A 57,671-nucleotide genomic window follows, 5' to 3' on the forward strand; every position below is an offset into this window, starting at 1 on the left:
AACCTTGTGTCTTTTTATCAACACTTATAAATTTTCTTACAAAAATATGAAGTTTTACTTTATGTTTTTTATTTTCAATTAACTTTTCTCCATCGCCTTTATCTTGAGTTGCATTTGGTTTTGTTTGCCAAGTTAAAGTATCTTTACTTAAAAAAGTATTATGGTATCTTTTACTTTTTATTGCATTTTGTTTATCTAAATTTATAAATAAAAAGTAATCATTTTTATATTTTAATTGTCCACTTCCTCTAAAAGAACTATGAATTTTATCAAGATTACAAAGTAAAGCTATATTTTTCATATTATACTTTTCATATAACTTTAAAAAAGGTATTCCATAATATTTTTTACCAAACTCTTTTTCATATAATAAAACTGCATACTCTATACTATATTTTATATATTGCTTTAATTTTTTATCTTCTAAAATTTTTTCAAAAGAAGAGGTTTTATATAAAGTATCTTCTTTTAAATATACAAGTTTTTCATACTTTGCAATTTGAGAACTATCAAAAAATTCATAAGCTAAATATCTAAAACTATGATATATAGTATCTTCTTCAACTTTTTCTTGATACTTTAAAATTTGTTTTTTTGCAAGGTTTATATTTATAGTTTCATTTTCTAAAAGATAATTTAAAATAGCAAATTCATGTACTCTTTTTAATTTTATATGTGAATCAATAAATCTAATAGTTTTTAAAAACTCTTCAGTAAGATTTAAATCTTGTTTTTCAACTTTTAATACAAATTCTATATAAGATTTTGATTCATCTATAAAGTTTTTAGGGTCAAAGCTATTTTCATATTTTATAAAATCTATTAAAGTTGGAGTTGTTTTTATTATATTTTTAAATTCAAAATATTGTTCTTTTAAGTATTTAAAACTATTAAAATTTTCTTCTTCTAATTGTTTTAAAATTATCTCTTTTGAAATTTTATCCATAGAAATAAAAGTATTATTTGAAAGATTTGCAAAGCTATTATTTAATGCTAATTTTATACTATCTTTATCAATTATTCTTTTACCTAAAAGAGCAAAAGTTACTAAATAAGCTCTATTATGATTTCCAATAAAATCTAAGACTGTAAGAAATTGCTTTTCTTTTACTTTTCTAAGACCTCTTCCTAATTGTTGAATAAAAATAGTTGAAGAAGTAGTTGGACGTAACATTAAAATAGTGTTTATTTTAGGAATATCAACTCCTTCATTAAATATATCTACACTAAAAATAATTTCTAAAGAATCCTTTTCATCTTGAACTCTTTTTATAATCTCTTCTCTTTTTTCAATACTATCTTCACTTAATAAGCAAATAGAATTAAAACCTCTTTTATTAAACTTTTCACACATATATTTTGCATGGGATTGATTAACACAAAAAGCCAAAGCTTTTCTTTTGTCTCCATCATTTCCATAAAATAACATTTTTTCTATAATAAAATCTACTCTTTTATTTACACATAAAAGTTTTGCAAGTCTTGAAAGTTCTTCTAATTTTACATCTTTATAATCTATTACAATATCACTTATACCAAAATAGTGAAAAGGTGCGATTAGTGATTTTTCTATGGCTTCATTTAATCTAAAATCAATAGCAATATTATCATCAAAAAACTCATAGATATTCTCTTTATCACTTCTATTTGGAGTTGCTGTTAAACCTAATGTAAAATTAGAATTAAAATAGTTATAGACTTTTTTAAAAGTAGGACTACTTATATGGTGAGCTTCATCAAAAATAATATAATCAAAATATTTACTATTAAACTTATGTAAACTTTTACTCATAGTTTGAATTGTAGAAAAAAGAAAATCACAAGAAAGCTCTTTTTTATTTCCAGAAAAAATTCCACAACTCTTATTTATAAAAAGTTTTTCAAAAGTTAATTTAGCACTATTTAAAATATTTTCTCTATGGACTAAAAATAAAACTTTTTTTGCATTAAAGTTCTTAACATCAAAAGCACTAAGATATGTTTTCCCTGTTCCTGTTGCACAAATAGCCAAGGCTTTATTTTGCTTTTGTTTTCTTAAAAACTCTAAGTTTTCTAAAGCTTGTTTTTGCATAGAATTTTCTTTTATTTGTTTTTTAAAAATAAACTCTTTACTTAAGCTTTTATAACTATTTTTTAAAAAATCTTCATATGAATTTAAAAAATTTTCTTCTACTAAATATGCTTTATTATATAAACTATCAAACTCTTTTAATACTTCTTTTGTAAACTCTTCATCTTTTTTACTTATAACTTTTAAATTCCATTCAATATTACTTTTAAAAGCACTTGCAGTTATATTTGAAGAACCTACTATTATCTTATACTCCTCTTCAAACTCAAAAATATAAGCCTTACTATGAAATCCCACTTCACTACTATCAAAAATTTTTAAACTTATATTACTAAACTCTTGTAATTTCTTTAAAGCTTTTACCTCTGTAAAATTTAAATAAGTTGAAGTTAGAACTTTACCTTTAATATTCTTTTGTTCACACTGCTTTAAAATATCAAGTAAAAGTTGTAATCCACTAAAATTTATAAAAGCCACATTTATATAAAAACTTTTGCAAGAAGAAAATAAAGAGATTAAACTATTATAAAAGTTATGATTTTTATTATTTGTAAGAAGCTTTTTCATTAACTATATGGTAACCTAATAACAAATTTAGCACCACTACACTTTTTATTTTTATATATAAAAGTAGTATTTGTAACTTTTATTGAGCCATTTAAACTTTCAGTAATAATCTTATAAGTCATATAAAGACCAAGTCCTGTACCTTGACTTTGATGCTTTGTTGTAAAATATGGTTCAAAAATAGAATCAATTATATCAAGAGGTATTCCTCCAGCATTATCTTTTATTTCTAAAATCACCTCATCCTCTTGCATATAAGCCTTTAAAAATACAGCTTTATCTTCCAGTTGTTCTTTTTCTATTAGAGCATCTTTTGCATTATTTAAAATATTAATTAAGGCCTGATTTAACTCATTAAAATAACTTTCAATATAAATATCTCCATCCATATTTATATTATCATTTATAAAACTATTTTTTAAAGCTGGTCTTATTAGGTTTAAAGATTGTTCAAAAATATCTTTTATATTAAACTTTTGTTTTTCCTTACTATCTTTTAAATAGTTTTTAAAATCATCAATTGTTTGAGATAAAAATTTACTATTTCTCATTATGGCTTCAATTACTTCTTCTAAAATTTCATCATTAAAATCACCCAATTGCTTTCTTATTTTTAAACTTGTTGCAGCTGTTGTAATTGCGGTTAAAGGTTGTCTCCATTGATGGGCAATATTTCCTATCATCTCTCCCATTGCTACCATTTTTGATTGCTGTAAAATTAGTTGTTCTTTATCTTTTAACTCGGATAAATCAAAAATAGAGATAATTGTTGCTTTTTCTTTTTCAAAAATTAAACTCTCTTTTTTTACTAAAATTGGAAACTCTACACCATTTTTTGTAACCCCTAAAAATTCAAAAGAAATATTTGAACAGTCTTTTTTTAAAATACTATTTACAAAAAAATCATCAATTGTATTTTTATATACTTCTTCTTGATTATCATATTCAAAAACTTTTACAAAAGAGTCATTTGCATACTCTATTTTCCCCTGTTTTTCTATTAATACAGCTTCTATAGTTGAGTTTACTAAAACCTTAAAACTATCAAGGGATTTTTGTAAATTGTCTTGAGCATTTTTTAAAAGATTATTTGTATTTTCCAACTCTTTTTTTTGTTTTTCCAAAATCCTATTTTTTTGTTTAATTACATTTTGATATTTTAAAAGTTGTCTATTTTTATAAAAGATTATAGAAACAACTATAAATACCACTCCTAATATATAGAAAATTAAAATATAATTAATACTTTCATGATATACAACAGCTATCCATTTATTTAAAATTTTTTGTTTTTCTTCTTCTAAAATAGTATTTGTAACTTTGTTAATAATAGATACAAGTAAAGCATAATCATCCCTTATCATAAAAGTTACATCAAAATTAATTCCCGTATTTCCTGAAATCTTTAAATTTGTATATCCATACTTATTTATATTATGAGCAAGAACAGGCATAATATCCACATATGCAAAGACTTTACCTTTAGAAAGTAATTCTAAGCCCTCTTGTATATTTTTAACTACAATATAATTTAAAGAAGGATACTTTTCAAGCATTTTTTTATGTGCAGTATAGTTCTCTCCCACTGCAATCTTTCTATCTTTTAAAGAATCTATTGAACTTATATGATTTATATCTTTTGAAGTTGCTATGGAAATAGGGAAAGTAGCATAACTTTTTGAAAAAAGAGCATACTGTTTTCTATCTTTTGTCTCTCCCACAGCTACTGCCATATCACAAGTTTTATCTTTTATACAATTTAAAACACTTGTAAAAGTATCAACTTGAATATTAATGCTTTTTAATCCACTTTTTTCTTTTATTAAATCCCAAAAATCATATGAAATACCGGTTTGAACACCCTCTTGTTTTTCAACATGAAAAGGTTCCCAAGGAGTAGCAGAAGCAATAACTACTTTTTTATTTTTTATAAACTCTAATTCTTCTTGTGAAAAGATTATTCTATTAAGATTTAATTTTTCAAAATTAAACCACTTTTTATATAACTCTCTTTTTTCTATTAAAGTAATATCATCAATTGCTTTATTTAAAATAGAGACTAATATAGGCCAATCTTTTCTAATTGAATAAACAGCGTTAAAAATAGATTCTTTTATATCAAAAGCTATTTGTATATTTTCAATACCTTTTAATTTTAAAAGATACCTATCAACATTATCCCCAATAAAAGCATCAATACTTCCTTCTAATAAAAGCTTATGGGCTTCATCTTTATTTTTAACATAAACAGTTTTTATATTTTTTATATCTTCTAAAAGATACTTTTCAAAGTTATTCATATATTGAATTGCAACTTTTTTATTCTCCAAATCTTTAAAAGAAGTAACTTTTTTATTTGAAAGAGTAAAGATATATTTATATGATTGAAGATAAGTTTTTGAAAAATCAAAGTAAGTTTTTCTATCATTGGAGATTGAAGATAAAGCAAGTCCATCTATTTGTTTTGATTTAGCTAGGAATATAATATTTTCCCATTCATCTGCTACTAAAGTTATATTTGTTCCAAGCTTTTTATTTATTAAATTTATATAATCAACTTCTAAACCTTCTAATAAATCACCTTTTTTTATAATATAAGGATTCCAATTTTTATCTAAACCTAAAACAATTTTAGGATTTGCTTTTATAAAAGCTTTCTCTTCTAAAGTTAATTCTACTTTGGCATTAGTTATATATAAAAATATTATAAAAAAAGAAAAAAATATTTTTATCACAACTACTTCCTTGAAATTTCTTTTATCTAATCACAGTTTTATAACTTAAAATCATTTCTATAAATATAAAATATACTATAAATAAAAATTAAAGCTACAATAAAAAGTATAACAGTAAAATCCCATCCAACTAAGTGATAAAACATTGCAGGAATTACAGAACCAACTGCACCACCAATATAATAAAAAGTTAAATACATCCCTGAAGTTAATGATTTTTGTGATTGTTTTATTGAGTTTGCAATACCTGTACTTACACTATGAACAGTAAACATTCCTATACAAAATACAAATAACATAAAAAATACAAAAAGCATATCATCACTAAAAAATGATAAATTTACTAAAGTAAAAATAACTCCACCAACTAAAATAGTATTTGCTTCACCTTTTAAAAATTTTATAATTTTTTTAGATAATAATGAGACTACAATTCCCATTCCATAACCAAGATATAATAAACCAATTTGAGATTCTGTTGCATCAGGAATTAACTCTTTCATCCTAAAAGGTAAAATATTTAAAACTCCAGCAAAAACAAAAAAAGTTGTAAACATCAACATATATATAAGAATAAATCTTCTATCTTTTAAAATAGAAATCACATCATTTAATTTAGCTTTAGTAAGGTTTGTATCACCTTCAAAAGTAAGTTTTTTAATAAAAAACAAGCCTAAAAATAAAGCAAGAGATAAAGAGAAAAACACAGCTCTCCATCCAAATTGTGTTGCTATAAATCCAGAAACAACTCGGCCTACCATTCCTCCAAATACAGTTGCAGCTACATATATAGCCATATTGTATTTTACATTTTGTTTATCACTATTAGCCAAAATACTCATACATGAAGTAATAATAGCAGGAATAACAAAAGACTCTAAAATTCTAATAGAAAGAAACATTTCGTAACTATTAGAGTATGATAAAACTAAATTTGTTACTAGAAGTATCAATGAAGCTACCATTAACATTTTTTTAGGACAAATAGATTCTAATACATACCCATAAATAATAGGAGCAATAGCCATTGAAAACATAATTACGGCAGTAAACTGTGAAGCTTGAACCATATTTATATTAAATTCATTTGCTAAAAGTGGCTGTAGTGGTTGAGTTGCATACATAATCGAAAATACCACTAGAATTATGTATATAATTATTAAAAGCTGTTGATTTTTCATTTAGAAATTATACCATAAATTAATATACATATTTAAGTTGCAATAAATTATAGATATGTTACATTTTTAAAATTAATGAAACTTTAGTGTAATTAATATACAACTTTGGCACTATTATCTCAAAATTTTATATTATAATTATTTTATGATATAATGTTTGTGTTATGATTATGTCATTGTCAAATCATAAAAATCAAAAAGGAGAACATATGAAAAAACTTGCTACAGCAGCTCTAATAGGAGCTTTATCTATTCCAGCATTTGCAGCTGAGTTCATTACAATTGGTACTGGTGGAGTTACAGGAACTTATTATCCAACAGGTGGTGCTATTTGTAGACTTGTAAACCAATACAAAAAAGAGACAAAAATCAGATGTTCAGTGGAATCAACTGGTGGTTCTGTATATAATATTAATACTATTAAAAATGGTGAATTAGATTTTGGTATTGCACAATCAGATGTTGTATATCAAGCAGCTAAAGGTATGGGAAAATATCAAGGAGAACCAGTTAAAAAATTAAAAGCTGTTATGGCTATTTATCCTGAATTATTAACTTTAGTATCTAGAAAAGATGCAAATATTAATACTTTAGCAGATGTTAAAGGTAAAAGAATTAATTTAGGAAATCCAGGTTCTGGCAATGAAGCTACAGCTTTAGATTTATTTAAAGCAAGTGGAATTAAAAAAGAAGATTTATCATTTGCAGGTGCTTTAAAAGCTTCTGAAATGCCTGATGCTTTAAGAGATAACAAAATTGATGGTTACTTCTATATGGTTGGACATCCAACTGCAAATATTAAAGATGCATCAAACTCTGTTGATGTAAGAATTGTTCCTTTATCAGGAAACAATGTTGATGAATTAATTAAAACTCACCCATATTTTGCAAAAGCAAATGTACCAGGTGGAATGTATAAAGGAAATGATGCTGATGTTCCTACATTTGGAGTTAAAGCTGTACTTATTACAAGTGATGATGTAAGTGAAAAAGCAGTTTATACTGTAGTTAAAGCTATCTTAGAAAACTTTGATACATTTAAACAATTACACCCTGCATATTCAAATATTACAAAAGAATCATTACTTGATGGTTTAAGTGCTCCTTTACATGAAGGTGCGAAAAAATACTTCAAAGAAGCAGGTATTTTATAATTTCGAAAGCTTAGGCTTTCGAAATTCACATTGTTATATTTCATTTAACTATTTAAATTATATGAAGTATGGCAATAATCTACTTTAATAAGGTATTACTATGATAGAAAGAGATAAACCTCATACGCTTGGCGAATTAGAAGTCGAACAAGCAAGAGAGACAGAAAATATTGTTAATGATTTAGAAGGACAAAGAGTTTTTGGTACAGAACACTATGAGTTTTGGCTTATTTCAACTATTGCTCTTTGTTGGACTCTATTTCAATTATATATTGTAATTGAACCAATCAATTCAAATATTACAAGATCAGTACACTTAACATTTGCATTAGTATTATCATTTTTAATCTATCCAATGTTAAAAAAAGAGTATTTTTTAAGAAAAATTAGATGGTTTGGTTATACATTTGCAACTTTAGGTCTGTGTACAGCGGGATATATAGCATTTTTTTATAATGACTTAGCATTAAGACCAGGTGATTATACTACAATTGATATAGCTGTTGCACTTTTAGGTATTGTTATTTTACTTGAAGCAGGAAGAAGAGTTTTAGGATTTGCACTAAGTGTTATTGCAATTGTTTTCTTAGCATATGATATGCTAGGTCCTTATATGCCTGAATTAATTATTCATAAAGGTGCTAGTTTAAATAAACTTGCAGGACATATGTATTTAACTACTGAAGGAATTTTTGGTGTTCCATTAGGTGTTTCTGCTGGATTTGTATTTTTATTTGTACTTTTTGGTTCATTATTAGACAAAGCAGGTGCAGGTGAATACTTTATTAATCTTGCTTTTGCCCTATTAGGTAAATTTAGAGGAGGTCCAGCAAAAGCTTCTGTTGTAGCTTCTGGATTTACAGGGATTATGAGTGGTTCTTCTATTGCAAATACAGTAACAACTGGAACATTTACAATTCCACTTATGAAAAAAACTGGATTTAAGCCAGAACAAGCTGGTGCAGTTGAAGTTGCAGCTTCTACAAATGGACAATTAATGCCTCCTGTAATGGGTGCAGCTGCATTTATTATTGCAGAGTTTTTAGCACTTAATTATACTGATGTTATTTATGCTGCATTTATTCCTGCTTTTGTTTCTTATTTTGCACTATTTTATATAGTTCACTTAGAGGCTTTAAAACTTGGTTTAAAAGGTGCAGATGAAAAAGATTTACCTAAAAAGTTTGATACATTTATTAGAGGTATTCACTATTTAATTCCTATTTTCTTCTTACTATATACACTTATGGTATTAAGAGAGAGTGCTGCAAGTGCTGCATTTAATGCTGTATCACTTTTAATGTTATTAATGGTAGTTCAACATCCATTTAGAGCAATTATTTACAAACAAAAATTAACTAAAGAAGTTTGGATAAGTGGATTTGTAGATATTTTAGCTGGATTTATAAGTGGAGCTAAAAATATGGTTCCTATTGCAATTGCAACTGCACTTGCTGGAATTGTAGTTGGTTCTATTACTTTAACAGGACTTGGGCAAGTATTATTAGAAGTTATTGAAACAATTTCTGGTGGGAATATTTTTATTATTCTTATTTTAGCTGCTGTTGTATCTCTTATTTTAGGTATGGGACTTCCAACAACTGCTAATTATATAGTAATGGCATCATTAACTGCACCTGTTATTTTAACTTTAGCACAAGATAATGGATACTTAATTCCTTCAATTGCAGCACATTTATTTGTATTTTATTTTGGTATCTTAGCAGATGATACACCACCTGTTGGACTTGCCGCTTATGCAGCAGCTGGTATTGCAAAAGCAGACCCAATTAAAACAGGTATTCAAGGGTTTAAATATGATATTAGAACAGCGATTTTACCATTTATGTTCTTCTTTAACCCAGAATTACTTTTAATTTCAGGTGTTGATTCATTTAATCCAGGAGATCCTCATGGATGGGTATGGATTACAGATCCACTTAGAATTGCAGAGATATTTGTAACAGCATTTATTGGAATGATGGCATTTTCATGTTTTACTCAAGGGTATTTTATAACATGGACAAATATTATTGAAAGATTAATCTTTTTAGTAATAGTTCCTTTTATGTTTCTTCCAAAAGTAATGGAAGCACATTTACATCTTCCTACATATCATTTATCATATTTAATTGGTATTGTGATATTTGTTTTAATATATATGTTCCAAAAAGCAAAATTAAGAGCAGAGAATACTTCAAAATTAGAAGTAGATTTATAATAAAAAGCGCAAAAGCGCTTTTTATTTAACCTTATTTAATAAAAGGTTTTTCTATTATATATCCATAACCTTTATGAGAAATAATAAAATCATCATCTTTAACTTTATCTTTTAATCTTTTCATAACTGTTCTAAAAGCAGAATCATTTGTATTTATATCATGCCATACAAGTTTTTTAAAAGTTTCTACTGATACAACTTCACCAAAATTTTCAATTAATACAGTTAAAATATCTGATTCTTTTTTAGATAGTTTTACAATTGTTTCTTGATTGTATAATTTATCATTTGTTCTATTATATGTATATGTTTTATTTATTGTAATAAGTTCTTCATTTACTTCAATTTTTTTATCGGCTAAAACTTCATCTTTAGCTTTTTGAAGCATTTCCATCATATTATCAATATTTAATGGTTTTACAAAATATCCTAGAACTCTTAAATTTATAAGTTTTAGTAAGTCATCTTCATTTTTATGTGCACTTACAATTATAAATCTTTGATTTGGTACAAGTTTTAAAATATCATCAATCATCTCAATACCATTTTTATTTGGCATTTTAATATCAGTTAAAACTAAATCAAATGATTTATTTAAAGAGTGGTTTTCTTGAAATTTTCTACTTCCCTCTTCTCCATCACAAGCCACAACTACTTCATCAAAAATTGTATTTAAATAAAATGATAAAGTTTTTCTAGCTAACTCTTCATCTTCTACTAATAAAACTCTTGTATTAAAAGCTTCCATAATTTCCCAACTTTCCCTCTTTCTTATTAGTTAATATAATAGCTAAATTGCTCTTTAAATTGGTAAAATTATTGTAAATTCAACTCCATTAGAGATATTTTTGGCCTCAATTTTCCCATTCATATTTTTTTCAATAATAGTCTTAGCCATATATAATCCAATACCTGTACCTTGATTTTCAAACTTAGTTGTAAAATATGGCTCGAACATTCTTTCTAAAATCTCTATAGGTACTTCTCCACAATTATTACTTAAAGTTATTTTTACTTTATCTTCAAGAATACTAATAGTAATACTAATTAAAGCAGAAAATTTAGTCTCTTTTAGTTTTATAATTGCTGCTTCACTTGCATTATTTAAAATATTTACAATTACTTGTTGAAACTCATTTTGAAAGCCTAAAATAGTTATATCTTCTCCAATAATTTCCACATTTATAAAAGCTTTTTCCAATTGACCTTTTACTATTTTAATACAAGTATCCAAAGAGTGTTTTATACTAAAAACTTCTTTATCTTTTGTTGGTTTATAAAAATTTCTAAAATCATCAATTGTTTGAGACATATAATCAATTTGTACTTTTGCACTTTTTATTGCTTCTTGTAATTCCTCTTTTGAAAAATTTCCATAATTATCCCTAATAAAATGAATTAGAAGATTAATATTATTTAATGGCTGTCTCCATTGGTGAGCAATACTTCCTAAAACTTCTCCCATTGAAGCTAGTTTACTTTGATGGGCTAATAACCTATCTTTTTCAACATTTTTTTCAACTTCATTTGCAATTTTTTGTTTTAATTGCTCTTCTGTTAATTTCATCTTTGTTATATCATTTATATAACCATATAAATGAGTAATCTTTCCAAAATGGTCTTTTAATAAAATTGTTCTATTAAAAACCCATCTTATCTCACCATTTTTATCTTTTACCCTATAAATTTTTGTAAAGAAATTTACATCTTTTTCAACAGCTTTTGAGATTTCTTTTTTTAAAGACTTTACATCATCTTCATAAACAATATCTAAATAATCAATTCCTTCTTCAAAATCTTGAGTATCATAGCCATAAGAATTAATACTTTTAGAAACATAATCTACACTAAGTTTTTCATCATTATTCCATTTAAAAATAACTATTCTTCCCATCTCAACAAGTAATTCAACATTGTGTAATTCTTTAGTAAGTTTTTTTCTTTGATCAATATCCATTGACATCATAAGCATTCTATTTGACTTTTGATTTCCTCCACTAAAAGCTTTACCTCTTACAAAAATCCATTTATAATGGTTATCAAAAGTTTTTAGTCTATATTCACATAAAAAGTGTGTACTTTCACCTTTTAAATGTTCTTCAAATCTTTGTTTTACTTTTGCTCTATCATTATCATGAATTAAATTTAACCACTCATCAAAATTTTTAACATCACCTCTTTCATAACCAAACATCTCTAGCCATCTATTTGAAAAGAAAATCTCTTTAGTGTCTAAATTAATATCCCAAAGGCCATCATTTGAAGCAATAATTGCTAATTCATATCTTTCTTTCCATTTTTTATATAGGGAATTTTTCATCTCCAATCGTCTATTGTATCGATTAAATAAAGTATTAACAAATTTTGCAAAAGCAATTGACATAAAAACCATAAATAAAGATACTAAAATAATTATAGTTATAGAAATTGTAAGCTTTGTATGATACTCTTTTTTTATAGAATCAATTTTTTCATATATTTCAAAACTTTTTACAGATACTAAAAATTGGTATTTTGTAAAGTTATAAATATTATCTTGATTTTTTAAGAACTCTGGATTTTTATATTTAATAAAATTTATTTTATCTTCTTTTAAAAGATTTTTTTCAGAGATTTTATGCCCTTTATTATAATAATTATAAACAAATCCATTTGCATAATCATAAAACCAAAAGTAACTATTTTCATAAGCTTTACTTTTTGGAACTATTGAGTTTTTAATAGTTTGTCTTGTTAAAGCTTGCATATCATCAATTTTTGAAAAAGCTCCAATTATCCAATCTTTTGATTGTATTTTTTGAAAGTAACTAAGTCTTATATTTTTTCTTTGATTATCTAACCAATAAATAAGATTTTCATCTCCCATATAAATAATATTTCTTAACATATGTATTCTAAAATAGTCTGTTTTCATTTGGGAATTTGTTAGGGTTTGTAAATAAGAAATTACCTCTTCACCCCTTAAAATTTCAAAAGTTTTAGCATCAAATATTACAAAATCAATATCTCTTTTATTTTCTAAATCTTCTAATACTTTTTTTATATCTTTATACTCTATTTTATGATTATTCGTATTTAAAGCTTGAATATGCCCAGAAATTTCAAATACACTTCTATTTAATCTATCTTCAATTTCATCAAAAGAAGAACTTGAATTATATTTAATATCACTTATATAAGATTTTAATATACTTTTTTTATAAAATTTATCTTTTTGAATAAGTAATTCTATTTGATTGTTTTGTTTATATTCTAAAACTAAAGAGACCACAACCAAAGAAAAAGTAGCTAAAATAACTACAAAAATTAAAGGAGTTGAAATAATATGCTTTTTAATATCACTTAAAGTATTAAATCTTTTTTTTGAAAAAAACATTAGTAATAAACCTTTGCAAGATATAAACCATATGCACTAGCAGGAGTTTTAAAAATATATTTTTCTTTTTTTAATTGAGAAAGCAAATCTTTTTTTGTTAATTTTCCTTCATTTATTTTTAATAAAAATCCAACCATTAATCTAATTTGAGAACGCAAATAACCATTTGCACAAAATTTAAATACATAAATATCTTTATATTTATAAAAATTTGTACTAAAAACTTTCCTTATAGTAGTTTTATTTCCACTTCCTTTTTTATGAAAATATTCAAAATCATGAATACCTTCAAAAAGTTTTATTGCCTCACTTATTTTTTCTTCATCTATATTTTTTACATATGTTATATATTTTGCATTAAAAGCATTTAATTGCTTTGTAGTTATAATATATCTATATACTCTTTTTTTTGCACTATACCTTGCATGGAAATCATCACATACTTTTGAAATTTTATTTATTCTTATATTTATAGGTAAATGCTTATTTAAAATCTCTTTTAATTTTTTTAAATCTTTCCAAAAATCAGGAATTATGGCATTAAAAACTTGTCCACTTGCATGAACTTCTTTATCTGTTCTTCCACTAAGAATTATTTTTGTATTTATATTTAATTGCTTAAAAGCTATTTGTAAAAAGTCCTCAACCCCTAAACCATTTGGTTGAGTTTGAGAACCTTGATAAGCTGTTCCATCATATGAGATTTGAAATTTTGCATTCATCTTAATATAGTTTTTTTGTTAGCTTTGAATATAAAATATATGTTCCAATAGACCAAAGAATTGGCGCAATATATAAAGAGTGTAATAGTACATTTTTAGTTAAATATTTAGTTAAAATATAATATATAACAATAGCAATTAAAGATAGGGCAATTGCTCTATTTTTTTCATATCTTGGATTATAATAACCAAAAGCAACCACTAAAAATAGTGAGATTAAAGGGAAAATTGAAGTTAAAATATAAAAAGTAAAATCATCAATATCTTGCCCTTTTGATAAATAGTAGTTCCAATAATCATAAGAGTTTGTAAAAGTATATTTTTTCTTACTTGTTATAGAATCATTTATATCCATTGTTCTATAATTTATTTGATTTAACTCTTCATGCGAAATATAAAAAGCTTTACCATCAATAAGTTTAAAACTTAAGTTTCCTTCTTTATTATCTAAAACTGCACTTTGAGCAATAATAAACTGATCTAATTTATTATCTGTTTTAAATAGTTTAACTTTTTCATATTTTTTATCATCTTTTGCATCAATATAAATAAGCCAATCCCCAAATTTTTGTCCAAATTCAGAAGCTTTGATATTAAAATTTGCCTCTTTTTTCTTTACTTCTAAAAAACTCTCTGTTAGGTAGTTTGTTTTAGGAATTAGTCCCACAGAAACTATTATTAAAGCAATTGACAATAAAAAAGTTGCAGGAAAAAAGATTTTTAAAATTTTTAATGGATTAAGTCCAAAAGAAGTAATTACTATTAGTTCATACTCACTTGAAAGCTTTGCTAAAGTAATAACAAGTGAAATAAAAAATGAAATAGGCACTGTAAAAAATATAATTTTAGGAACAGAATAAAGATACAATTTAAATAACTCATAAGCATCAATTGTAATAACTGAAGTTAAAGAAGCAATTTTTACTAAAAATATTATTGATGTAATAAAATATAAACCTAAAAAAATAGGTAAAAAAGAAAGTGATAATTGAGAATATAAATAACTTTTAATTTTCAAGAAAAAACCTTTGCTGATATATTAATAAAAAATTCAAAAAATAAACCTAACATTAAAAAAGGAATAAATGCAGTTTGCTTATCTTTTTTTGTAAAATTATTGTAAATTGATGGTATTATAGCAAAAATTCCAGCTAAAAATATAGCTATAATCCCCCCTTTCAATCCTAAAACAATTCCAATAATAGCAATTATAGGAATATCCCCCTCACCTAAAGCTTTTTGAGTTCTTAAATTTTTATCTTTTAAAAGTCTTGATTTTATATTTTGAATATAAAAAGTTAAAATAAACTCTAATAAAATAAAAAAACCTGCAAATAAACAAGCATACTTTAAACTCTCAAAGAACTCATAATCTGTTGCAAAAAAAGAACAAATAAAAGCTACTAAAAGCAAGTAATCTGGAACTTTTTTATACTCTAAATCAATAAAAGATAAAACAATTAAAGTATAAAAAAGACCCATTAAAAAAAATAGCTGTATTGAAACTTCAAATTTTAAATATAAGCCTAAAGTTACAAAAGCCGTAAGAAGCTCTACAACTAAATATCTTTTTGAAATTTTTTGTTTACAAAAACTACAAAAACCTTTTAAATAAAAATAGGAAAAAATTGGGATATTTTCATACCATCTTATTTTATAATTACAAGAAGGACAACAAGAAGCAGTTATTATTGAGTATCTTTTAGGAAGTCTATAAATCAATACATTTAAAAATGACCCAAAAGCCAATCCAATAATAAAACTAAACACCCCCAAATCTTCTCTCTCTATTTTGGTAATCACTTATAATATCATCAAGCTCATTTGAAGTAAACTCAGGCCAATAAGTACTTGTAAAAAACATCTCTGCATAAGCATTTTGCCAAAGTAAATAGTTTGAAAGTCTTACTTCTCCACTTGTTCGTATAAGTAAATCCACATCTGGAATACCTGCTGTATCCAAACAACTTTCAAAATTCTCTTTTGTTACTTCTAGATTTTTTTCATTTAATTTTTTTATTGCTCTTAAAATCTCATCTTGTGAACCATAATTTAAAGCTAAAATTTGAGTAAGCCCTGTGGCATTTTTTGTCTCTTCTTGAGTTTTAAATATAATTTCTTGTAAAGATTTTGAAAACTTAGATAAATCTCCAATTGCTTTGAATCTTACATTATTTTCTAAATAAATATAAAGTTCATTTTTTAAATATTTTTCCAAAAGCTTCATTAAAAATTCTATTTCAAGTTTTGGTCTAGTCCAATTTTCTGTGGAAAAAGCATACAAAGTAAGGTATTTAATCCCTAAAGTATTACAATACCTTGTTATCTCTCTTACAACTTTTGCACCCTCTTCATGTCCTGCTGTTCTTTTAAAACCTCTCTCACTTGCCCATCGTCCATTACCATCCATTATCATAGCAATATGTGCAGGTAAATCTTTTTTATTATTTGTACTCATCAAACTCTTTTTCCAAACAAGTTAAAAGTTCCAAAGATAGTTCTAATTTTGAAGCTTTAAAACTATGAATTTTATTTTTTAAAAGTAATTCTATACTATTTGAATTTGAACCAAAAGCATTTTCATCTTTTATAATATTTAAACAAACAGCATCTAAAGATTTTTTTTCTAACATTTTTAAAGCATTTTCATAAGCAACAGTTTCATCCATCTCTGCTTTAAAACCAATTGAAACAATATCACTTTTATCAAGGGCATTTAAAATATCCATATTTTGTTTTAATTTTAACTCCCAAGAAGTTCCAAGTAACTCTTTTTTTAGTTTTCCCTCTTGGGGAAAAGTTGGAAGATAATCACTTACTGCTGCAACCATAAATAAAAAGGGTCTTTTTAATATTTGTGTAGGTGTTGAACTATCCATTAGTGTTGTTTTAGAAAGTTTACCTTTTTTTGCAACTCTTATTGAATCCACTAAATATTCATACATTTCATTACTACTTTGAACTTCTATTGTATGAATAGCATTTGGTAAAGTTTCATGTCCTCTTGTACTTACCAAACAAACATCTGCACCTTTAAAGTATAAAGCTAAAGCTAAAGAAGAAGCCATTTTACCAGAAGAAAAATTTGAAATATATCTTACATCATCAATTTTTTCAATTGTTCCTCCACCACTTAATACAACTTTTCTATTATTCCAATACTCTTCTTTTAAAAGTTCCCTTGCTGTTGCATAAAAAATCTCCTGAGGTTCCGCCATAGCACCATCACCCACATCTTTACAAACTAACTCTTTTGTTTGTGTTTGTAAAATCTCATAATTACATAAAGCTAGCATTTTTAAACTTGCTTGTGTAATTGGATTTTTTATCATATTTGTATTTGCAGCAGGGCATAAAAGTTTAACTCTTGGATAAGCTAGTGCAGTTTGAGTTAATAAGTTATCTGCTAAACCATGGCTTAGTTTATTTATAGTATTTGCACTTGCTGGAGCTATTACAAAAATATCTGCCCACTTACCAATATCAATATGATTATATAACTCATTTTTATCCCAAGATTCACTGTTTTCTTCTAAAACTTTATTTTGAGAAATAGCTTCAAAAGTTATTGGATTTATAAACTTTTTTGCTTCATTTGTCATAATTACTTTAACACTAGCACCTGCTTTTATATAAAGTCGAATAAGTTCTAATGTTTTATATATTGCTATTGAACCTGTAACTGCAACTAAAATATTTTTGTTTTTTAATAACATGTTTCTACTTTTTAAAAAATTTATAAAAATAATTTTCAATTATTTTTATAGGAGCTCTTGTAATTGCCAATGAACCTTTTGGTACATTTTTTGTTATACAAGCACCTGCTGCTAAAATAACATCATCTTCAATTACTACAGGAGCAACTAGTTGAGTATCTGAACCAATAAATACATTTTTCCCAACTTTAGTTTTATGTTTATTTACTCCATCATAATTACAAGTAATTGTTCCCGCACCCACATTTGTACCTGTGTCCATTTCACAATCACCTAAATAAGATAAATGCCCTGCTTTAACCCCATTTAGTAAAGCTTTTTTAGTTTCAACAAAATTTCCAATATGAGTATTTTTTAAATTACTTCCAGGTCTAATTCTAGCCATTGGTCCCACATCTGAATCTTCTAAATGTGAATCTTCTATAATTGAATTTGCTTTTACAATAGAATTTACTATTTTTGTATTACCAAGTAAACTAACCCCATTTTCAAGAATACATTCACCCTCAATACTTACACCTTCTTCTATATAAATAGTATCAGGTAGTCTCATAATTACACCATTTTGCATAAACTCTTTTTTAATTCTATTTTGATGGATTACTTCTGCTTGTGATAATTCATATTTTGAATTAACTCCCTTAAAATTTTCAACACTTACATATAAAGGTTTTAAAGTTTTTCCATCTTTTATTGCTAGTTCAATTAAATCTGTAATATAGTACTCTTGTTGAGCATTATCATTTGATAAAAGAGGTAAATATTGTTTTAAAAATGCTGTTTGAAATAGATAAACTCCCGCATTTGCAGTTGTTATTTTAAGCTCTTGCTCATTTGCATCTTTTTGTTCAACAATTTTTACTACATTTTCATCTTTAATTACTACTCTTCCATACCCAGAAGCATCATCAAGTTTTAAAACAGACATAACTATTGTTGCATCAATATTAAATTTTTCTAACTCTATTGCTTGAATTAAGGGCATATCTGCATTTAAAACTAAAGTTTTTTCATACTTTGGCTCAACATTCATAACTGCCCCACCAGTACCAGGATAGTTTTCATGATCTTGAATTACAAATTTAATATCTTTAAAATATTTTTCCATTTGAGCTTGAACTCTTGAAGCTTGATGGTATAAAACTACTGTAATATCATCACTTAATTTTAAAGCCTCTTTTATTGAGTAATAAAGCATTGGTTTACCAGAAATATTATGTAAAACCTTCGGTTTTTCAGATTTCATTCTAGTTCCAGCACCTGCTGCTAAAATAACAATTGATAAATTATTCATATTTTTTCCTATTTTAAAGCTTCATCTATTTCAGCTCTTAGATTTATAATTACTTGTTTTATTGCACTAATCATTTTTTGATCAGTAATATTACCAACTAGAAGTTTCCCTAAATTTTTTTCTCTTTCTTTAAAAAACTGCGCAACTGAACGACTTTTTTTATTATGATTATACATTAATACACCAGAAGCAATTAAAATTATTACTAATTTTGTATGCCCTAAAATAGCTGCATAATTTAAAATAGTAAAACCTGCATAATCCACTTCATTAATATCAGCCCCAGCAGCTATTAATAATCTTGCAATTTTATAATTACCTTTCCATTGAGTATGGTGTAATACTGTTCTTCCTTGCTTATCTTTAATATTTAGATTTGCTTTTTTTGATAAAAGTTTTTCTACAACTTCTAAATCATCTGCAATTACTGCTTTATGATAAACTGTTCTTCCCTCTTTATCAATAACATCCACATCTATTCTAAATTTTAATAAAAATACAAGTCTTTCTAAAAATTGCTCTTTATCTTTTATTCTTTTTACTTTTAATCCATTTTCAACTAAAACTGTAAGTGGAGTATCACCATTGTTATCTACAATATTTGGGTCAGCACCCGAATTAAATAGAAGTTTCATTAAAGGTAAATGATTATAAATTATTACATCAAAAATAACTGTTCTTCCATTTGATTTTTGTTTATTTATTTTTGGTCTATAACTTAAAATTCTTTTTAAAAGAGCAAAATAGTCTTCTTCATCATCTATTTCTAAATATCTTCTAGAACTGGCTCTTTTTAAATTGTTTTGAACTAAGATAATTTCACATAATTCATCAACAATTGTTTTTTCCAATAAATCTCGATGATCAACATCGGCACCTTTATTTAAAAGATATTCTATCATAATGATATTTTTCATACCACCCATAATTGCTTCAAATAAAACAGTTCTTCCATCTTTATCTTCGGCATTAATATCAGCACCACTAGCTAATAAAAAATCAATAGTTTCGTAGTTTTCTCGCTCAACTTCTCGATATAAAACCGTTTTACCATCACTATCTACTCTATTAACAGCTAAACCATTTTCAATTAAAAAAGAAGTAAGTTTTAAATAATTTCTATTTTCATTTATAAATTTATATCTTCCTTCTCTTTTAGAATTAGGATTTTTTAAAAGTGTAAGAATTTTTAAAATTTCATCTAAAATTGTTTCATTATTTATATTTTTTATATTTAATTTTATTCCACGCTCTAATAACATTTCAAAAACTTCAATATTTGAAGCACCCATAACTACACTATTGAAAAGTATATTTTCTCTATTTTCATCAGTTATGTTAATATCCATTCCATTTGAGATTAAGAACTTTGCAACTTCAGGTGATTCTTTTAATACCGCATTAAATAAAGGTGTTTGCCCATGTTGATCGACACAATTTGGGTTTTCAATATTATTTAAAACTTCTCTAATTATCTTTAAATTCCCACCTTCAACTGCATCAAATAAAACAGTTCTACCATATGTGTCTTTAATATTTAAATCAGGATTTTGCATCATTAAAATTTCAAAAACCCTATGATTTTCCTCTAAGGCAATATCTTGTAATAGTGTTCTACCTGAAGAATTAACATGATTTAAAGAAGAACCATTGTCAAGTAAGAATCTTATCATTACACCATCACTTCGTTCAACTGCTTCATTTAAAACAGTTTTACCAAAGTTATCTTCATGATTAATATCTATTCCATTTTTTAGTAAAATTCTAATTGACTCAATTCTTCTTTTTTTTACTAATTCAAAAAGAAGAGTTTGTCCCTTTTCATTAAGCTTATGAATATCTGCGCCATTATCTATTAGTTTTTGAACTTTTTCTACATTTATATAATTTTTTAATAACTCTTTTTGAAAATTATCAGTGACATCTTGTTTAAATAAGTTCAACATTAAATTGTAATCCTTAGGACATAATAATCTTTTCTATTTTATCAAAAATTAAATTAAAATCTTTTTCTTCGTCTATCTCTAAATGAATTATCAAACTTCTTTTTATTATTTTTTTCTTCATCTAAGAGATTTGATTTTAATGATTTTTCAATAAAGTTATTAAAACTAGCTCTTGTTATACTTGCTTTTACACTATCTGGAAAAAGTTCTGGTAACTTATAAGATAACCATAAATATAAAGATATTTTCTTTACTTCATCTTCTACTAAAAGCAAATCTCTTTGTGTAACAGCCTTTTTAGGCAGAGTAATTGAAGGTTTATATCTAACTATTCTATTTTTAATTACTGCTGCAATATAAGCATCATAAGCTTGCAAAATTATTGTTGATTTAGTAGTTATTGGAGCTTGCGAAAGCATATATTTATCTTCCATTTTTAAATTATTTTTTTTATCTAAAATCTTTGCTGCACTAATCATTGAAGCTATATTTGAAGCTATAAAGGGTCCATCAAAATACATATTATCTATAAAAAATTTTAATACTTTTTCTAAAGAGTTTGTCTTAATATAAGAAGTCAATCCTTCAAGTTGAGAAGAACTAATTTTTACTTTAAATGGAGGTTTTATAGTTCTAATAGGTTTAAAAAACTCTTTTTGTAAATATTTTAAAGTATCCCTTGAAGTAGCACCAATAAATCCCTCTTCATGATGTCCATATCTTCCTGCACGACCTGCAATTTGAATAATTTCATTTACATTTATTGCTCTTTTTGATACCCCATCAAATTTTGTATGAGTTGTAAATAAAATAGTCTTAATAGGAAGATTTAATCCCATAGCAATCGCATCAGTTGCTATTAAAATATCTGTTTTTTTCTCTCTAAATCTTCTTGCCTCATCTCTTCTTACTTCAGGAGAAAGATTGCCATAAATTACAGAAACCCTATGGCTTTTTTGTAATTTTTGTTTTAATTTTAATACTTCACTTCTACTAAAAGCTATCAATGCTGTTTGAGGTTTTAGTTCTTTTAAAGAAGTATATTTTTCTAAAAGATGTAATTCATTTTTTCTTTTAAACCTTACTATTTCTAACTCTTCATTTAAATAAGAAGCTATTTTTTTAACTGCATCTAATGCATTAACTGAACCTGTCATAATTATCTGTTTTGCAGGACAACCTATTATTGCATTAACCCAAGCCCAACCTCTTTCATCATCATCAAGCATTTGAACTTCATCAATAATAGCCACATCAACATCTAAATCATAGTCAATCATCTCAATAGTTGAACATATATGTGCTGCTTCTTCATCAAAAATTTGTTCTTCACCTGTTATTAGGGTTGCATTAATATTTGAAGTTTTTAAATCTTCATAACCTTCAAGTGCTAAAAGTCTTAATGGAGCTAAGTATAATCCACTATTTGCTTCTTTTAATTTGCTCATTGCACTATATGTTTTACCAGAATTTGTAGGTCCAACAAAAAATTTTAGTTTTCTATTTAGACTTCTTGCCAAAGGAAATTGTGATTTTAAATCACAATTTAATAATATTTGTAATTGTTCTTGCCATCTATCTTTCATAGGGCTATTATATTGATTTTAATATAATATAGTATTAAAAAGATAAGGTAATTTAATGAATTGTAAATATTTTGGAAAATGTGGAAGTTGTAGTTTATATGAAATGACATATGAACAGCAACTTTCATACAAAATAAATAGAGAAAAAGAGAGATTTAAAGAGTTTTATATAAATGACTTTGAAATTATAAAAAGTGAAGATAGTAGATTTAGAAATAGAGCTGAATTTAGAATTTGGAAAGAGTATGATAAAGAAAATATCCCTACTTTATCTTATGCTATGACAAGTTTTGAAAAAAAAGTTTTACCTATTAGCTTATGTGAAATAGTAAGTGAAAATATTCATTTATTAATGCCAAAGCTTTTAAAACTAATTGAAAAAAGTGAAATTTTAAGTTTCAAATTATTTGCCTGTGAATTTTTAGCTTCAACTACAAATGATATTCTTGTAACTTTAATTTATCATAAAAAATTAGATGAAAAGTGGATGCAAGAAGCAAAAAAACTTGAAGAAGAATTAAAAGTTAAAATTATTGGTAGAAGTAGAGGTCAAAAAATCATTTTAAGTAGTGATTATATAAATGAAACTTTAACTATAAATAATAAGCAATTCTTTTTTGAATATAAAGAGGGTGGATTTACTCAGCCAAATACAAAAGTAAATATTCAAATGATTCAATGGGTTTTACAACATCTAGAAAAAAGTAATAAAGATTTATGTGAATTATATTGTGGTGGAGGAAACTTTACAATTCCCCTTTCAACAAAGTTTAGAAAAACTTTAGCAACTGAGATTTCAAAAACTTCAATAAAATCTGCTTTAAGAAATTGTGAGTTAAATAATATTGATAATATTGATTTTATTAGAATGAGTGCCGAAGAGTTTGTCGAAGCCTGTGCAAATAAAAGAGAATTTAATAGATTAAAAGATATAGATTTAAAAGAGTTTAATTTCTCTACAATTTTTGTTGATCCACCAAGGGCTGGATTAGATGAAACAACAACAAAATTAGTTAAAAACTATGATAAAATCATTTATATCTCTTGTAATCCAGAAACTTTGCATAGGGATTTAAAAGAACTTACAAAAACGCATAAAATTGATAATTTTGCATTATTTGATCAATTTGCCTATACAAATCATTGCGAAAGTGGAGTCATATTAAACAAAATTTAATTTTAGCTTAGATAAAATTTAAGCATAATGTATTAAATTATAAAGGGTAAAAGATGAGAATTAATACAAATGTTGCTTCACTACAAGCACAAGAAGCAAATACAAATACAAATAAAGCCTTAACTAATTCACTAGAAAAGTTAAGTTCAGGTTTAAGAATAAATAAAGCAAGTGATGATGCTTCTGGTTTAGCAATTGCTGATAAATTAAGAACACAAGCTAGCTCATTAAGCCAATCAATTTCAAATGGTAACTCAGCAGTTGCATTAACACAAATTGCTGATAAAGCGATGGCTGAACAATCTAATATTTTAGATATTGTTAAAACAAAACTTATTCAAGCAGCAACAGAGACAACTTCTGATGAGGGTAGAAAATCAATTGAAAAAGATATTAATAAACTATTAGATCAGTTAAATAATATCGCAGCACAAACAAACTACAACGGTACAGCATTATTACAAGCTAGTATTGGTCTTGCTGGATCTGCAGTTAAAGGTGCTATGACTTTCCAAATGGGAGAGACAGCTAATGATACTATTAGTACAACAAGTGGTGTTAGAGCAAATGTTACTGGTTTATCATTAACAAGCTTAAAAACTGAAGTTGCAACAACAGGAAGTATGACTGCAACTGAAGCTAGAGGATACTTAACAAAAATTGACTCAGCTATTAACACTTTAAATGGATGGAGAGCAGATTACGGTTCAACTCAAAACCAATTAGAATCAGCTATTAGAAACCAAATGACTCAACAAACAAATATTAAAGCAGCTGAGTCTGTTATTAGAGATGTTGATTATGCTCAAGAGAGTGCAACATTTAATAAACAAAACATTATTTCACAAGCTGGTACTTTTGCTATGAGTCAAGCAAATAATGTTCAACAAAATATTCTTAGATTATTACAATAATTAGTAATATTTCTTTGAAAATATTTAAATAGATTTTAAAACTTTATATATAAAATGATAAAAATAGTTTTTTTTAAAGTTTTATATAAATAATAAAAGTCCTTAAATAGGCTTCTCTCATATATTTTACTCTTTAAAAAAGGTCTAGAAAAATAAAATCTAGGCCTTTTTTTATAATTTATTTATATTTAAGCTAATATTAAGAAATGGTGTGTCATAATTCTCTTATAACTTAAAAGGAGAACTTCAAAATGGAACCAAACAATTCTATACCGGATGACATTTTAAAGATCCAAAAAAAGTTATGTACTTTTGAAAAAGGTTCTAGAAATCATAAGAAATATCTTAAGATTCTAGCTAAGCATATTAAGAAACATAATATGAGAAAAAGAGTTAATAGTAATATCAAAACGATAGAAGCTATTCAAGAGATAAGTAAACAACAAAATTAATAAAATGTATAGGTATCAATGGATACCGAAGAGTAAGACTCTATGCTTGGTAAGACAAGAATGTTTTTAGGCTCCCGTGTCATGGGTAAATCTTTTATCATATAAAGAAAAGGATTTATTATGAGAATTAATACAAACGTTGCTTCATTACAAGCACAAGAATCATCTACAGTTACAAATAAAAATTTAACAAACTCTTTAGAGAAATTAAGTTCAGGTCTAAGAATCAATAAAGCAAGTGACGATGCTTCTGGTTTATCAATTGCTGATAAATTAAGAACTCAAGCTAGTTCATTAGGTCAATCAATTTCAAATGGTAACTCAGCAGTTGCATTAACACAAATTGCTGATAAAGCGATGGCTGAACAATCAAATATTTTAGATATTGTTAAAACAAAACTTATTCAAGCAGGTACTGAAACTACTTCTGATGAAGGTAGAAAAGCTATTGAAAAAGATATTAATAAATTATTAGATCAATTAAATAATATCGCAGCACAAACAAACTATAACGGTACAGCATTATTACAAGCTAGTATTGGTCTTGCTGGATCTGCAGTTAAAGCGGCTATGACTTTCCAAATGGGAGAGACAGCAAACGATCTTATTAAAACAACAAGTGGTGTTAGAGCAAATGTTACTGGTTTATCATTAACAAGTTTAAAAACTGAAGTTGCAACAACAGGAAGTATGACTGCAACTGAAGCTAGAGGATACTTAACAAAAATTGATAAAGCTATTAACACTCTAAATGGATGGAGAGCAGATTACGGTTCAACTCAAAACCAATTAGAATCAGCTATTAGAAACCAAATGACTCAAAAAACAAATATTTTAAATGCTGAGTCAGTTATTAGAGATGTTGATTATGCACAAGAAAGTGCAAACTTCAACAAACAAAATATTATTGCACAAGCTGGTACTTATGCTATGAGTCAAGCTAATGCAATCCAACAAAATGTAACAAGATTATTACAATAATCGATAAAGTTATGAAATAACGAGTTATATTTCTGTGAAAATGTAACAAGATTATTACAATAATCAGTAAAGTTGTAAAACAACGGGTTATATAATAAACTTATTACAAAAAGGTAAGTCACCTAATAAGATAATAGCTATATGCAATTATCTTATTAGAGCAGTTTTATATTGCAAATCACTTTTTTTAAAAAATAATATCTTATAAAAAGAAATTTTTTAGAAAAAGTACAAAATGTTTTTTTAAAACAGATAATTAATTTAATAGTTAGTTATTTAAGTATTGATTATAAGATTGGGATAGGAACAATGTAGGGGTCAATGGATTCCGAAGAGGTTAAAACTCTATGCTTGGTAATACAAGAATGTTTCAGGCTCCCGTATCAGGGTAAATCTTTTTAAATTAAAAAAGGATTTATTATGAGAATTAATACAAACGTAGCGTCTTTACAATCACAAGAAAGCGCAATAAACACAAATAATAACTTAAGAAACTCTTTAGAGAAATTAAGTTCAGGTTTAAGAATCAATAAAGCAAGTGACGATGCTTCTGGTTTATCAATTGCTGATAAATTAAGAACTCAAGCAAACTCTATTGGTCAATCAATTTCAAATGGTAACTCAGCAGTTGCATTAACACAAATTGCTGATAAAGCGATGGCTGAACAATCTAATATTTTAGATGTTATTAAAACAAAACTTATTCAAGCAGGTACTGAAACTACTTCTGATGAAGGTAGAAAAGCTATTGAAAAAGATATTAATAAATTATTAGATCAATTAAATAATATCGCAGCACAAACAAACTACAACGGTACAGCATTATTACAAGCTAGTATTGGTCTTGCTGGATCTGCAGTTAAAGGTGCTATGACTTTCCAAATGGGAGAGACAGCAAACGATTTAATTAAAACAACAAGTGGTGTTAGAGCTAACGTTACTGGTTTATCATTAACAAGTTTAAAAACTGAAGTTGCAACAACAGGAAGTATGACTGCAACTGAAGCTAGAGGATACTTAACAAAAATTGATAAAGCTATTAACACTCTAAATGGATGGAGAGCAGACTTCGGTTCGACTCAAAACCAATTAGAATCAGCTGTTAGAAACCAAATGACTCAAAAAACAAATATTTTAAATGCTGAGTCAGTTATTAGAGATGTTGATTATGCACAAGAAAGTGCAAACTTCAACAAACAAAATATTATTGCACAAGCTGGTACTTATGCTATGAGTCAAGCTAATGCAACACAACAAAACGTTCTAAGATTATTACAATAATCGATAAAGTTGTGAAACAACGAGGAATGTTTCTTTGAAAACGTTCTAAGATTATTACTATAATCTAAGAGTTGAAGTAAATACTATAAATTTTAATACTCTTAGGCTTTAGGCCTAAGTGTATTAATTTTTAAAAGCTTTTTTTGCAAAATTAAAGTAAAATTTATAACTAAATAAAAAAAGGCTTATTTATTATGCAAAATCAACTGGAACAATTAAACTTCACTTTAAGTAATCTTTATTTTAAAAATCTAAATTATCTAAAAAAGAATCATCCAAAAGTTTTTGAAAAAGTAGATAAATTATCTAAAGCTATTGAAAATAATACTTATCAAGAAACTTACTCATTAGAGTATAAAGAAGAGGGATATTTTGACATATTAAATTTAAAAACAAATAAGTTTTTATACAATGTAAACAGTTATATTGAAGCAGATTTAAGAAAAGAAAGAATGGATTTCTCTCAAAATAGTTCACTTAACTTACTTAGAATCAATCCCTTTGAGAATAATTTTGCATTAATGGAAGGGTTAGGAGAAATAAGACCTTTTGTTGAGTATTTAAATAGAAAAATTGATTTTAAAAATATTAATTTTTCAAAAATTTTTAAGATTATTTATATTGGAACAGGGCTTGGCCTTCATATTTATGAAATTCATAAAAAAATTGATGCCCATAGCACTTTAATTATGGAAGATAATTTAGAGATTTTTAGATTATCCTTATTTACTACAGACTACTCAATCTTCTCTTTAAAAAATAGAAATCTTTTTTTATCAATTCAAGAAAATGAAGATGAAAAAAAAGAGACTTTAGAAGAGTTTGAATATGATAATAGCTGGATGAACTATAATATAAAACATCATATTTTCTCAATAAATGAAAAAGAAAATTTAGACAAAATAATAGAACATTTTTCAATTCATCATGCAAGTATGTTTTCATATAAAGAAGTTTTAAAAGTTATTTCAAGAACAGTAAAGTTTATAAAAAATGATTATGCCTTTTTAAAATTAGAACCTATGATAAAAAAGAAGCCTTTAAAAGATAAAAAAGTTTTAATAATAAGTGCAGGTCCTTCTATTGATAAAAGTATAGAGTGGATAAAAGAAAATCAAAATAAATTTATTATTGTTTGTGTGGATATTATCCTAAGAAAACTTGAAAACTACCAAATTAAGCCAGATATTATTGTCTCAATTGACCCAAAAGCAGTAATAGGTAAATTTTTTGATTTAAAAGATATAAATTTTATAAAAGATAGTGCTATTATTTTTGCTTCTCAACAACATGAAAGTGTAATGCAAAAAGTTAAAGATTTAAATTTTTATTTTGTTCAGCCTTTTACCGTTTCATTAGAACCAGGATTTCATTTTGCAGTACCAAATGTGGGAACATATTCTTTTGGAATAAGTTTATTTTTAGGTGCAAATGAAGTATATCTAGCAGGTAGTGATGCAGCATTTAATCAAGAAACAGGTAGCCGATACTCAAATGATAATACAAAAATACAAATTGATATAATTGAAGATCAAGAGGAATTAAAACAAAAAGGTATAGTTTCTGAAAGTGATATTATTGAAGTAAAAGGAAACCTAAGAGAGAAAGTAAAAACAAATAGAGAGTTACTAAGATTTAAAGAGTCTTATGAAAGATTTGTATATGAGCATAAAAAAGTAAATAAAAACTTAGAATTTACAGCATATAATATCTCAGATGGAGTTTATATGGAAGGATTTATTCCAAAAGATTTTAATCAAATAGATATAAATTCTTTTGAAGATAAAGAATTTTCTAAAAAACTTATTGATGAAATTTCATCAAATATTGAAAACTTAGAATTTGAAGATGATATGGTTATTATAAATAGCATAATTCAAAGAGTAAAAAAGTTTAGTAAACTAAAAATAAAAACAAAAGATGATTTAATTAAAAATAAAATTGATTTAATGATTTGGATTTTTGAGCAAAAGAAAAAGATGTCAAATGGAATGTTTGCAGATTTATTTTTTAGATTTACAGATTTAATTGATATTTATATTAATTACTCTTTACACCTAACACAAAAAGAGTTAAATACAAAAGAGTTTTTTGAAGAGTTAAAAAGATATTGGTCAAACTCTTTAATCTCTTTATTACAAGAGATTAAACAAAATGTTTTAAAGGTATAACAAATGAGATTTGAAGAATTTAAAATTATAAAATCTTCTACTATTTTAAATGCTTTAAAACAAATAGATAATAATAAAAAGGGATTTTTAGTTGTAGTAGATGAGCAAGATAAAGTCTTAGGAATTACAACAGAAGGAGATATAAGAAGAAAACTTATAAAAGAGGCTAATCTCTCTTTAGAAATTCCTTATAATAATGATTTTATAAAAATTTATGAAGAAGAAGATTTTACTTTACTTTTTGATTACTTTAAGTCAGAAAAAATAAATTATATTCCAGTAATTTCTAAAGATTTAAAATTAAAAAATATTATTTCAAAAAAACAATTTCATGTTATGCTTTTAAAAGATATGGAATATAATTTAAAACATCTTCCCAAAGTAGATGAAAATGAGTTAGATTTTGAAGTTTTTCCAAGACCTTGGGGATTTTATAAAAGCACTTTACTTGCTGAGCATGTACAATCAAAAATTATTACTGTTTTTCCACAAGGCGAGCTTAGTTTACAAAAACATAAAAAAAGAGAAGAACACTGGATAATAATAAAAGGTGAAGGCAAGATTATTTTAGAAGATTCAATTTTAAAAGTTGAACAAGGAAGGTATGTTTATATACCTAAGGGATGTAAACACAAATTAATAAATAGTTCTTTAAAAGAAAACCTTATTTTAGCCGAAGTGCAACTAGGAAGTTATTTTGGAGAAGATGATATTATTAGATATGAAGATAAATATGGAAGGATAAAAAAATGAGATTTCAATTTGATTATAAAGAGCCAAAAATTATTGCAGAAATTGGTTGTAACCATATGGGGCAATTTGAGATTGCAAAAGAGTTAATAGATTTAGCAAAAACTTCAGGGGCTAAATATGTAAAATTCCAAAAAAGAAATAATAAAGAGTTATTAACAAAAGAACAATATGATGCACCCCACCCTGTTGCTGAAAACTCTTATGGAAAAACATATGGAGAACATAGAGAGTTTTTAGAGTTTACTAAAGATCAACATAAACAACTAAAAGAGTATTGTGATAGTATTGATATGATTTATAGTACTTCTGTTTGGGATGTAACAAGTGCCAAAGAGATGGCTAGCTTTGAGCCAGAGTTTTTAAAAGTACCTTCAGCTTGTAATAATAACTTTGAAATGTTAAAAGTATTAAGAGATGAATATAAAGGACAAATTCAATTATCTATTGGAATGACAACAAAAGAAGAAGTTGAAGAAATAGTTAAATTCTTTGAAGAAACAAATCAAGCAAAATCAAGACTTCTAATCTATTCTTGTACATCAGGTTACCCTGTTCCTGCAAAAGATGTATCATTATTAGAGATTAATTGGTTATATGAAAATTATGGAAGTAGAGTAAGCCAAATAGGTTTTTCAGGACATCATTTAGGAATTGCTTTAGATATTGCAGCTTATACTTTAGGTGCTAGATGGATAGAAAGACACTTTACAAAAGATAAAACTTGGAAAGGGACAGACCATGCAGCTTCACTTGAACCAAATGAACTAAAAGAGTTAGTAGTTGCACTAAGTGATACGTATGAAGCTTTAACATTTAAAAAAGATGAAATTTTACAAATTGAACAAGTTCAAAGAGATAAATTAAAAAATAGAAAGTAAAAAATGAAATGTACTTTATGTAATAGTAAGAACTATAAGAAAAGATCAGGTAGCGTTAGAGATAATAAACAACTAGAGATTTTTGAGTGTTGTGAATGTGGACTTGTCTTTTTATCTGAAAACTCTCATATAAATGAGAGTTTTTATGAAGAGTCAAATATGCATCAAAGTTTTGATTTTTCTAAATGGAGAAAAGAGACTTTAGAAGATGATACTAGAAGATTTTCTTTTTTAAAAAATTCATTATTAAATAAAAAAGTTTTAGACTTTGGAAGTGGGAATGGTGGATTTTTAAAACTTGCAAAAGAAGTTTGTAAAGAGGTTACTGGTATAGAATTAGAAAAAGCTGTAATTGCTTTTTATATAGAAGATAAGCTAAATATAGAAAATAATCTTAATAATATAGACTCAAAGTTTGATATTATTACTTCATTTCACGTAATTGAACATATAAAAGAACCCCTTGAAATCTTGGAGAAATTAAAATCTTTATTGGAAGATAATGGAAAACTAATAATAGAAGTTCCAAATGCGAATGATGCTTTACTTACAATATATAAAAGTGAGGCTTTTTCACATTTTACTTATTGGAGTTGTCATTTATATTTATATACTTCTCATACTTTAAATCTTTTAGCAAAAAAAGCAGGATTAAAAGTTGAGTTTATAAAACATATACAAAGATACCCCCTTTCAAATCACTTATATTGGTTAAGTCAAAGTAAACCAGGTGGTCATCAAAAATGGGGTAATTTTTTAGATTCAAGTGAACTTACAAAAGCTTATGAAAACCAATTAGCAAGTATTCAAGCTACTGATACAATTATTGCTTGTTTTACAAAGGAAGACTAATGAATATTGCCTTTATTCCTGTAAGATGTGGAAGTAAATCAATACCTTTTAAAAATATAAAAGAGTTTTGTAAAAAGCCTTTAGTTTATTGGAATTTAAAAGCTTTACAAGACTCTTTAAATATAGATAAAATTTATGTGGCTACAGATTGTAATGAGATAAAAGAAGTAGTTAATAGTTTTAATTTCTCAAAAGTATTAATATATGATAGAGATAAAGAAAATGCAACAGATACTTCAAGTACTGAAGATGTAATGCTTGAATTTATTAAAAAAAATTCATTTTTAGATAATGATACTTTTATACTTGTTCAAGCTACTTCACCACTTACACAAACAGATGATTTTGATAAGGCATTAAAACAATATAAAGAAGAAAAAGCTGACTCTTTATTAACTTGTATTAGAACAAAAAGATTTTTTTGGAATAAAGAAGCAAAGCCTTTAAATTATAATTATAAAAATAGACCAAGAAGACAAGACTTTGAAGGTTTATTAATGGAAAATGGTGCTTTTTATATAAATACTATAGGAAATATTAAAAAAGATAAAAATAGATTATCAGGAAAAATCTCAATATATGAAATGCCTGAATATACTGCTATTGAGATTGATGAAGAAGATGATTGGATAATAGCCCAAAAACTAATGGAAAAATATATTTTAAAAGAGTTTAAAGAAAATAAAAAAATCAAACTTTTTTTAAGTGATGTGGATGGAACTTTAACTGATGCAGGAATGTATTATGATATTTATGGAAATGAACTTAAAAAATTTAATACCCATGATGGAAAAGGTTTTGAACTACTTAGAAATGCTGGCATTAAAACAGGAATTATTACAAGTGAAGAGACAAAAATAGTAGAAAATAGAGCAAAAAAACTAAAAGTAGATTATCTTTATCAAGGAGTAGGATTTAAAGGTAAACTAGAAGCTGCAAAAGAGATTTGTAAAAAAGAGAATATCTCTTTAGATGAAGTTGCATATATAGGAGATGATATAAACTGCAAAGAGCTTTTAGAAAACGTAGGGATTGCTGCTTGTCCTGCAGATGCCTTAAACGAAATTAAAGAAATGAAGAGTATAATAAAATTAACAAAAAATGGTGGTTACGGAGCTGTTAGAGAGTTTATCGAACTACTTTTTAAAAAGAGTAAAGTATGATTACAGAACAAATACAAGTTGAACTATCTAATATAATCCACCAAGATATAGTAAAAATTGCCACTTCTTTTGCAGAGATTTCAGCACTAAATCCTAATTTAGTAAAAGAGTTAATTCTTCATATAAATTTATTAGATGAATATAAAGTTTCATATCTTCAAAATGAAGAGTTAGAAGAGATTTTTGAGATTTTAATTACTGATTTACAAACAAGTGCATATCCAATAGATATTGCTTTTGTTACTTCTTTAAATTATCTTTTAAAAAATGAAAATAACCTAGAAGAAGCTATTTTTATTCAAACTTTTTTTAAAGTTCCAGATAGTCTATTCTTAGAAACTTTTTTTATTTTTGAAATTTTTGCAAATAATATTCAAAAACTCTTTGAAAAAATAATCACATATATTTTTAACTTAAAGTTTTTAGAACTTAATGAAAATATACAAATTGAAGCTATTTATAAAATGTGGAATTTATCTTTAAGCTTTTTTCATGATAATGAAGCTTCAAAATATGCTTATAAAATGCTATTAAAACTTTTTCATCAAGCCTTGCATTATAAAAAAACAGAAGTTGCTTTTTGGTTATATTATAATCCCTTACATTACTTTAAATCAGGTACAAGTATAGATATAAATAAATCAAATGAAGAGTTTAAAAATGAAGTGGAAAAACCTTTAGAAAGATATATTTTACAAGAACTTATTCCAAAATATAATTTAACACCTAATGAAAAAAAGATAAATAAAAATGGAAAAATAAAAGTTGCATTTGTTATGCAACGGCTAATAAGATTATCATCAATTAATGTTTTTTATTTTTTTGTAAAAACTCTTATGGAAATGAATCAGGATAAATATGAATTTATTTTATATGATTTTTCTTTTCCAGAATCAGAAGGTAGTGATAAAAAAGTTGTTGAAAATTTTAAAAAATTAGGGATAAAATATATTGATTTACAATATGAAATTTTTGGAAATTTTAAACAAGTATACTCTTTAGTTGAAAAATGTATAAAAATAAGAGAGAGATTAATAAAAGATGAAATTGATATTTTAGTAGGTCTTCATACAAGAGTTGAATATATTTTTTTATATGCAACAAGAACAGCTCCTATACAAATCTATTGGTATCATAATAGTAATGCTCAATATGATATAAAAGGAATTGATTTAAGAATAGCTCATGGAAGTCTTCCTCAAAATGAGTTTAAATTTGATAAAATCAATATTCCATTTGATATTTCATATTATAATCCACCTGTAGATAAAAATAAAGTTATAGAAGAAAAAAATAAATTTTCTAAAGATAAAATTATTGCAGGTTCTATTGGAAGACTTATAAAAATAAATGATATAAATTATTTAAAAACTATTGCAAAAATATTAGAACAAAATCCACAACTAATCTATTTAGCTTGTGGAGGTGGAGATAAAAGAGAAATAGAAGAGAAAATAGAACAATTAAATATACCAAAAGATAGATTTTATTTTACAGGACATATAAATTCATCTATTTATGGTCATATATTAGATATTTTCTTAGTTCCTTTTTTAGGTTCAGGAGAAGCTTTAGAAGAGTATAGATATAAGGGCAAACCATATGTATTACTTCATAAAGAAGAGTTACTTTCAAAAGAAGAGATGCAAATATTAATTGACTCAATTTATTCAAATAAGCAAGTTACAATAAAAGAAAAAAGTTCTAATTTATTTAAACCTTCTTTATATACAAAAGAGATATTAGATTCTTTAAAAGAGTATCAATATGTAGATAAAATAAATAAAAATGCTCAAATGTTTTATGCTATTTCTTTTGCCGAAACACCAGAAGATTATATAAATATAACAAATGAATTACTAAGAAATGAAGAATTAAGAAAAAAAATAAGTGAAGATTTAATATATTCTTATATTAATAAAAAATCAACAACTGATTTTATTGATTATTTACAGGAAATTATTTAATGCAAATAAAAGAATTTACAATAAATTATATAAAAAAATTAACTCAAATATTAAATCAAATTGATGTTGAAGTAATAGAACAAATTATTCATACTTTAGAAGAAACTATCAATAAAAATAAAATTTTTATAATTGGCAATGGAGGAAGTGCAGCAACAGCCTCTCATATGGCAAATGATTTAGGAGTAGGTCTAAAAAGAAGAGAAATTATTTCATTTAACATAGATAGTTTAACAGATAATACTCCTGCTATAACTGCTATTGCAAATGATATTGGATATGAAAATATTTTTTATTCACAATTAAAAAATGTAATTAAAAAAAATGATGTGCTTATTGCTATTTCTTGTAGTGGAAATAGTGAAAATATAATAAAAGCTGTAAAATATGCAAAAGAACAAAATGCAAAAATTATTGGAGTAACAGGTTTTGATGGAGGAGAGTTAAAAAAACTTTCAGATATTAACTTTCATATTGATACTCAAAAAGCACAATATGGTATTGTAGAAGATGCACATATGATTTTAGATCATATTATCTATTCATATTATATAAATAAGGATTTAAATGAACAATAAAATTTTAGTTTTAGGAAGTAACTCTTTTTCTGGCTCAAATTTTATAAATTATCAACTTAATGAAGGATATGAAGTATTTGCATTAAGTAGATCAAAAGAGATACATAATGTATTTTTACCTTATAAAAAAAATACAAATTTAAAAAATCTTCATTTTTTTCAACTTGATATTAATAATGATTTACAAAAAATTATAGATTTAATAAAAAAAGAAAAAATTTCACAAATAATAAATTTTGCTGCACAAAGTATGGTAGGAGAAAGTTGGGATATTCCAGAGCATTGGTATATGACAAATACTGTATCAACTATTAAATTTCATAATGAGTTAAAAAATTTAGATTTTTTAGAAAAATATATTCATATTTCAACTCCTGAAGTTTATGGAACTTGTGAAGGATTAATAAAAGAACATAGAAATTATAATCCAAGCACTCCTTATGCCACATCAAGAGCAGCAGCAGATATGAGTTTAAAAAATTTTTATGATACTTATAATTTTCCTGTAACTTTTACAAGAGCAGCAAATGTATTTGGAGAATATCAGCAATTATATAGAATTATTCCAAAGACAATTTTATGTTTTCTAACAAAAGAGAAGTTACCTTTGCACGGAGGAGGACATTCTGTTCGTTCTTTTATTCATATGAATGATGTTTCAAATGCTACTAATAAGATATTAAACAATGGGCAAACAGGAGAAATATATCATATCTCAACAAAAAAAAATATTTCTATTAGAGCTTTGGTTGAAATGATTGCTCAACAACTTAATGTACCATTTGAAGATAATGTAATAATAACAGAAGATAGAAAAGGAAAAGATAGTGCATATTTACTAGATAGTAGTAAATTAAGAGATACTTTAGATTGGGAAGAAACAATAAGTTTAGAAGAAGGTATTCAAAGAACTATTAAATGGACTAAAGATAACTTTGATGAATTATTAAAACAACCTATGAAATATATACATAAGGCATAAGATGAAAAACATATTAATAACAGGCGGAACAGGCTATGTTGGTACACTTTTAACACAGACTTTATTAGCTCAAGGATATAAAGTAACTGTTGTAGATACTATGTGGTTTGGAAATTATCTAAAAGAAGATAAAAATTTAACTTTAATTAAAACTAATATTTTAGATATAGATTCAATTCCTATGGAGAATATAGATACAATTTTTCATTTAGCAAATATTGCAAATGACCCAACAGGAGATTTAAACTCAAAACTTACTTGGGAAGTAAATGTTTTAGCTTCAAAATTATTAATTGAAAAAGCTATTAAATGTAAAGTTAAACAATTTATTTATGCAAGTAGTGGTAGTGTTTATGGTGTAAAAGAAGAAGAACAAGTAACAGAAGATTTAGATCTTGTTCCAATTAGTGATTATAATAAAACAAAAATGATTAGTGAAAGAGTTTTTTTAAGTTATAAAGACCAAATAAATACAGTTATTATTAGACCTGCAACAGTATGTGGTTATAGTAAAAGAATGAGATTAGATGTATCAGTAAATATGCTTACAATGCAAGCTTTAGCAAATAAAAAAATTACTGTATTTGGGGGAGAACAAACTAGACCAAATATTCATATAAAAGATATGATAAATGTATATTTACATTTTTTAAATAATGATACTTTAACAGGTATATATAATGCAGGTTTTGAAAATATTTCTATTTTAGAGATTGCAAAAAAAGTAGAAAAACATATAAATGCAGAAATTATAATAACAGCTTCAAATGATCCACGTTCATATAGACTTAATTCACAAAAACTTTTAGATACTGGATTTGTTCCACAATATGGTGTTGAAACAGCAATTTGTGAGATTATTGAAAAGTTTAATAATGGAATTTTAAAAGATGAAGAGAAATACTATAATTTAAAAGTTATGAAAAAACTTGCTTTAGGGGAATAAAATGGGTATTGAAATTGATTTATTAAAAAACTATCCTAAAACAAAAAGGGATTTAAAACAAAGAGCAGATGAAAAAACACCTGAAGATAGAGCAATTGCTAGACAATTTGGAAAAGAGTTTTTTGATGGAGAGAGAAAACATGGATATGGTGGTTTTTCATATATGAGTAGATTTTGGCAACCTGTTATTCCAACATTTATAGAACATTTTAATTTAGATGAAAACTCAAAAGTTTTAGATGTAGGTTGTGCAAAAGGATTTATGCTTTTTGATTTAAAACAAGCTCTTCCTAATATATCAATTGAAGGAATTGATATTTCTTCTTATGCTATTGAAAATGCAAAAGAAGAAGTAAAATCTTTCCTAAAAGTTGGAAATGCAAAAGAACTTCCTTATGAAGACAACTCTTTTGATGTGGTAATTTCTATAAATACCATTCATAATTTAGAAAAAGAAGAGTGTGCAAAAGCCTTAAAAGAAATACAAAGGGTTAGCAAAGGAAAAAGTTTTATAACAGTAGATGCTTATAGAAATGAAGAAGAAAAAGAAGCAATGTTTGCTTGGAATTTAACAGCAAAAACAATTATGAGTGTAGAGGAATGGAAAGCCTTTTTTAAAGAAGTTGGATATACAGGGGATTATTATTGGTTTATTCCATAAAGAGTTAAAATGAATATAAAATTAGAAGATTTAAAAAATATATATTTTAGAACTTATAAAATTCGGCAAACAGAAGAAGAAATAGCTAAAAGATATAAAGAGCAAGAGATGAGATGCCCTACTCACTTAAGTATAGGACAAGAACTTGTTCCTTCAATATATGCTGAATTTGTAAATAATGAAGATTATGCAGTTAGTACACACAGAGCACATGCTCATTATTTAGCAAAAGGTGGAGATATTAACTCTATGATTGCTGAAATATATGGAAAAAAAACAGGTTGTTGTGAAGGATTAGGTGGTTCTATGCACCTAATTGATAAAAAAGTAGGCTTTATGGGAAGTACAGCTATTGTAGGGGGAACTATTCCTCTTGGAGTAGGCTTAGCCTTATCTATTCAAATTAAAAATGAAAAAAGAATTAGTACAGTATTTTTAGGAGATGGAGCTACTGAAGAGGGTGTATTTTATGAGTCATTAAATTTTGCTGCCCTAAAAGGTCTTCCAGTTCTTTTTATCTGTGAAAATAATCTTTATTCTGTATATTCAAATTTAGAAGTAAGACAACCAAAAAATAGAAAAATTTATGAATTAGCTAAAGCTATTGGAGTTTCTTCATCTTATGCAAATGGTTATGAAATTGAAGAATCTTATATAAAACTAAAAGAAGCTATATCTTTTGTAAAAAATGAAAGAAAACCATTTTTTATTGAATTGGATACATATAGATTTAGAGAACATTGTGGTCCAAACTTTGATAATGATATAGGATATAGACCTATTAGTGAATATGAAGAGTTTTTAAATAAAGATCCTTTAGTAAAATTAAGAAACCACCTTTTAAAAACAAATTTAAAAGATGAGATTTTATTAAAAGAAGAGCAAATAAATAAAGAAATCAATGAGGCTTTTTTATTTGCTAAAAACTCACCTTGGCCAGAATATAATGAACTTAATTCATATTTATTTAAGGAAGCTTTATGAAAAAGACAACCTTTGCACAAGCAATAAATGAAGCTTTAGAAACAGCATTAAGAATTGATAATACAGTAATAAAATATGGATTAGGAGTAACAGATCCTTATGGGGTATTTGGTACAACTAAAAATTTACATAAATTTTCTCAAGATAGAGTATTTGATATGCCAACTGCCGAAAATGCTATGACAGGTGTTGCAATTGGAGCAGCAATGGGTGGATTAAAACCTATAATGACCCATCAAAGATTAGACTTCTTTTTATTAGCCATGGACCAACTTGTGAATAATGCTTCAAAATTTTATTTTATGTTTGGAAAACAGATAAATTTACCAATTACAATAAGACTTATAATAGGTAGAGGATGGGGACAAGGACCAACTCATTCTCAAAGTTTACAAGCTTGGTTTGCACATATCCCAGGATTAAAAGTAGTTATGCCTACAACTGTAAAAGATGCAAAAGGGTTACTACTTGAAAGTATCTTTGACCCAAATCCTGTTTTATTTTTAGAACATAGATGGCTTCATAATTTAGAAGGGGAAGTAGAAGAAAGTGATAATTTTAGAGTAGCAATAGGAAAAGCTGAAATATTAAAAGAAGGTAATGATATTACAATTATTTCTATGTCATATATGAGTATAGAAGCTCTTCATGCAATAAAAGAACTTGAAAAGTATAATATCTCTTGTGAATTAATAGATTTAAAAACTATTAGTCCTATAGATTGGGAAACTATTTTTAAATCTATTGAAAAAACACAAAGAGTTATTGTTTTGGATACATCATATGAATTTGGTTCAATAGGAAATGATATTATTGCCAAAATCTCAATTGAATATTTTAATAAATTAAAAGTAGCTCCAAAATTAATTGCTTTACCAAATATACACTCTCCTACAAGTTATTCATTAACAAAAGAATATTATAAAGATGCAAAAAATATTATAGAAGAAATCTCAACAATATTTAATATAAATATCAATCTTGATAATTTTAATACAGGACCTCATCATGATATTCCAGGTGACTGGTTTAAAGGTCCTTTTTAATGAAAAAATATGTTTTATTAACAGGAGCTAGCAGTAACTTAGCAAAAGAACTAATTAAAGATTTTAATGAAAAAAATTATACTGTAATTGGTATTTCTAGAAAAGAAATACAAGATGATAACAATATTTTTATATCTTTAGATTTAATGCAAAAAGGTTCATTAAAACTATTAAGAAAAAAATTAAAAGAAAAAAATATATTTCCTAATATAATAGTACATAATTTAGGAGGGAAAATTGAAAATGACACCCACCCTCTTAAGGCTAAAGTTTTAAAAAAATCCCTTAAACTAAATTTAGGTATTGCTGTTGAGATAAACTCTTACTTTATACAAAAAGCTATAAAAAAAGCTATAAAATTAAATATTATTCATATTAGTTCTGACTCCTCTATAAATGGCTTAGCTTCTCCTGCTTATGTTGCTTCAAAAAGTGCCATAAATGCCTATGTAAAAAGTACAGCAAGAAACTATATTAAAAATGGTATTACTTTATGTTCTATACTACCAAGTAGATTTACTGAAAATATGCAAAGCACAAATAATAATTTATTGGATTTGTTTCCATTAAATAGATATTTAAAAACCTCAGAAATTTCTAATTTTATAGTACATATAGCAACTTTGGACAATATATGTTACAGTGGAAGTAATATAGTTTTAGATGGATGTAAAAGATAAGGAAAAAAATGAAAGCTGCAGTGTTATATGATACAAATAAGCCTTTAAAAATAGATACTCTTGAATTTAGTGCATTAAAATATGGACAAGTTCTTGTAAAAATAGCCTATAGTGGTATTTGTCATTCTCAACTTATGGAAGTAAGAGGTAAAAGAGGTGAAGATAAATGGCTTCCGCATCTTTTAGGACATGAAGCAACAGGCATTGTGCAAGAAGTTTCAAAAGGAGTAACAAAAGTAAAAAAAGGAGATAGAGTTGTCCTTGGATGGATAAAAGCAGATGGTATTGATGCCCAATGTGCAGAATATTTTAATAACAATCAAGTTATTAATTCAGGGAAAGTAACTACTTTTAATGAATATTCTATTGTTTCTGAAAATCGACTTATAAAACTTGATAAAGAGATTCCTTTAGATGAAGGAGTACTATTTGGTTGTGCCATACCAACAGGTGCTGGAATAATAATAAATGAAATTAACCCCAAAGAAAATTCAACAATTGCTATTTTTGGATTAGGAGGGATTGGTCTTAGTGCACTTATGGCAACAAAGCTTTATAATTTTAAAAAAATTATTGCTATTGATATAGAAGATAAAAAACTAACTTTGGCAAAAGAATTTGGAGCAACACATACTATTAATTCAAAAAAACAAAATGTAAAAGAGGAAATTTTAAAATTAACTTCTAATCAAGGGGTTGATTATAGTGTTGAAGCATCAGGAGTAGCTCAGGTTATTGAACTTGCATTTAATAGCGTAAAAAAAGAAGGAGGCTTATGTGTTTTTGCTTCCCATCCTCAAAACGGGGATTTAATTAAACTTGATCCCCATGACCTAATTTGTGGTAAACAAATAAAAGGAAGTTGGGGTGGTGCTTGCTATCCAGATAGAGACTTACCAAAATTTTTTGAACTTTATAAACAAGGAAAACTTCCCTTACATAAACTTTTAGAAAAAAGATATACTTTAGAAGAAGTAAATCAAGCTTTAGATGATTTAGAAAATAGAAAAGTTACTAGACCATTACTTGAAATAGATACTAAATTAGAAGAGGAAAGATGAAAAAAGCTTTAGTATATGGAAATTTTAATATTTTACATCCAGGACATCTAAGACTACTTAAATTTGCAAAAGAGAGTGCTGATTATTTAATAGTTGCAGTAAATTCAAATAAATTAACATCAGACCCAAATCTTTTTGATGAAAAAATTAGATTGGAATCTATTCAAGCTACTTCTTTTGTAGATGAGGCATTTATATTAAATGAAGATATTTTAGATTATATAAAAAGAACAAAACCAACTTTTGTTGTAAAAGGTAAAGAGCATCAAATAGAAAAAAATAAAGAAGAAGAGATTTTAAAAAGTTATGGAGGCAAACTATTATTTACTTCTGGAGAAATAGGTTTTTCTTCTTTAGATTTATTAAATAAAGAGTTTGAAATAAATGATTCTTTTATACAACATGAAAAAAAATATATTCAAAGACACAATATAAAAAAAGATGACTTAGTTACTCTTATTAATAACTTTTCAAAACTAAATATTTTAGTAATTGGAGATACTATTATTGATGAATATATTACTTGTGATCCAATAGGGATGAGTCAAGAAGACCCAACAATAGTAGTAACTCCTCTTTCTACAAAAAAATTTATAGGAGGAGCTTCAATAGTAGCAGCTCATGCAAAAACACTTGGTGCAAATGTTTCTTATATTTCTGTATTAGGAGAAGATGAAAACTATACTTTTATAGAAAATTATTTAAAAAATTTAAATATTTCTGCAAAATTATATAAGGATAATACAAGACCTACTACTTTAAAACAAAGATTTAGAGCATTAAATAAAACCTTATTAAGAGTCAATCATTTAAAACAACATTATATTAATTCTGATATAGAAAAAGATATTATAAAAACTATAAAAGAATTTAAGAATTTAGATTTGATTATCTTTTCAGATTTTTCATATGGGATTTTATCAAAAACAATAATTGAAGAGATAAGTTTATTTGCCCAAAATAATAATATCTCTATGGTGGCAGACTCTCAAAGCTCTTCCCAAGTAGGAGATATTTCAAAATTTAAAAATATGCATATTGTAACGCCAACGGAAAGAGAAATTAGATTATCTTTAAATGACTTTGAATCAGGGCTTGTTATTTTATCAAGTAAATTAAAACAAAAATCAAATCCTAAATATATTTTTACAACTTTAGGAGCAGAAGGAGTAATGATATATAATTCAAATAAAAATGAGTTATTAACAGATAATATTCCTGCATTAAATCTTAATCCAAAAGATGTAAGTGGTGCAGGTGATTCTTTTTTAATTTGTGCTTCTATGTCAAATACAGTTGGCGCAAATATATGGCAAGCTGCATATTTAGGTTCTATTGCAGCTGCTATTCAAGTAAGCAGAATAGGTAATATTCCTATAAAAAAAGATGAAATAATTAAAGAGTTGAATTTTTAATGAAAGCTTTATTACTTGCAGCAGGGTTTGGAACAAGATTAAGACCAATTACAAATACCATTCCAAAATGCTTAGTTCCAATTAATAATAAGCCTTTACTTCAATATTGGCTGGAAAATTTAACTAAAGTTGGTATAACAGAGTTTTTAATAAACACACACTATTTACATAAAGAAGTTGAAAAGTTTGTAGAGCAATCTATATTTAAAAAACAAATAACTTTAAGTTATGAAAAAAACTTATTAAATACGGGGGGAACTTTACTTGCTAATAAAGACTTTTTCAATAAAGATGAACCTTTTATGTTAATTCATGCTGATAATTTTTGTTTTTGTGATTTTAATGAATTTATAAATAGCCATAAAAATAGTTCATATGATTTGACAATGATGCTTTTTAGAACAAAAACACCTAGTTCTTGTGGTATTGTAAAACTTGATGAAAATGCAATTGTAAAAGAGTTTTATGAAAAAGTAAATAATCCCCCATCAAATTTGGCAAATGCTGCTGTTTATATTTGTAATTATAAAATTTTTACTTTTCTTGAATCTTTAAATAAAAAAGAGATTGATTTTTCTTTAGATGTAATTCCAAATTATTTAGGGAAAATTAATACTTTTATAAACAATAACTACCATATAGATATAGGAACTCCCGAAACTTACGCAGAAGCTCAAAATTTTATAATCTAAATTTAAGAAAAGTTAAGTTAATATCTTTAACTATTATTAGTATACTTTAGGATAAATATATGGGAACAAAAGAGCCTCAATACAATATGCAAGTGGAAGAAGCTAATGAAAAAGGTTTAGCAAAATTAGGTTTAACTACTAGTCATACTTATAGAAATGACCCTAGAAGATTACTTTTTCTTTTATCAAGATATAAATTTGTTTCAAAAATGTTTAGTAATTATGAAAATATTCTTGAAGCAGGTTGTGGAGATGGATTTGGAACACAAATCATATCTCAAGAATGTAAAAATATTGATGCTATTGATTTTGATGAAATCTTTATAGAAAATTGTAAGAAAAATAGAGACAACCCAAATGTAAATTTTTATTTACATGATATATTAGATACTCCTTTTAAACAAAATTATTATAATGGAATTTATTCTTTAGATGTATTAGAACATATACCAAAAGAAAAAGAATCAATTTATTTAATAAATTTAGTAAAATCTTTAAAGTATAATGGAAGTTTAATTATTGGTATGCCAAGTCTTGAATCACAAGAATATGCCTCAATACAGAGTAAACAAGGGCATATCAATTGTAAAAGTGGTAATGAATTAAAAACTCTTTTAGAAGAGTATTTTCATAATGTTTTTTTATTTAGTATGAATGATGAAGTAGTACATACAGGATATTCAAAGATGGCTCATTACATACTAGTATTATGCACTTATAAAAAGGAATTTAAATGAAAAAAGTTATTATAATTGGAGCAGGATTTGCAGGTACTACAATTGCATATTTATTAAAACAAGAAGGTTATGACTGCACAGTTATTGAAAAAAAAGATGTAATAGGAGGAGGATGTCGAACTCATTTTTTTGGTGGGCATCCATTTACTTATGGACCAAGACCATATTATGGGTATTCTCAAAAGATATTCAATTGGATAGATTCTTTTGTTAAACTAAGAAAAATGCCTCTTTATCTTTTAAGTTATGTGGAAAAAGACAATAGATTTTATAATTATCCTATTCATGAAGATGATATTAACCAAATGCCAGATAAAGAAGAGATATTAGAAGAATTGGCTCAAAGAGATAATTCAAAAGAACCTGATAACTTTGAAACGTATTGGATTCAAAGAGTAGGGAAAAGACTATATGATAAATTTGTTAATACATATTCAAAAAAGATGTGGCAAATAGAATCAAATAAGCAACTTGATACTTTTAATTGGTCAGCAAAAGATGAACCAATTCAAAAAGGCTCAAAACAAGTATATAAAGACTCTATTATTGCTTATCCTTACAATAAAGATGGATATAATCAATATTTTGAAAAGATGTTAGAAGGTTCAACTCTAATAAAAAATAATGGTGTAAAAAAATGTAACTTTGATAAAAAAGAAGTATGTTTAGAAGATGGAACTACTTTAACATATGATTTATTAATTTCTTCAATGCCAATTGAAGAACTTTGTGAAAATAAATTAGGAGAACTTCCTTATATTGGTAGAGATTTTATAAAATTTGTACTTCCTACTAATACTATATTTCCAGAAGGTGTAAAATTTTGTCATTATACAGGAGAAGAACCTTATACTAGAATAGTAGAATACAAACAACTTACATACCATGAAGCAGAAGATACTTTATTAGTAATGGAGTTACCTTCAAATAAAAATAAACTATACCCTTATATGATAAAAAAATATATAAATAGAGCTCAAGAATATATTGATTCACTTCCCGAAGAAGTATATTCAATAGGAAGATTAGGAACTTATAAATATTCAACAATTGAACAAACAATTTCACAATGTTTTGAGGCTTATACTAAAATTACTGGAAAATCAATTGATGGAATAGAAAATGAATTTTATAAAATTGGAGATATAAAAGAGATAAAAAGTAGGAAATAATTATGCTTATTAGTGAAGAAGAATTTGTAAATAAATATTCTCAAGAAGAGTTTATAAACTTTATTGAAAAGATTAAAAATTATGTGAAACATCCTGAAATTTTAGAAAAAGAAATTTTAGAAAAAGATGAAAAGACAATAAATAGTTTAACTTTTCCAAAACCAGATGAATTTTCATACTATCTTACAAGATATAAAGGGCTTTTAGAAGATGAAAGAAGATTAAAAAATTTTTTCATCTCTTTAAAACAACCACGAAATGAGTTAAAAAGAGATTATTTACCTACGATTTTAGATATAGAACCTATAAGTAGATGTAATTTTCGATGTATTATGTGTCAATTATCAGGGTGGAAAAATGCACAAAGAAGTGAAGATTTAAAAATAGAAGACTATAAAGAACTTATAGATTCACAATATGGATTAACTGAAATAAAACTTCAAGGAATAGGAGAGCCTTTACTTCATCCTGATTTTTTTGAGATGGTAAAATATGCTGTAAGCAAAAAAATTTGGGTAAGAACTACAATAAATGGCTCTTTATTACATAATGAAAATTTTAAAAGGCTTATTGATTCTGGAATAAATGATATTCAAATATCTTTTGATGGTGCTACAAAAGAGATATTTGAAAAAATTAGAAAGAAATCTAACTTTGAACAAGTTGTAGAAAATGTAACTTTATTAAATACCTATGCAAATAAATTAAATAAAAATGTTACTAATATGTGGGTTTTACTACAAGAATATAATAAACATCAAATTTTAGACTTTATAAAAATAGCTCAAAAGATGCAATTTAAAAAAATGACTTTTTCTATTGGACTTGGATTTTGGGGACAAGAAAAATGGGAAAAAACAAATAAAAAAAGAGTTGCAAAAGATGCATTTAGTGAAAAAATCAAGCAAGAGTTAATTGAATTAAAAAAATCTTCAAATATTGATATTACTATTTGGGATTTACAAAGTAAGTTTTCCACTAAAGAAGAAAAAACTTTATGTCCTTGGCCATTTAATAGATATTTTATTGGCTCAGATATGAGAATTTCCCCTTGCTGTATGATTGCAAATCCAGATATTTATAGTTTAGGCAATCAAAAAGAGATAAAAACTTGGAATACACAAGAGTTTATAAATTTTAGAGAAAAGCATTTATTAGGACAAATCCCTGATGTATGTAAGAATTGTTATGAATAAAGGAATTAAATAATGACTAATACTAAAAGTCCTAAAGTATCTATAGTTTTAGTTACTTATAATCGTGCAAATGAATTAAAAGAGGCTATTGAACAGGTATTAAAGCAAACTTATGAAAATATTGAGTTATTAATTGGAGATGACTGTTCATCTGATAATACTCAAGAAGTTATAAAATCATTTAATACTAATAAAATTAAAAATATAAGACATAAAAAAAATCAAGGTTTTTTTGACAATTGGCAAGCAACACTTAAATATATAAATAGTGATTATTTTATACCTATTATTTGTGATGATGATAGATTAGTTGATCCAAACTTTATTAAAGATAGTATTTGTTTATTTATGCAAGAAGATGATATAGATATGGTATTTGCAAGAGTGGGAACAGTTATAAATAAAAAACTTACCCTTCAAGAACATGAATTTAAAAATGAATATACAGGTATGCAATTGGTTAAAGACTTTTATTTATACCAAAAGCATTTATGCTTAAGCACTATGATTTTAAAGAAAAAATATTTAGATTTCTTTTTAAATCCTAACTTTAAATGGGATTCTTCTATTGTTTCAAATGACCAAGTTTTAATTTATGATATTTTACTACATTGTAAAAAAATTAAATTCCTAAATAAAGTAGTTTATCATTGGATAAGAGAAGAGAACATAGAGACATTTAGTAATAGTATTCAAAGTAGTGTTTATGCACAACTAAAAAATACAACCTCATTAGTTGAACATGTGATACCTTATTTAAAAGAAAAAAATTTAGAACATTTAATAAATTCATTTGATAAATATTTTCTTAATCATTTTGAACAAATGGAAATGAATTATTATTTAAATTTAAATCAAGAAATTTTTGAAAAGTTAATTAGTGAAAATGAACTAAAAAATAAAAAGATTTATATATATGGTTTTGGAGAAGTGGGTATAAAATTAAATGATTTTTTAATTAGTAAAGATATTTTTATTTGTAACTTTATTGATGATATTAGAAAAGGAGAAGATATAATAACTTTTTCTAATTATTTAAAAAATGAAAATGAAGATTCAATAATTATAATAGCCTCATATAAAAGAAAAATTATTCATAATATTTATAAAAAATTAATACAAATACCAAATAAATTTAAAATTTTAGAACTTATAGATAATTAGAACTAAGGAAAAAAAATGTTAAAAGAAGCAATAGATTTTTTTGTTTGCCCTTCTTGCAAAAGTAATTTAAGTTTAGAAATTTTACAAACAAAAAATGATAGAGTAAAAGAAGGAACATTAACGTGTACAAACTGTTCTAATAAATATCAAATTATTAATTTTATTCCTAGATTTGTAACAAATGAAGAGTATGTTAGCTCTTTTGGTGATGAATGGCATTTGTTTAAAGATGTAAAAAATACTAGACCCTCTATGTCTAAAGATGAAATGAGTAAATATTTAAATTTAAATAAAGAAGATATTGAAAATAAATTAGTTCTTGAAATAGGTTGTGGAGCAGGTCCTTATTTAGATATTTCTGCAAAAGAATATAAAGCAAAACATATAATTGGAGTAGATTTAAGTCGTGCAGTTGATGCTGCATATGAAAATGTTGGAGAGCTTGAAAATGTAACTATTATTCAAGCAAATTTATTTCATCTACCTTTTAAAGAAAAAAGTTTTGATTTAATCTACTCTTTAGGAGTACTTCATCACACTCCCGATACAAAAAAAGCTTTTAAAGCAATTACTCCTTATGTGAAAAAACAAGGGCTTGTTTCTATTTGGCTTTATGGAAAATATTGGGAAAGAAAAATAAAAAACCAAAACTTCATAAGAAGAAATATCACTTCTAAATTTAGTTCAAAACAACTATATACATTTAGTAAAATTAGCTCTTATTTTTATTATTTATATTTATTACCTATTATAGGAGATGGATTAAGAGAGAGATTTCCTCTTGCAATGGATAAAGATATACAAGTTAGACAATTAAATACTTTTGATATGTATAGTCCCACTTATATAAATTATCACTATCTTGATGAAGTTTATGAATGGTTTGAAGAAGAGAATTTTAAAGATATAAGACCTTCGAGATATTTACTAGGGATGAAAGGGTACAAAGCTTAATATGAGTTTTTTAGATTTTATTTCTTTTAAGATTATTCCATTATTAACAGGAGAAAATAAAAAACCAAATGTTTATATTACTAATATAAATTTTTTAAATTGGTTACAACTAAAAAAATCAATAAAAAAAAGTATTCCTTATATAAAGGGAAAATGTGCAGATATTGGCTCAGGACATTCCCCTTATAAAAAATATATTTTAAATAATATTGAAGAGTATATTTCAATTGATAAAGGTAATATTCATACTCATATGTTTAGCTCTTCTAAAGAAAAATTTATTGATGCTGATATAAAAGAGTTACCTTTTGAAAATAATAGTTTTGATACAGTGATTTTAACTCAAGTATTAGAACATATAGATAATCCTTTTAAAGCCTTAGAAGAGATAAAAAGAGTTCTTAAAAAAGATGGTATTTTAATATTATCTGTTCCTTTTATCTATCAAGCCCATGCAACTCCTTATGATTTTTATAGATTTAGTGAATATGGTTTAAAAGAGATTTGTAAAAACTATGATTTTAAAATTTTAGAATTTCATTATCAAGGTTATTTAGGAACTACTATTTTTTCAATTATAAATGGTTTTATATGGGAAGTATCAAGTAAAAATAAACTTTTAAGAAACACAATATTACTTCCTTTTTTATTTTTTATTTTTTCATGTAATAACTTATTAGGATTACTACTAGATAAAATAAAATTAAAAAACTATTGTCCAAATTTTTGGTTGATTTTAAAAGTAAAAAAATGAAAACCATTGCCATATTTACTCAAAATTTAGATATAGGTGGCGTTCAAAAATCTGTATTTTTATTATCAAATTATTTAAAAGATAAATTTGATATAAAAATAATCCTAGCAGAAGATAATAAAAATATAAATTACAATATCCAAGATATTGAAATTTTTAAAATAAAAACAAAAAAGATTAATATTGAAGAAGAAAATATTGGAGAAAAACTTTTTAATTATAGAGTAAAAGAATTAACAACTTTATTAGAAAAAATCAAACCTCATCTTTTAATAAGCTATGAAGATTATAATAATTTAATTGCTCTTGAAAGCTCTTTTTCTTGCAAAAAAATCATCTCTTGTAGAGTTAGCATTTTTGATTCATACCAAGATAAAAAAATCCATCTTCTATCTTCAGAATTTTACTATAATAAGATAAAAAATTTATATCCTAAAGCAAATAAAATAATTACAGTAAGTAATTCAATAAAAAATGAATTAGAGGATATTTTTCATATTAATAATAGTATTACTATACATAATGGTATTTTAAAAATAAAGACTTTTACTCCTTGTAATTATTCAAATTTTATATTAAATATTGGAAGATTACATAAACAAAAAGGACAACTTGATTTAATAAAAGCTTTTAATAAAATCAAAACTCAAATCAAAGAGAATTTACTTATTGTAGGAGAAGGAGTTTTAAGAGCTGAACTTGAAAATGAAATAGAAAAGTTAAACCTTAAAAATAGAGTTTTTCTAATTGGAGCAGACTTACCATATTCTTATATAAAAAATTGTTCTTTATTTGTTTTTCCTTCTTATTATGAAGGTTTTTCAAATACAATATTAGAAGTTATGAGTTTAAAGAAAAATATACTTGCTTATAATTATAAAGGAAGTAAAGAGGTTCTTTTTAATGAAAATTTAATAGAAAAAGGTAATATTGAAGAACTTAGTTTAAAGATTGTATTTTATTTAAAAAATAAAAAAGAGAATAAACTTTTAGAAGATAAACTTTTTATGCACTCTAAAAATTTTTCTTTAAATAAAACTTTACAAAAGTATGAAGAGGAAATAAAAAAATGTGTGGAATTATAGGTTGTAATTATAAAATAGATAATTTTCATAAAGCTATTGAATTATTAAATCATAGGGGACCAGATAACTTAGGTTTTTATGAGTATAAAAATAATCAATTTGGACATACAAGACTTAGTATTATTGATTTAAATGAAGAAGCAAATCAACCTATGATTTTTGATGATTTAGTTATAACGTTTAATGGAGAAATTTATAACTATCAAGAACTAATAAAAGAAGAAAATCTAACTTGCCTTACAAAATCAGATACAGAGGTTTTAATAAGACTTTACCAAAAATACGAAAAAGAGTTTTTAAATAAATTAGAAGGAATGTTTTCTTTTTGTATTTATGATAAAAAGAAAAACTCTTTTTTTTGTGCTAGAGATAGATTTGGGAAAAAACCTTTTTATTATTACTATAAAGATAATAAATTTATTTATGCAAGTGAAATAAAATCTATATTAAAACTATTAAATACAAAACCTCAAATAAATAATAATGCCTTTTATGAATATCTTACGTTTATGACTCCTATAAATGAAAATACTTTTTATCAAGATATTAAAAAATTAAGTGCAGGAAGTTATATATTTTTAGATGAAAAAAGTTTTAAAATAGAAAAATATTATGATATAAATAATATAAAAACTACCCAAGATAATGAAAAAGAGATTTTAGAAAATATTGAAACATTACTTATAAATTCTGTAAAAAAAAGACTAGTTTCTGATGTGGAAGTAGCTACTTTATTATCAGGGGGAATTGATTCTTCTTTAACTTCTGCACTATATGCAAAATTTAGTAATAAACAAATAAATACCTTTTGTATAGGTTATGATGAACATACTCACTATAGCGAACTACCATATGCAAAAATTGTTGCAAAGCATATAAACTCAAATCATCATGAATTAATTATAGGAAAAAAAGAGTTTATTGAAACAATAGATACCATGTTAGATTTTGTAGATGAACCTTTTGCAGATAGTGCCTCAATTCCCACATACTTAATTAGCCAATTTATAAATAAACAAGGTATTAAAGTGGCTCTTTCAGGAGAAGGGAGTGATGAGAGTTTTTTAGGATATGATAACTACTTTAAAATGCTTCAATATTATAAAACAAAAGCAGAAAACTCTACATTTAATCTTACAAAAGAGTGGGAATATAATAAAAGAGCCTATTTTAAAGAGCCTATTTATCAAACTTGTGGAGAAGCTTTTACTGAAAGGCAAAAAGAAAAACTATTAGTAAATTATAAAGCTAAAAATTATATAAAAAACTATATGGCATATGAAGAGTGCCCTACAAAATGGCTTACTTATATTGATTTTAAAATTTGGATAGCAGAAGTTTTAATGACTAAAATAGATAGAATGTCAATGGCAAACTCTTTAGAATTAAGAGCTCCTTTTTTAGACCATCAATTAGTTGAATATATGTTAAGTGTAGAAGATAAAATAAAACAAGGAAATACAAATAAATATTTATTAAAGCAAATAGCTCAAAAGTATTTACCCAATGAGATTGTTCATAGACAAAAAAAAGGCTTTTCATTTCCTTTTTTAGAGTGGTTACATGAAGAGTATAAAGAAGAAATTTTAAATACTATACTAAAGGTTAATAAAAAAACTAATATTTTTAATGAAGACTTTGTAAAGTTTATATATAATGAATCAAAAGAAAATCGATTTAAACAACATCTATGGAATCTTTATATTTTTGCTAGATGGCACGATAAAAATAATTAAGGTAAAAAATGAATAATTTTTCACAAGAAGATAAAAAAATCTTTGAAGAAATAGAAAAAATAAGAGAAGAGATAAAAGCCCAAAATATCCCTATTACACTTAAAGATTATGGTGCAGGAGATCCAAAAGAAAATAGAGATGAAGAACAGATGTATAAAGGTGTTGAAAAAGTAACAAACTCTTTTGATTTATGTTCTATTGGTTTAAAAAATGAATGGGCACAAAAGCTTTACTTTTTAGTAAAACAAAATAAGCCTAAAAATATTTTAGAAATGGGAACTTGTTGTGGATTTTCAAGTATTTATATGGCCAAAGCAAATAAAACTTCAAATATTTTTACTATTGAAGGTGATTGCAATGTTGCCCAACTTGCTTCAAATAATATAAAAAAAGCAAATTGTACAAATATAAAGCAGTTTATAGGAAAATTTCAAGATATTTTACAAGAAGTTTTAGAAGAGATAAAAACAATAGATTTTGCTTTTATTGATGGTCACCATGATAAAAATGCTACTATTAAATATTTTGAACAAATTAAACCTTATTTAACAAATAACTCAATTGTTGTTTTTGATGATATTTCTTGGTCTAAAGGTATGCAAGAAGCTTGGGAAGTTATAAAAAAAGATACTGTAATTGAAAAAATAGAAGATTTAAATAAACTTGGAATTTGTTATATAAGGTAAATAATATGATATGGTTTGATTTAGTTACTCCAAAATCTGTTTTATTTTTTATTCCTATAATCAAAGAGATTGAAAAAAGAGGAAGAAAAGTTCTAATAACAGCAAGGGAAGGAAATGGTTATTCTGAAGTAGTTGAATTATTAAGACTTTATAATATGGAATTTGTAAATAGAGGGGAGTTTGGAGGAGCTTGTTTAAAAGATAAACTTCACGCTTCAATAGAAAGACAAAAAGCCCTAATGGAATTTGTAACTATTTATGATATAGATAGACTGGTTTGCTTATGTTCTGTTGATGCAAATAGAGTTGCTTTTGGTCTTGGAATACCTGTAATAAACTTTTATGATATTCCCCTATCAGATTATAATACAAACTTTAAAAAAGCCCTTCCTCAAGCAAGACTTACCTTACCTTTATCAACAAGAGTTTTTAAACCTTTTGTTGTTCCAGATGAGATATTCTTACGATTTTCTCTAGATGAAGAACAGATTTTTGATTATAATTTTATTGACCCACTTATTTGGCTAAAAGATTTTAAACCTGATTTTGAATATGTAAAAAAAGTGCTTAAACCTTATAATCTTGATTTATCAAAAAAACTAATTATTATTAGAGAAGAAGAGTATAAATCTTCTTATGTTGATAAAAAATACCCAATTTTATATGAAGCCTTAGAAGAGATACATAAAACTACTAATTCAAATATAGTAATTATTCCAAGATATGAAAGCTCATATTTAAAAGAAGAGTTTCCTTTTGCAACTATTTTAGAAGAAAAAACAATAATCCAACACCTATTAGCTTATGCTGATTTATTTATTGGAGGAGGAGGAACTTTAAACACTGAAGCTTGTTTTTTCAATACTCCCACAATATCTACAAGAAGTTTTATTTGTCACTATGATAAGTATCAAATAGATAATAACCTTATGTATTGGGTAAATACAAAAGAAGAACTTTTACAAAAAGTTTATACTCTACTTGAAAGTAAAAAAGAAGAAAAAGAGAATGTATTTTTACAAATGCAATTAAATATTTCTAATATGGTAGATGATATATTAAAATAAAAATATTACAAAATGCAATAAAAATATATACTTTATATTTTTTTTGCTAAAATTCCAACATAAATAAATTTTTGGGAAAAAATAATGGATGAAAATCAAAGAAAATCACTAGATTTAGCAATTAAACAAATTGACAAAGCATTTGGTAAAGGTACTTTAATTAGACTTGGAGATAAAGAAGTTATGCCAGTTGAAGCTATCTCTACTGGTTCACTTGGATTAGACTTAGCTCTTGGAGTAAATGGTTTACCAAAAGGAAGAGTTATAGAGATTTATGGACCTGAAAGTTCAGGAAAAACTACACTTACACTGCATGCAATTGCAGAGTGTCAAAAAGCAGGTGGAGTATGTGCTTTTATTGATGCAGAACACGCTTTAGATGTAATTTATGCAAGAAATCTTGGTGTTGATGTGGATAACTTACTTGTATCACAACCTGATTATGGTGAGCAAGCATTGGAAATTCTTGAAACAGTTGTAAGAAGTGGAGCTGTTGATTTAGTAGTAATTGACTCAGTTGCTGCACTTACACCAAAAGTTGAAATTGATGGTGATATGGATGACCAACAAGTGGGAGTTCAAGCTAGACTTATGAGTAAAGCTTTAAGAAAAGTTACTAGTATTATGAATAAAATGGGAACTACTGTAATTTTTATCAATCAAATTAGAATGAAAATTGGAATGACAGGATATGGAAGTCCTGAAACAACAACAGGTGGAAATGCTTTAAAATTCTACTCTTCTGTAAGACTTGATATTAGAAGAATAGCAACTTTAAAACAAGGTGAAGAAAGTATTGGAAATAGAGTAAAAGTTAAAGTTGTTAAAAATAAAGTTGCACCACCATTTAAACAAGCTGAATTTGACATAATGTTTGGAGAAGGTATCTCTAAAATGGGTGAACTTATTGATTATGGGGTAAAACTTGATATTGTTGATAAAGCTGGAGCTTGGTTTAGCTATGGTGACACTAAAATTGGTCAAGGAAAAGAAAACTCAAAAGTATTCTTAAAAGATAACCCACAAATTGCAAAAGAAATAGAAGAAAAAATTCTATTAGCTATGGGAATGAACAACACAAATAAAATCTTTGATGGTGAAGAAACTGTTGAAGAAGACGATTAAAATCAAAAGAGATCTTCTCTTTTGATTTACTTACTTTACTTACAAATTAACTTCAAATAAATCTTATAAAAGCAATTACCAATTATTTTTTTTGTATAATATCCTTAAATTTACGCAACACAAAATAGGAGACCCAGTGGTATATATTGATAACGTTTACGCTGATGAAGTATTAGATTCAAGAGGAAACCCAACTGTAAGAGCAACAGTAATTTTAAGTGATGGAACAAAACAAAGTGCTATCGTTCCAAGTGGTGCTAGTACAGGGAAAAGAGAAGCTTTAGAATTAAGAGATGGTGATGATAGATTTTTAGGAAAAGGTGTTTTAAAAGCTGTTGAAAATGTTAACACTTTAATTGCAGATGAACTAATTGGATTAAGCCCATATAATCAAGCAGAAGTTGATGCAACTATGAAAGATTTAGATGGTACAAATAATTACTCTAAATTAGGGGCGAATGCAGTTCTTGGTGTATCTATGGCAGTTGCACGTGCAGCAGCAAAATCGCTAGATATTCCATTATATAGATATTTAGGTGGAGCAAATGCTATGACTATGCCTGTACCTATGTTTAATATTATCAATGGTGGAGAACATGCAAATAACTCAGTTGATTTTCAAGAGTATATGATTATGCCAGTTGGATTTGAAAATTTTAATGATGGATTAAGAGCAGCAGCAGAAGTTTATCATAACCTTAAAAAAATTATAGATGAGATGGGTGAAAGTACAGCAGTTGGTGATGAGGGTGGATTTGCTCCAAACTTAAAATCAAATGAGGAACCTATTCAAGTTATTTTAAAAGCTGTTGAAAAAGCTGGTTATAAAGCTGGTGAACAAATTGCAATCGCACTAGATGTTGCAGCTTCTGAGCTTATCAATGAGCAAGGTAAATATGTATTAAAATCAGAAAATAGAGAATTAACTTCAGAAGAGTTAGTGCAATACTATGCTGATTTATGCTCTAAATATCCAATTGTTTCAATTGAAGATGGATTAAGTGAAGATGACTGGGATGGATGGAAAATTCTAACTGAAAAACTTGGAAATAAAGTTCAACTAGTTGGTGATGATTTATTTGTAACAAATGCAGCAATCGTTGCTGAGGGAATTTCTAAAAAAATTGCAAATGCAGTATTAATTAAACCAAACCAAATTGGAAGTGTAAGTGAAACTATGCTTACTATTAGATTAGCACAAAGAAATAACTATAACTGCGTTATGTCTCATAGATCAGGTGAAAGTGAAGATGCATTTATTGCAGATTTCGCAGTTGCTTTAAATTGTGGACAAATTAAAACTGGTGCTACTTCTAGAGGTGAAAGAAACGCTAAATATAACAGACTTCTAGAAATTGGTGCTGAAGTTGCATATGCAGAATATTTAGGAAAAGCTCCTTTTTCTAAATAATTAAATGAAACATAAAGTTCATGAAATAAAGAAATTTAGTGTAATAGCAATAGCCTCTATTGCTGTTACACTTTTTCTAAGTTATCATGTTGCTATACTTTTATTTGGAAGTAATTCGTTGGATGTTTATAATTCTTTAAAAGATAAAAGGGTATATTTAATCAACGAAATTAAAAGATTACAAGAAGAAAATGCCCATTTGCAAAAAGAGTATTTTGAACTAAAAAACTTGGAGCCAGAACAATGAAAAAAATATCTTTATTTATAGCATTACTGATATTATCATCAAATTTAAGTGCGAGAGAAAATCCTTTTGAACCTACACAAACTTATAATGAAGAAGTTGCAAGACTTATGGAAATAGATGAAAGTTATCCAGAT

At 25.8% G+C, this 57,671-nt stretch carries 50 protein-coding genes (2 of these 50 only partly in view); 37 read left to right on the plus strand and 13 right to left on the minus strand.

Translation table 11 applies throughout. The annotated features are described in order from the left end of the window. The 3 genes in view from AMYT_RS12850 to AMYT_RS12860 are tightly spaced (at most 38 nt apart) and all read right to left on the minus strand, a layout consistent with a single transcriptional unit that may run on beyond the window. Positions 1-2,638: the 5' portion of a DEAD/DEAH box helicase gene (locus AMYT_RS12850; protein WP_114842921.1), read on the minus strand. 122 nt of this gene lie to the left of the window's left edge; the window shows 2,638 of its 2,760 coding nt (coding positions 1-2,638); the start codon lies at positions 2,636-2,638; its stop codon lies beyond the left edge, outside the window. Further along, positions 2,638-5,373, minus strand: a complete 2,736-nt coding sequence (locus tag AMYT_RS12855; RefSeq protein WP_114842922.1) for a transporter substrate-binding domain-containing protein — start codon at positions 5,371-5,373, stop codon at positions 2,638-2,640. Before AMYT_RS12855 ends, AMYT_RS12850 begins: the two co-directional genes overlap by 1 nt. A 38-nt stretch (positions 5,374-5,411) precedes the next feature. Beyond that, entirely contained in the window at positions 5,412-6,512 is a 1,101-nt protein-coding gene (locus tag AMYT_RS12860) for an MFS transporter (RefSeq protein ID WP_265936025.1), read from the minus strand. Positions 6,513-6,763: 251 nt separating this feature from the next. Between AMYT_RS12860 and AMYT_RS12865 the strand changes: the two genes are divergently transcribed. Next, complete coding sequence (locus tag AMYT_RS12865; RefSeq protein WP_114842924.1) at positions 6,764-7,708, plus strand: TAXI family TRAP transporter solute-binding subunit; 945 nt, start codon at positions 6,764-6,766, stop codon at positions 7,706-7,708. A 100-nt stretch (positions 7,709-7,808) separates the two neighbouring features. Beyond that, on the plus strand, positions 7,809-9,929 hold the full coding sequence (locus AMYT_RS12870) for a TRAP transporter permease (RefSeq protein ID WP_114842925.1): 2,121 nt from the start codon (positions 7,809-7,811) through the stop codon (positions 9,927-9,929). 31 nt (positions 9,930-9,960) lie between these two features. On the opposite strand, the gene AMYT_RS12875 is transcribed toward AMYT_RS12870, so the two are convergent. The 10 genes from AMYT_RS12875 to AMYT_RS12920 are packed head-to-tail and all read right to left on the minus strand — an operon-like array spanning position 9,961 to position 22,569. Continuing rightward, a complete protein-coding gene (locus AMYT_RS12875) occupies positions 9,961-10,677 on the minus strand; it encodes a response regulator transcription factor (RefSeq protein WP_114842926.1) in 717 nt (238 codons plus the stop codon). A 54-nt stretch (positions 10,678-10,731) separates the two neighbouring features. Continuing rightward, positions 10,732-13,305, minus strand: coding sequence for a PAS domain-containing protein (locus tag AMYT_RS12880; protein ID WP_114842927.1), 2,574 nt, complete (start codon positions 13,303-13,305; stop codon positions 10,732-10,734). Further along, the gene (truA, locus tag AMYT_RS12885) at positions 13,305-14,027 is read right to left on the minus strand and encodes a tRNA pseudouridine(38-40) synthase TruA (protein ID WP_114842928.1); all 723 of its coding nucleotides are present in this window, start codon (positions 14,025-14,027) and stop codon (positions 13,305-13,307) included. The genes AMYT_RS12880 and truA overlap by 1 nt, the downstream gene beginning before the upstream one ends. Position 14,028: 1 nt before the next feature. After that, positions 14,029-15,045, minus strand: a complete 1,017-nt coding sequence (locus tag AMYT_RS12890; protein WP_114842929.1) for an LptF/LptG family permease — start codon at positions 15,043-15,045, stop codon at positions 14,029-14,031. Next, on the minus strand, positions 15,042-15,797 hold the full coding sequence (locus AMYT_RS12895; protein ID WP_228197866.1) for a prepilin peptidase: 756 nt from the start codon (positions 15,795-15,797) through the stop codon (positions 15,042-15,044). Before AMYT_RS12895 ends, AMYT_RS12890 begins: the two co-directional genes overlap by 4 nt. Beyond that, the gene (locus AMYT_RS12900) at positions 15,790-16,485 is read right to left on the minus strand and encodes a di-trans,poly-cis-decaprenylcistransferase (RefSeq protein ID WP_114842931.1); all 696 of its coding nucleotides are present in this window, start codon (positions 16,483-16,485) and stop codon (positions 15,790-15,792) included. Before AMYT_RS12900 ends, AMYT_RS12895 begins: the two co-directional genes overlap by 8 nt. Then, the gene (gene coaBC, locus AMYT_RS12905; protein ID WP_114843206.1) at positions 16,472-17,743 is read right to left on the minus strand and encodes a bifunctional phosphopantothenoylcysteine decarboxylase/phosphopantothenate--cysteine ligase CoaBC; all 1,272 of its coding nucleotides are present in this window, start codon (positions 17,741-17,743) and stop codon (positions 16,472-16,474) included. The genes AMYT_RS12900 and coaBC overlap by 14 nt, the downstream gene beginning before the upstream one ends. A 4-nt stretch (positions 17,744-17,747) precedes the next feature. Beyond that, positions 17,748-19,037: a bifunctional UDP-N-acetylglucosamine diphosphorylase/glucosamine-1-phosphate N-acetyltransferase GlmU gene (glmU, locus tag AMYT_RS12910; protein ID WP_114842932.1), complete on the minus strand. Its 1,290-nt coding sequence runs from the start codon at positions 19,035-19,037 to the stop codon at positions 17,748-17,750. 8 nt (positions 19,038-19,045) lie between these two features. Further along, positions 19,046-20,983 carry an ankyrin repeat domain-containing protein gene (locus AMYT_RS12915; protein ID WP_114842933.1) on the minus strand — a complete coding sequence of 646 codons (1,938 nt, stop codon included), beginning with the start codon at positions 20,981-20,983 and terminating at the stop codon, positions 19,046-19,048. A gap of 53 nt (positions 20,984-21,036) precedes the next feature. Then, a complete protein-coding gene (locus AMYT_RS12920) occupies positions 21,037-22,569 on the minus strand; it encodes a helicase-related protein (protein ID WP_114842934.1) in 1,533 nt (510 codons plus the stop codon). Between the two features lie 55 nt (positions 22,570-22,624). Here AMYT_RS12920 and trmA point away from each other — a divergent pair, with 55 nt between their 5' ends. From trmA to AMYT_RS13095, 35 genes are all read left to right on the plus strand, one after another. Further along, complete coding sequence (trmA, locus tag AMYT_RS12925) at positions 22,625-23,746, plus strand: tRNA (uridine(54)-C5)-methyltransferase TrmA (RefSeq protein ID WP_114842935.1); 1,122 nt, start codon at positions 22,625-22,627, stop codon at positions 23,744-23,746. Positions 23,747-23,799: 53 nt separating this feature from the next. Then, a complete protein-coding gene (locus tag AMYT_RS12930; RefSeq protein WP_114842936.1) occupies positions 23,800-24,660 on the plus strand; it encodes a flagellin N-terminal helical domain-containing protein in 861 nt (286 codons plus the stop codon). 251 nt (positions 24,661-24,911) lie between these two features. Beyond that, positions 24,912-25,112 (plus strand): hypothetical protein, encoded by a 201-nt coding sequence (locus tag AMYT_RS12935; protein ID WP_114842937.1) that lies wholly within the window; start codon positions 24,912-24,914, stop codon positions 25,110-25,112. A 120-nt stretch (positions 25,113-25,232) separates the two neighbouring features. After that, positions 25,233-26,093 carry a flagellin gene (locus AMYT_RS12940; protein WP_114842938.1) on the plus strand — a complete coding sequence of 287 codons (861 nt, stop codon included), beginning with the start codon at positions 25,233-25,235 and terminating at the stop codon, positions 26,091-26,093. A gap of 420 nt (positions 26,094-26,513) precedes the next feature. Further along, positions 26,514-27,374 (plus strand): flagellin, encoded by an 861-nt coding sequence (locus tag AMYT_RS12945; protein ID WP_114842939.1) that lies wholly within the window; start codon positions 26,514-26,516, stop codon positions 27,372-27,374. 194 nt (positions 27,375-27,568) lie between these two features. Then, the gene (locus AMYT_RS12950; protein ID WP_114842940.1) at positions 27,569-29,545 is read left to right on the plus strand and encodes a motility associated factor glycosyltransferase family protein; all 1,977 of its coding nucleotides are present in this window, start codon (positions 27,569-27,571) and stop codon (positions 29,543-29,545) included. A 3-nt stretch (positions 29,546-29,548) separates the two neighbouring features. Beyond that, positions 29,549-30,298, plus strand: a complete 750-nt coding sequence (locus tag AMYT_RS12955) for a CBS domain-containing protein (protein WP_114842941.1) — start codon at positions 29,549-29,551, stop codon at positions 30,296-30,298. After that, positions 30,295-31,176 (plus strand): N-acetylneuraminate synthase family protein, encoded by an 882-nt coding sequence (locus tag AMYT_RS12960; protein WP_114842942.1) that lies wholly within the window; start codon positions 30,295-30,297, stop codon positions 31,174-31,176. Before AMYT_RS12955 ends, AMYT_RS12960 begins: the two co-directional genes overlap by 4 nt. A 3-nt stretch (positions 31,177-31,179) precedes the next feature. Next, entirely contained in the window at positions 31,180-32,028 is an 849-nt protein-coding gene (locus tag AMYT_RS12965) for a class I SAM-dependent methyltransferase (RefSeq protein ID WP_114842943.1), read from the plus strand. After that, entirely contained in the window at positions 32,028-33,191 is a 1,164-nt protein-coding gene (locus AMYT_RS15160) for an acylneuraminate cytidylyltransferase (protein ID WP_114842944.1), read from the plus strand. The genes AMYT_RS12965 and AMYT_RS15160 overlap by 1 nt, the downstream gene beginning before the upstream one ends. Beyond that, positions 33,188-35,158, plus strand: a complete 1,971-nt coding sequence (locus AMYT_RS12975; protein ID WP_114842945.1) for a glycosyltransferase family protein — start codon at positions 33,188-33,190, stop codon at positions 35,156-35,158. The genes AMYT_RS15160 and AMYT_RS12975 overlap by 4 nt, the downstream gene beginning before the upstream one ends. Beyond that, positions 35,158-35,736, plus strand: a complete 579-nt coding sequence (locus AMYT_RS12980; protein WP_114842946.1) for a D-sedoheptulose-7-phosphate isomerase — start codon at positions 35,158-35,160, stop codon at positions 35,734-35,736. Before AMYT_RS12975 ends, AMYT_RS12980 begins: the two co-directional genes overlap by 1 nt. Then, positions 35,726-36,718 (plus strand): GDP-mannose 4,6-dehydratase, encoded by a 993-nt coding sequence (locus tag AMYT_RS12985; RefSeq protein WP_114842947.1) that lies wholly within the window; start codon positions 35,726-35,728, stop codon positions 36,716-36,718. The genes AMYT_RS12980 and AMYT_RS12985 overlap by 11 nt, the downstream gene beginning before the upstream one ends. Position 36,719: 1 nt before the next feature. Continuing rightward, entirely contained in the window at positions 36,720-37,664 is a 945-nt protein-coding gene (locus tag AMYT_RS12990; protein WP_114842948.1) for an NAD-dependent epimerase/dehydratase family protein, read from the plus strand. A gap of 1 nt (position 37,665) precedes the next feature. Beyond that, positions 37,666-38,325, plus strand: coding sequence for a class I SAM-dependent methyltransferase (locus AMYT_RS12995; protein ID WP_114842949.1), 660 nt, complete (start codon positions 37,666-37,668; stop codon positions 38,323-38,325). Between the two features lie 9 nt (positions 38,326-38,334). Beyond that, positions 38,335-39,309, plus strand: coding sequence for a thiamine pyrophosphate-dependent dehydrogenase E1 component subunit alpha (locus tag AMYT_RS13000; RefSeq protein WP_114842950.1), 975 nt, complete (start codon positions 38,335-38,337; stop codon positions 39,307-39,309). Then, positions 39,306-40,355: an alpha-ketoacid dehydrogenase subunit beta gene (locus tag AMYT_RS13005; RefSeq protein WP_114842951.1), complete on the plus strand. Its 1,050-nt coding sequence runs from the start codon at positions 39,306-39,308 to the stop codon at positions 40,353-40,355. Before AMYT_RS13000 ends, AMYT_RS13005 begins: the two co-directional genes overlap by 4 nt. Then, positions 40,355-41,035, plus strand: a complete 681-nt coding sequence (locus tag AMYT_RS13010) for an SDR family NAD(P)-dependent oxidoreductase (RefSeq protein WP_114842952.1) — start codon at positions 40,355-40,357, stop codon at positions 41,033-41,035. Before AMYT_RS13005 ends, AMYT_RS13010 begins: the two co-directional genes overlap by 1 nt. Before the next feature lie 8 nt (positions 41,036-41,043). Beyond that, on the plus strand, positions 41,044-42,096 hold the full coding sequence (locus AMYT_RS13015; RefSeq protein WP_114842953.1) for a zinc-binding dehydrogenase: 1,053 nt from the start codon (positions 41,044-41,046) through the stop codon (positions 42,094-42,096). Further along, the gene (locus tag AMYT_RS13020; RefSeq protein WP_114842954.1) at positions 42,093-43,511 is read left to right on the plus strand and encodes a PfkB family carbohydrate kinase; all 1,419 of its coding nucleotides are present in this window, start codon (positions 42,093-42,095) and stop codon (positions 43,509-43,511) included. Before AMYT_RS13015 ends, AMYT_RS13020 begins: the two co-directional genes overlap by 4 nt. Continuing rightward, positions 43,511-44,203 (plus strand): nucleotidyltransferase family protein, encoded by a 693-nt coding sequence (locus tag AMYT_RS13025; RefSeq protein WP_114842955.1) that lies wholly within the window; start codon positions 43,511-43,513, stop codon positions 44,201-44,203. Before AMYT_RS13020 ends, AMYT_RS13025 begins: the two co-directional genes overlap by 1 nt. Positions 44,204-44,262: 59 nt before the next feature. Beyond that, the gene (locus AMYT_RS13030) at positions 44,263-44,940 is read left to right on the plus strand and encodes a class I SAM-dependent methyltransferase (RefSeq protein WP_114842956.1); all 678 of its coding nucleotides are present in this window, start codon (positions 44,263-44,265) and stop codon (positions 44,938-44,940) included. Beyond that, a complete protein-coding gene (locus tag AMYT_RS13035) occupies positions 44,937-46,112 on the plus strand; it encodes an FAD-dependent oxidoreductase (RefSeq protein ID WP_114842957.1) in 1,176 nt (391 codons plus the stop codon). Before AMYT_RS13030 ends, AMYT_RS13035 begins: the two co-directional genes overlap by 4 nt. 2 nt (positions 46,113-46,114) lie before the next feature. Further along, the gene (locus AMYT_RS13040) at positions 46,115-47,308 is read left to right on the plus strand and encodes a radical SAM protein (RefSeq protein WP_114842958.1); all 1,194 of its coding nucleotides are present in this window, start codon (positions 46,115-46,117) and stop codon (positions 47,306-47,308) included. Positions 47,309-47,320: 12 nt separating this feature from the next. Further along, entirely contained in the window at positions 47,321-48,472 is a 1,152-nt protein-coding gene (locus AMYT_RS13045) for a glycosyltransferase family 2 protein (RefSeq protein ID WP_114842959.1), read from the plus strand. A 15-nt stretch (positions 48,473-48,487) separates the two neighbouring features. After that, positions 48,488-49,426, plus strand: a complete 939-nt coding sequence (locus tag AMYT_RS13050) for a methyltransferase domain-containing protein (protein ID WP_114842960.1) — start codon at positions 48,488-48,490, stop codon at positions 49,424-49,426. Between the two features lies 1 nt (position 49,427). Beyond that, on the plus strand, positions 49,428-50,180 hold the full coding sequence (locus tag AMYT_RS13055) for a class I SAM-dependent methyltransferase (protein WP_114842961.1): 753 nt from the start codon (positions 49,428-49,430) through the stop codon (positions 50,178-50,180). After that, positions 50,177-51,265 (plus strand): glycosyltransferase, encoded by a 1,089-nt coding sequence (locus AMYT_RS13060; protein WP_114842962.1) that lies wholly within the window; start codon positions 50,177-50,179, stop codon positions 51,263-51,265. The genes AMYT_RS13055 and AMYT_RS13060 overlap by 4 nt, the downstream gene beginning before the upstream one ends. After that, complete coding sequence (gene asnB, locus AMYT_RS13065) at positions 51,250-53,001, plus strand: asparagine synthase (glutamine-hydrolyzing) (protein WP_114842963.1); 1,752 nt, start codon at positions 51,250-51,252, stop codon at positions 52,999-53,001. Before AMYT_RS13060 ends, asnB begins: the two co-directional genes overlap by 16 nt. An 8-nt stretch (positions 53,002-53,009) precedes the next feature. Beyond that, positions 53,010-53,687 carry an O-methyltransferase gene (locus tag AMYT_RS13070; RefSeq protein ID WP_114842964.1) on the plus strand — a complete coding sequence of 226 codons (678 nt, stop codon included), beginning with the start codon at positions 53,010-53,012 and terminating at the stop codon, positions 53,685-53,687. Between the two features lie 5 nt (positions 53,688-53,692). Continuing rightward, the gene (locus AMYT_RS13075; RefSeq protein ID WP_114842965.1) at positions 53,693-54,754 is read left to right on the plus strand and encodes a DUF354 domain-containing protein; all 1,062 of its coding nucleotides are present in this window, start codon (positions 53,693-53,695) and stop codon (positions 54,752-54,754) included. 84 nt (positions 54,755-54,838) lie between these two features. After that, the gene (gene recA / locus AMYT_RS13080) at positions 54,839-55,879 is read left to right on the plus strand and encodes a recombinase RecA (protein WP_114842966.1); all 1,041 of its coding nucleotides are present in this window, start codon (positions 54,839-54,841) and stop codon (positions 55,877-55,879) included. A 136-nt stretch (positions 55,880-56,015) separates the two neighbouring features. After that, positions 56,016-57,290: a phosphopyruvate hydratase gene (eno, locus tag AMYT_RS13085; RefSeq protein WP_114842967.1), complete on the plus strand. Its 1,275-nt coding sequence runs from the start codon at positions 56,016-56,018 to the stop codon at positions 57,288-57,290. A gap of 4 nt (positions 57,291-57,294) precedes the next feature. After that, the gene (locus AMYT_RS13090) at positions 57,295-57,537 is read left to right on the plus strand and encodes a septum formation initiator (RefSeq protein ID WP_114842968.1); all 243 of its coding nucleotides are present in this window, start codon (positions 57,295-57,297) and stop codon (positions 57,535-57,537) included. Further along, on the plus strand, positions 57,534-57,671 hold the 5' portion of the coding sequence (locus AMYT_RS13095) for an AMIN domain-containing protein (protein WP_114842969.1). The gene runs 564 nt beyond the window's last position; 138 of the gene's 702 nt are visible here — the first part of the coding sequence; its start codon is at positions 57,534-57,536; its stop codon lies off the right edge, out of view. Before AMYT_RS13090 ends, AMYT_RS13095 begins: the two co-directional genes overlap by 4 nt.

Source organism: Malaciobacter mytili LMG 24559 (genome assembly GCF_003346775.1).
Classification (GTDB): Bacteria; Campylobacterota; Campylobacteria; order Campylobacterales; family Arcobacteraceae; genus Malaciobacter; species Malaciobacter mytili.

Bases quoted from the DNA above. Each gene is read 5' to 3' on its own strand.
- glmU (WP_114842932.1), bottom strand. From the start codon at position 19,037: ATGAATAATTTATCAATTGTTATTTTAGCAGCAGGTGCTGGAACTAGA.
- AMYT_RS13075 (WP_114842965.1), top strand. From the start codon at position 53,693: ATGATATGGTTTGATTTAGTTACTCCAAAATCTGTTTTATTTTTTATT.
- AMYT_RS12965 (WP_114842943.1), top strand. From the start codon at position 31,180: ATGAAATGTACTTTATGTAATAGTAAGAACTATAAGAAAAGATCAGGT.
- AMYT_RS13035 (WP_114842957.1), top strand. From the start codon at position 44,937: ATGAAAAAAGTTATTATAATTGGAGCAGGATTTGCAGGTACTACAATT.
- AMYT_RS13010 (WP_114842952.1), top strand. From the start codon at position 40,355: ATGAAAAAATATGTTTTATTAACAGGAGCTAGCAGTAACTTAGCAAAA.
- truA (WP_114842928.1), bottom strand. From the start codon at position 14,027: ATGAATGCAAAATTTCAAATCTCATATGATGGAACAGCTTATCAAGGT.
- AMYT_RS13060 (WP_114842962.1), top strand. From the start codon at position 50,177: ATGAAAACCATTGCCATATTTACTCAAAATTTAGATATAGGTGGCGTT.
- AMYT_RS15160 (WP_114842944.1), top strand. From the start codon at position 32,028: ATGAATATTGCCTTTATTCCTGTAAGATGTGGAAGTAAATCAATACCT.
- AMYT_RS12880 (WP_114842927.1), bottom strand. From the start codon at position 13,305: ATGTTTTTTTCAAAAAAAAGATTTAATACTTTAAGTGATATTAAAAAG.
- AMYT_RS12870 (WP_114842925.1), top strand. From the start codon at position 7,809: ATGATAGAAAGAGATAAACCTCATACGCTTGGCGAATTAGAAGTCGAA.
- AMYT_RS13070 (WP_114842964.1), top strand. From the start codon at position 53,010: ATGAATAATTTTTCACAAGAAGATAAAAAAATCTTTGAAGAAATAGAA.
- AMYT_RS12975 (WP_114842945.1), top strand. From the start codon at position 33,188: ATGATTACAGAACAAATACAAGTTGAACTATCTAATATAATCCACCAA.
- AMYT_RS13090 (WP_114842968.1), top strand. From the start codon at position 57,295: ATGAAACATAAAGTTCATGAAATAAAGAAATTTAGTGTAATAGCAATA.
- trmA (WP_114842935.1), top strand. From the start codon at position 22,625: ATGAATTGTAAATATTTTGGAAAATGTGGAAGTTGTAGTTTATATGAA.
- AMYT_RS12940 (WP_114842938.1), top strand. From the start codon at position 25,233: ATGAGAATTAATACAAACGTTGCTTCATTACAAGCACAAGAATCATCT.
- AMYT_RS12985 (WP_114842947.1), top strand. From the start codon at position 35,726: ATGAACAATAAAATTTTAGTTTTAGGAAGTAACTCTTTTTCTGGCTCA.
- asnB (WP_114842963.1), top strand. From the start codon at position 51,250: ATGTGTGGAATTATAGGTTGTAATTATAAAATAGATAATTTTCATAAA.
- AMYT_RS13040 (WP_114842958.1), top strand. From the start codon at position 46,115: ATGCTTATTAGTGAAGAAGAATTTGTAAATAAATATTCTCAAGAAGAG.
- AMYT_RS13000 (WP_114842950.1), top strand. From the start codon at position 38,335: ATGAATATAAAATTAGAAGATTTAAAAAATATATATTTTAGAACTTAT.
- AMYT_RS12990 (WP_114842948.1), top strand. From the start codon at position 36,720: ATGAAAAACATATTAATAACAGGCGGAACAGGCTATGTTGGTACACTT.
- AMYT_RS13030 (WP_114842956.1), top strand. From the start codon at position 44,263: ATGGGAACAAAAGAGCCTCAATACAATATGCAAGTGGAAGAAGCTAAT.
- AMYT_RS12960 (WP_114842942.1), top strand. From the start codon at position 30,295: ATGAGATTTCAATTTGATTATAAAGAGCCAAAAATTATTGCAGAAATT.
- AMYT_RS12980 (WP_114842946.1), top strand. From the start codon at position 35,158: ATGCAAATAAAAGAATTTACAATAAATTATATAAAAAAATTAACTCAA.
- AMYT_RS13055 (WP_114842961.1), top strand. From the start codon at position 49,428: ATGAGTTTTTTAGATTTTATTTCTTTTAAGATTATTCCATTATTAACA.
- AMYT_RS12900 (WP_114842931.1), bottom strand. From the start codon at position 16,485: ATGAGTACAAATAATAAAAAAGATTTACCTGCACATATTGCTATGATA.
- AMYT_RS12865 (WP_114842924.1), top strand. From the start codon at position 6,764: ATGAAAAAACTTGCTACAGCAGCTCTAATAGGAGCTTTATCTATTCCA.
- AMYT_RS12935 (WP_114842937.1), top strand. From the start codon at position 24,912: ATGGAACCAAACAATTCTATACCGGATGACATTTTAAAGATCCAAAAA.
- AMYT_RS12915 (WP_114842933.1), bottom strand. From the start codon at position 20,983: ATGTTGAACTTATTTAAACAAGATGTCACTGATAATTTTCAAAAAGAG.
- AMYT_RS13015 (WP_114842953.1), top strand. From the start codon at position 41,044: ATGAAAGCTGCAGTGTTATATGATACAAATAAGCCTTTAAAAATAGAT.
- AMYT_RS12875 (WP_114842926.1), bottom strand. From the start codon at position 10,677: ATGGAAGCTTTTAATACAAGAGTTTTATTAGTAGAAGATGAAGAGTTA.
- recA (WP_114842966.1), top strand. From the start codon at position 54,839: ATGGATGAAAATCAAAGAAAATCACTAGATTTAGCAATTAAACAAATT.
- AMYT_RS13020 (WP_114842954.1), top strand. From the start codon at position 42,093: ATGAAAAAAGCTTTAGTATATGGAAATTTTAATATTTTACATCCAGGA.
- coaBC (WP_114843206.1), bottom strand. From the start codon at position 17,743: ATGTTATTAAAAAACAAAAATATTTTAGTTGCAGTTACAGGTTCAATA.
- AMYT_RS12920 (WP_114842934.1), bottom strand. From the start codon at position 22,569: ATGAAAGATAGATGGCAAGAACAATTACAAATATTATTAAATTGTGAT.
- AMYT_RS12950 (WP_114842940.1), top strand. From the start codon at position 27,569: ATGCAAAATCAACTGGAACAATTAAACTTCACTTTAAGTAATCTTTAT.
- AMYT_RS13005 (WP_114842951.1), top strand. From the start codon at position 39,306: ATGAAAAAGACAACCTTTGCACAAGCAATAAATGAAGCTTTAGAAACA.
- AMYT_RS12995 (WP_114842949.1), top strand. From the start codon at position 37,666: ATGGGTATTGAAATTGATTTATTAAAAAACTATCCTAAAACAAAAAGG.
- AMYT_RS13045 (WP_114842959.1), top strand. From the start codon at position 47,321: ATGACTAATACTAAAAGTCCTAAAGTATCTATAGTTTTAGTTACTTAT.
- AMYT_RS12930 (WP_114842936.1), top strand. From the start codon at position 23,800: ATGAGAATTAATACAAATGTTGCTTCACTACAAGCACAAGAAGCAAAT.
- AMYT_RS13025 (WP_114842955.1), top strand. From the start codon at position 43,511: ATGAAAGCTTTATTACTTGCAGCAGGGTTTGGAACAAGATTAAGACCA.
- AMYT_RS12945 (WP_114842939.1), top strand. From the start codon at position 26,514: ATGAGAATTAATACAAACGTAGCGTCTTTACAATCACAAGAAAGCGCA.
- AMYT_RS13050 (WP_114842960.1), top strand. From the start codon at position 48,488: ATGTTAAAAGAAGCAATAGATTTTTTTGTTTGCCCTTCTTGCAAAAGT.
- AMYT_RS12955 (WP_114842941.1), top strand. From the start codon at position 29,549: ATGAGATTTGAAGAATTTAAAATTATAAAATCTTCTACTATTTTAAAT.